The following is a 55,502-nucleotide window of genomic DNA, read 5'->3' as shown; positions in this document are numbered from 1 at the left end:
TCGACGAGCACGCCCGCATCCCGGTCCCGGGGATGGCCGTGCTGCTCGACCAGCTGCTCCGGCAGCACCCGGGGGCTCCGATGGTCTACCTCTCCACCGGCGCCTGGAACGTCGCCCCCACGCTGTCGCGGTTCCTCGGTCGTCACCTCTTCCCCGCCGGCTCGCTGCTGCTGACCGACTGGGGCCCCACGCACGATCGCTGGTTCCGCAGCGGGCGCGACCACAAGCTCACGAACCTCCGGCGACTGGCCACCGAGTTCCCCGACGTCAAGTGGCTCCTGATCGGCGACGACGGCCAGCATGACGAGGCGATCTACACGCAGTTCCAGGAGGAGCACCCGGATTCGGTCGCGGGTGTCGCGATCCGGCGGCTGCTGCCTGCCGAGGCGGTGCTCGCCGGCGGCCGTGCCGAGATGGAATCCCATGACGCGGACGAGGTGCCGTGGGTGAGCGCCGAGGACGGCGCGGGCCTGCGCGACCAGCTCGGCGACGCCGGCATCCTGCACTGACATGATCCTCACCCGTGACGACTGGCTTCGGCGCGAGGACGCGCATCGGGAACGGGCCGACGCGCTGACCGCCTCGCACCGAGACCGTGTGACGCGCGGCGAGAAGCACCCGGTGTGGGACTTCCTCTTCACCTACTACGGCTATAAGCCCGCGCAGCTGCGCCGCTGGCATCCCGGAGCGGGTGTGGAGCTGGCGGACGCGTCCGAGCGTGTGGCCTGGCGCTGGTACGCCCCCGGGGTCACCCCCGACGGCGTGACGCCGGATGCCGAGCGCTTCGCCGCCGAGAAGCCCGAGCTCGCTCGCCTCGTCGCCCTCATGCTGCGCCGCACGGGTTCCCGTCCCGGGCAGTTCGGCTGCTTCGGTCTGCACGAATGGGCGATGGTCTACCGCGCCGCAGAGCATCGGCATGCCGTCCCCCTCCGGCTGGGGCAGGCGGGCACGGATGCCGTGGTGGAGGCGCACGATCTCCGCTGCACGCACTTCGACGCCTTCCGGTTCTTCACTCCGGAGGCGGTGCCTCGCAACCGGGCGGCGTTGACGAGAGAGGATCAGCCCCTCCTCGAACAGCCCGGCTGCCTGCACGCCGGCATGGACCTGTACAAGTGGGCGATGAAGCTCGGCCCGCTCGTTCCCGGAGAGCTGCTGCTGGAGGCGTTCGAGCTGGCGCGCGACATCCGGCTGCTCGACATGCAGGCCGCCCCGTACGACCTGTCGGCGTGGGACGTCGAACCGGTACGCATCGAGACGCCGGAGGGCAAGGCCGAGTACGTCCGGCGCCAGCGTGGTTTCGCGGACCGTGGCGCCGCCCTCCGCGCTTCCCTCCTCACCGCCTGGCTCGGCCCGGACGAGCGCGCCGCCGCCTGAGCGTCAGCCGGCGGCGCAGTCCCCGCAGACGGCCCACGACGACGACGCTGCGGCGAGCTGCAGGCGCAGGGTGAGCACCCGGGTCGCCGCGTCCTCCAGACGGTCGGCGGGCAGCGTCCCGGCGTCGACCGCCGCGGCGATCCCCGCGGCCATGTCGGTCGCGGTCTGCGCGGTGGACCCCGCGATCATGAGCACGAGGTCGTTGCCGGCCGCGACTGCGGCGACGCCGTTCGCGACCGGGTCGGCGTACGCCGGGTCCCCCGAGGACAGCAGCATGCCGAGGTCGTCCGTCACGGCCACGCCGTCGAAGCCGAGCTCCTCCCGCGCGATGCGATGCCACTCCGCGGAGAGCGACGCCGGACGGGAGTCCACGGCGGTGTACGCGAGATGGCCGTACATGAGCACCGAGGCACCGGCGTCGATACCGGCGGCGAACGGGACGGCGTCCGTTTCGCGCCAGGCGGCCTTCGTCATGCCGGTGCTCGGGATCGCGTGATGGGAGTCGCCGGGCGCCGCTCCGTGCCCGGGGAAGTGCTTGAGCGTGGACGCGACGAAGTGCTCCTGGGCCGTGGTCGCCGCCGCGGTGCGCTCGGCGGCATTCTTTGGATCGGTGCCGAGTGCCCGCCCGAAGATGAACGAGCCGGGGTCGGAAGGGACGTCGGCGACCGTGCCGAAGTCGACGGTGATCCCCGCGCGGGCGACGAGCGCGCCGCGGGCCGCGAAGGCTGCCGAGGTCTCGGCGACCGGACGGCTCTTCAGGGTCGTCGACGCCGGGAAGGTGTCCCAGGGCAGGCGCGAGACGATGCCGCCCTCCTGGTCCACGGCGATCAGCGGCGGGAGGGCGGGGTCGACGGTCAGCGCGGCCGTCAGCGCGCGGAGCTCTTCCTCCGTGGCCGGGATGTTCCCGCCCATGAGGATGAATCCGCCGAGCCCCGACTGCATATAGGCACGCAGCGCCGCCGGATCGGTCCCGCCGATGTGTCCCATCACGATGGACGATGCCTGCTCCGCGGTACTCATGTCCGCGACGAGAGCGGCGGCCTGCTGTCGGAGCTCGCCGGGCCCTGCGGCCTGCACCGATACCGCCTCAGCGGGCTCCGTGCTGGACTGGGCAGCCGCCGACGCGCAGGCACCTCCCACGAGGGCGATCAGGACGAGCGCGGCGCCGGCACCTCGCCGTGCCCGGCGCCCGAGGGACCGACTCCGCTTCATCGCCCTCAGCGCGCGAGCGCCTCGGCGATCGGCACCGAGGTCTCCTCGTCGCCGTTGCCGAAGCGGATCGTGCGCCCGATCGTGCCCGGGTCCTCCAGGGTCGCGACGATGACCGCCGCGACGTCGGCGCGGGAGACCTCGCCGCGCCCCTCCGGATCGATGCGGATGCGACCGGTCGGGTCATCGAAGGTCAGCGTGCCGGGGCCGAGGATCGTCCCGTCGAGGTCGGAAGCGCGCAGGTGCTCGTCTGCGGCCCACTTCGCGTCGGCGTACGGGAAGAAGGAGTCGTCCTCCGGGACGCCGTGATCGGCCGTGGAGCCGATCCACGACACCATGACGTAGCGTCGCACGCCCGCGCGCTCCGCCGCGTCCATGGTCCGCTCCGCCGCGTCGCGGTCGACCGCGTACGTACGCTCCGGGCTCCCGCCTCCGGCACCCGCCGACCACACCACGGCATCGTGTCCGCGGATGATCTCGGTGAGGGCGTCGACGTCCATGGTCTCGATGTCGGCGACGAGCGCGATCGCGCCGCCGTCCTCCACCTCCGTCACGTGATCGGGGTTCCGGATCACCCCCGTGACCTCGTGACCGCGGGCGACGAGGAGCGGGGCGAGCAGCAGGGCGATGCGGCCGTGGCCGCCGAAGACGAGGATGCGCGACATGTCTTCACCCTACGCGCCCCGACTGACGTCAGCCCGGGGTCTGCGAACTGTCGATGACGAAGGCCTGCGGATGCGAGGGGAGGTACCGCACGACGACAGGCGTCCCGGTCGGGATCCACGCGTCACGGTCCGGGTACACGGCGGGGGTGAAGAAGTCGCTCTCCAGCGTGTACTCGGTGCCGTCGGCCGCCGTGAACGTCACCCAGTCCCCGTCGACCGTACCCGTGGTGGGACGACCGTTCTCGAAGATGTACGCGCGGGTCACCGGGACACCGGTCAGGCTCAGGATCCCGATGATGAGGGAACCGAGCATCACGAAGGCCAGGACGCGGAAGAACACGCGGACCACGGAGCCACCGACGCTGCCCCTGGATCGCGTGCCCGCCGGAACAAGGCCTTCCCGCTCACGGACAGCCCGCAGCGAGCCGCCTCCGGTCGTGCCTCGCGCGGAGACCGCGAACAGCCCGAGGATCGAGAACGCCGCGATGAAGACCATCGCATAGCCGTGCGCGGCGGGGAAGTTCACCAGCCACATCAGCGTGTCGAGGGGGTTCATCGTGCCGCCTCCTTCTCGATCGTGACGGCGACCGTGTGCGGGTCCTCCCGCCGGTAGAACGCCCAGATCGGTGCCCCGACCTGCAGGCGCGACACGGCCTGCGGGTAGACGAACACGGTGGTGTCGGCCTCCCACGGCTCTGCCCCCTCGGGGGCCACGAGCACCTTCAGCGCGAGTTCGCTCTGCCCCTCACGGCGCCGTCCGGTCGGACGCACCTCGACGACGGACGCGGGCACCTGGGTCCCCGTCGTACGCGCGCGGACCTGGGACGGGTCGATGAGGCCCCGGTCGATGCGCCACTGGAGCATCGCCTCTCGGACGCTCGGGTCGCTGAGGTCGGCGAGCTCGACCGTGTCGGGGTCGTCGACGTTGTAGCGGACCGGGACGGGCTGCCCCACCTGCAGCGCTCCGACGTCACCGGCGTCGAGCAGCATGCGCAGCTGTCCGATGAAATCGTCGCCGACGCTGGGGCTGACCCGGATGAACAGGTCGTACTGGGGCACGTCGTTCACGGTCACGCCGGTGCGCGACATCTCGACGACGGTGCCGACACCGATCTGCGCCGGCCCGCGAACCTTCTTGCGCCGCGCCAGACCCGACATCGATCCGCCGAAGGTGAGCAGCAGACCCCACGCCACACCGATCACGATGGGGCCGCCGAGACCGTCACCGCTCGCGAACGGGAGGATCGACTCGCGCTGGTTCACACCGAACAGGCCTTCCCCCACCCACACCACGAGCCACGCGGAGAGCAGCAGCCAGACGACGGTCAGGACGATGCGCAGCATGCCTCCCAGCGTATCCACAGGATGCGCCGGACGACGAACCAGTCAGGACGAGACCGCGGCTCCCGTCTTCGCGAGCGCCCGGACGACACCGGCCGCAGCGGCTCGCCCCGCTCTGTTCGCGCCGATGGTGCTCGCGGAGGGGCCGTACCCGACGAGCTGCACCCGGGGGTCGGCCACCGCCGTCGTACCGCGGCCGCCGCGGTCGAGCTGGATCCCACCCGCGGCACTGCGCAGGTGGAGCGGGGCGAGGTGGCCGATGGCCGGCCGGAACCCCGTCGCCCACAGGATCACGTCCACCCGCTCGAACGATCCGTCGGCCCAGCGCACGCCGTCGGGCTCGATGCGCTGAAAGAGCGGTCGACGGTCGGCGTACGCGCCGAGGCGCTCCGCTTCCCGTTCCTGGGGGCGCAGCATGAGACCCGTGACACTGACCACGCTCTCCGGGGGCAGCCCGGCCGCCACCCGCTTCTCGACGAGCGCGACGGCGGCGGCACCGGCCTCCGGTGTGAAGTCGTCATCGCGCCAGACGGGCGGGCGTCGGGTGACCCACAGGGTCTCGGTGAGGGGAGCGAGGGCGCCGAGGAACTGCACGGCGGATGCACCGCCGCCGACGACCAGCACCCGCTTGCCGAGGAAGTGCTCCGGACCCGGGTAGTCGACGGTGTGGAACTGCTCCCCGAGGAACGTCTCCATCCCCGGATAGTGCGGGAGGAAGGGCTGCGTCCAGGTGCCGGTCGCGTTGACGAGGGTGCGGGTGCGCCACTCCCCCTCGTCGGCCTCGACGACCAGGACGCCGTCGTCATCGTGGACCCGGCGGACGTGCACCGGCCGCAGCACCGGCAGCTCGTGGGCCTCCTCGTACGCGGCGAAGTACTCCGGTACCGCGATGTTGGCCCGCCGCTCGTCCCGCGGCGGCGCGGTGTCGCCCGGGAGCTCGGCGACCCCGTGCACGTCGCGCATCGTGAGAGCGTCCCACCGGTGCTGCCACGCTCCCCCGGCGCGAGCATCGGCATCCAGGACGACGTGCTCGATCCCGCGGCGGCGCAGGTGGAACGACGCGGACAGCCCGGCCTGGCCGGCGCCGATCACGATGCTGTCGAGAGTGCTCACGATGGATCGAACGCCGTCGCTCCTCCGGATGTTCCTCGCGCCCCGACGCGCCCGGGCGGCCCGTCCCGATTGGTGCGGATGCGGATTCGTGTAGTAGTGTTTTCACGTTGCCCGGAGCACTCCGGAACAGCGTCTGGGCCTGTGGCGCAGCTGGTAGCGCACCTGCATGGCATGCAGGGGGTCAGGGGTTCGAGTCCCCTCAGGTCCACGAAAAACCCTCGGTTCGCCGGGGGTTTTCGTGTTTCCGCGGCGTGCTGCATCACGCGAGATCAGGCGCCCGCGCTCCATCAGGCATTCACCGCCCTCCCTGCCTGATGCCGCGCCATCGCCTGACGGAGGAGCATACGAAGACGAAACAGTCGTCACGGTAGCGTGTTACATATGCACGCTTCCGTCGCGCGACGCCGTCGCCGCTTCGCTCCCGTGATCCTCGGTGTTCTCACCGTCCTCGCGCTCGGGATCGGCGGGGTGATCGCCTGGCGCCTCCTCGCTCCCACCCCGTCGGACTACGAGGGCCTCGACGCCACCGACAAGGAGATGCTCACGCAGCTGTCGGAGCAGTACGACGTCGCAGCCGCACATGCGGCGGAGATCTGGACGGACGCCTACCGGTATGAGGACCAACCGCTGGTTCTGCTGCGCACGGACGGGGAGAAGAGCTCCTTCTGGTCGCACGCGATCCTCGTCAACATGAGCGGTGTCACGGACACCTCCGGCATGACGAAGCTCGACGTTCCCGGGGCCACCCACCTCGATGACGTCCGCATCAGCCGGACGTTCGCCGTCGGGGACGCGCTGCTGTACGCCCCGTCCAACTTCGGTGTGATCGAGGTGGGCGGCGATGATGTCCTCGCGTTCAAGTACAACCAGACGATGCTCGACACCGAGACCACGACGTCGCAGGGCTTTCAGCGCTTCTCCCTGCACGAGAACTTCCACGTCACGAAGCAGGGGCTCGATCCGGAAGCGCCCGGCGCCTGGCCCTGGGTGGCCGGTGGGCTCATCCCCGACTACCCGCACACGGAGGCGCAGTACGAGCTGCTCCGCGTCGAGGCGCGGATCTTCGACAAGGTCGAGACCGAGACGGACCCGCAGGCGCTGGCCACCCTCGCATCCGACCTCGCCACGGTGCGCATGGCGCGCCACACGACGTGGCCGACTCTGGAGTTGGAGATCGAGGTGGAGGCCATCGAAGGGACGGCGACCTACGTCGAGCGGGCTTTCGACAAGGCACGAGGCCTCACGCCCGTACAGACCACCTTCACCGACGGCCTCGACGCTCTGATCGACGACCCGGATCAGCAGACCGTCCTGGAACGCGACTACTCCTACTTCACGGGTGCCCAGCTCGGCCTCCTCCTCGACCGCATCGCTCCCGACTGGAAGACGCAGATCGAGCCGGCTCCCGTCGGGTCCGCGTCGACGCCGTTCGCGACGCTGCAGCGCGTGACCGGCGTGACCACGGCACCCGACGAGGCACAGCTCCGCACGATCGTGGACCGCTATCTCCCCTGATCCCGCTCAACCTCAGGCATTCGCGCGACAACAGGCTCCGATGTGCGAGGTCGCCTGATCCCCCGGGCGGGCCTGAGGCGGCGTCCCGGACGTCGCCCGGAAAAACATGGTGTGGCGTGGCCGCGGCTCCATCGTCATAGGAAGGACATCGACAGATCATAGGGCCGCCACCGGTCCCCTTCCTACCGTGGAGGCATGAACACGACATCCTCTCCCGCACAGAAGCGCCTCGCCTGGCTCTCGGGCCTCGTCCTCGCGGGCGGCCTCGTCTTGAGCGGCTGCGCCGCAGCCACGACCGCCGAACCGACGACCTCTGCCTCGTCGTCCGCCTCGGCTTCCGCCGCCGCCTCGACGGATGCCGGAACGACCGCGGGGACGATCGCCGACACGTCCGCCGCCGCCGAGGCTTTCCTCGCAACGCTGACCGACGAGCAGAAGGAGACCGTGCTCTACGACTTCGACGACGAGACGAAGACGACGTCGTGGTCGAACTTCCCGGTGACCTTCGTGCAGAGGGCAGGACTGAACCTCACCGATCTGACCCAAGAGCAGCGGACGGCGGCGCTCGCCGTGCTGGAGGCTCTGCTGAGCGACGAGGCCTACGCCACCGTCACCGGGATCATGGGGGGCGACGAGTACCTCGCCGAGAACAGCAGCAGCACCGAGGATTCCCTCGGGCAGTACTACATCGCCTTCTTCGGCGATCCGACGGCGACCGACAGCGCCTTCGAGGTGCAGTTCGGCGGGCACCACCTCGGTATCAACGCCACGCTGGACGGCAGCACCGATGCGATCACGTTCGCGCCCACGCACCTCGGCGTCCAGCCCGCCGTCTACACGAACGAGGACGGCGAGGAGGTGCAGCCGTTCGACGGGATCTACACGGACGCCTTCGCGTTCTTCGACAGCCTCACCGCCGACCAGCAGGCCACGCTGACCTCCGGCGATGTGAGCATGTGCGCACCGGGCGACACGTGCGATTTCGTCAGCGGAGCCGGGCTGTCCGGGGCCGACCTCTCCGACGAGCAGCGGGACCTGCTGCTCCAGCTCATCGCGAACTGGGCCGGGATGAGCGACGAGGAGACCACGGCGTCCACGCTGGCCGACATCGAGGAGACGCTGGATGACACCGTCATCGCCTGGTCCGGGGCGACGACGTACGACATGAGCACCGGGAACGGCATCGACTTCTCGATCTCCGGCCCGAAGGTGTACGTCGCGTTACAGGCGCAGCAGGGCTCTGCGGGCGCCGACGTCGACGGCGTGACCACGTCGGGCTGGGGGCACGTGCACACCATCTACCGCGATCCGACCAACGACTATGCGAACAGCGTCACCCAGCAGGCCGCGTCCGGCATGGGCGGCCCGGGAGGCGGCGGCACGCCCCCTGCTTCCTGAGGTCGGAGCCGGCTCCGTAGCCGCCCCCGCCACGGCCCGTCAACGGTCTCCCCAGGGTGCGCATGCCGGCGTAGACAGAGGGCATCCGACGAAAGGAGACGACATGTCCAACACGACTCCCCCGATCCCGCCTCTCCCGCCGATCGCCGACGGGGACGCCGACGACGTCCCGACGCGCGAGGTGGACGGCGAAGAAGTGCTCGACGAGGATGCGGACGACGCCCAGATCGACAGTGCGGAGGCCGACCGCGCCGCCGTCGCCGGCGACGACGACTGATCCGGACACAGGAAAGGGCACCGCCTCCTCACGGAGGGGTGCCCTTTCTCACGCGGAGCCGGCTCAGGTGGCCAGCAGCGGCGGTCGATGCGGGATCGCGATGGGACGCGTCGCCCGGCTCGCCCCCTGCATCCGCTCGACCTCCTCCAGCACCTCGAACGCCGTGCCGTATCGGATCGCGAGCGGAAGATCGCGCAGCCACGTCACCTCGACTTCGGTGTCGGCGAGCTCGTACACGCAGGCGACGACATGGCGCGGGTCGTTCGGGGGATAGCGCAGATCGTTGATCACCCACTCCGACGGCGTGATGCGGTGAAGCACGAAACGGGGATCAGGAACTTCTGACATCAGTCGGCCCTCCAGGACTCTCTGATGACGAGCCTCCGATACCCCGCCAGGGAAGGGAAGGGCCTTGACACCCTCACGAGGAGGTGCAGGAGAATGGTGTGATCGGCTCGTTCAGCCTTGGGGACGCACCGTGAGATCCGTGAGGTGGGCGTCCCGCGGCAGGTCGAGCGCGGTGAGGATCGTCGTCGCCACCGCCTCCGGCGTGATGAACCGCGTCGCGTCGTACTCCTGGCCTTCCTGCCGGTGCACCCGCTCCTGCATGGGCGTCGCCGTCCGCCCCGGATACACCGAGGTCACGCGGATACCGTGCTCGGCCTCCTCCTGCCGCAGCGCGTCAGCGAGAGCCCGCAGGCCGTGCTTCGAGGCCGCGTAGGCCGACCACCCCGGGCTCGCCCGGAGCCCGGCGCCGGAATTCACGAACACGACGTGCCCCCGCGAGACCCGGAGCACGGGCAGCAGGAGACGGGTGAGCTCCGCCGGGGCGACGAGATTGACGGCGAGCTGCTGGTCCCAGAGCGCCGGGGTGAGCTCCCCCACCGTCCCGAGATCGACGACGCCGGCCGCGTGCACCAGGGAGTCGATGCGATCCGGCAGACTCTGCTTCGAGAGCGCCCACGAGAGGCGTCCCGGCTGGGCGAGGTCGCCGACCAGGGTCGAGACCCCCGGCAGCTCCTCGGCGATCTGTCGCGCGCGTCCCGCGTCGCGCGCGAGCACCACGACGTCGTCGCCGCGCTCCACGAGCCGTCGGGCGAGGACCGCGCCGATGCCCGACCCCGCACCGGTCAGCAGGTGCGTGGCCATGTCAGGCGTTGTCAGCCGACGCTTCGGCGACTTCGAGCGGGATGACCGGGCAATCCTTCCACAGACGCTCCAGGCCGTAGTAGACCCGCTCCTCCTGGTGGAAGACGTGGACGATGAGGTCGCCGAAGTCCAGCAGCACCCAGCGCGCCTCGGCACGCCCCTCCCGGCGCACGCGCTTGTGTCCGGACTCGACGAGACGGTCCTCGATCTCGTCGGCGATCGCGGCGACGTTCCGCTCGCTGTTGCCGGTCACGAGGAGGAAGATGTCGACGAGCGGAAGCGGCTCGGAGACGTTCAGTGCGACGAGGTCCTCACCGCCCTTGGCCACGGCGGCGTCGGCGGCGATGCGCAGCATCTCTTCGGCGGTTTCGGGTGATTGCATCAGAAGACGTTTCCTGTGAAGGCGATGACCAGGGCCGTGCCCAGGCCCAGCGCGAGGGCGCCCGCGACGATGGCGGCGATCAGCATCAGCCGGTTGCCCTTCTCGGGTGCCGGCGGACGGATCACCTCGCCGGCGGGCTTGATGGTGCTGACCGCGGAGCTCGCCGCGATCGGAGTCGGGGACGACGCGGGCGGGAGTTCCCCGTCGATGAGGACGGCGTCGACCTCTTTGCCGTCCGTGGTGCCGTGAGCGTGCCCCTGCGAACCGAGCCCCTTGGGCAGTTCGTAGGACCCCGTGACGAGGATCTCGCCCGTGGAGGCCACCGGCCCGGACAGCGAACCCTCGCCGGCCGACGGCGTGAAGATCAGGGCGTTCGGTGCCGAGTGCTGGGTGCCCCCGGAGTCGTTCGAGGTGAGCAGCTCGTCGAACGAGGGACGGAACGGCGCGGGCTCGGCGGGTGCATCCTCCTGGAGCACCCCCTCCCCGAACGTCGGGCTCACGGTCGGGCGCTCGCCCGCCTCGATGTCGTCGTCGACCTCCTCCTCGAGGAGATCCTCGTCCGAGGCCTCGTCCTCCGCGGAGACGCCGAGTACCTCCGACAGATCCTCCGGAGCCGACTCCGTCTGCGCACCCTCGTCCTCGACGAGGGGCACCGTGCCGACGGTATCGGCGACGTCGGCGGCGCTGACGGGCTCCGCGGCGACCTCGTCATCGACGACGTCGTCCTCCTCCGTCGGTGCCGCCGGCTGCTGATCCGCCGCGACGTCGTGCCCGGCCTGATCCTCCGCGCCGTGGACCGGGACCGAGGCGGTCTTGATCTTCTCCTGCTCCCGCGCCTGGCGGCGGGTCAGCGGAGCGGCGCCGGGCTCGACGGGGCCTTCGGCGACCGGCGCCGGGGGGACGACGACGGGCTCGGCGGCGCGGGGCAGCGGCTGGGCGGGAGGAGCGGACTCCGCGGCGGCCTTGGCCTCTTCCTCGCTGATGATCGGGGTGGATCCCGTCAACCGGATCTCCCGCAGCTGCTTCCGCGTCAGCGGACCTCGCTGATCCGATGTGCTCATGCCTTGCTCCGATACAGATGATGCTTCGCGATGTACTGGACGACCCCGTCGGGGACGAGGTACCAGACCGGTTGATCGTCACGGACACGCTCACGACAGTCCGTCGACGAGATCGACAGCGCCGGCACCTCGAGCTGGCTGACGTCGTCGCTCGGGAGGCCGTCGATGCTCAGAACGTGTCCTGGGCGGGAGACCGCGACGAAGTGGGCCAACTCCCACAGTTCATCATGGTCTCTCCAACTGAGAATTTGCGCCACGGCATCGGCGCCACTGATGAAGAACAGCTCGGCGTCCGGACGCTGGGCCTTGAGATCGCGGAGGGTGTCGATCGTGTACGTCGGTCCCGCGCGGTCGATGTCGACTCTGCTCACTGTGAACTGCGGATTGGACGCCGTGGCGATCACGGTCATCAGGTAGCGGTGCTCGCTGGGCGTCACGTCCGCCTTCTGCCACGGGCGACCCGTCGGGACGAACACCACCTCGTCGAGATCGAACGAGTGCGCGACCTCGCTGGCGGCGACCAGGTGGCCGTGATGGATCGGATCGAAGGTGCCGCCCATCACGCCGATGCGCGGTGCGCGCGTGGTCGCGGTGCTCATGAGGGCCTAGTGGCCGTGTCCCGCCTCGTGGTCCTTGCCGTGCTTGGCCGCCCAGGCCTCGGCCTTCGCCGAGTGACGGTTCGCGACGTTCTTGTACGACAGCGTCACGATCCCGAGCGCGGCGAACACGATCGCGGCGATGACTCCGAAGATCAGGGTGTCGAGGGCCACGTTGCCGTGGTGCTCGGTCTCTGCGGCGGCCATCGCGATCTGTGCGACGAGGTTCATCCTGACTCCGTTCGTGGCGTGCTGTCTCGGGGGTCCTGTGGGGATACAGCGTCCCCCAGTCTAGCCCTCACCCGCGCGTCTGACCTGCCCCACGCGCGAGCCATTTCGTACTGGTCAGTTCGGCGAGCCCCATCGGACCGCGCGTGTGCAGCTTCTGCGTCGAGATCCCGACCTCGGCGCCGAAGCCGAACTCGGCCCCGTCGGTGAACCGGGTCGAGGCGTTGGCCATCACGACCGCGGAGTCGACTTCGGCCAGGAAGCGTTCCGCGTTGCGCGCGTCGGTGGTGATGATCGACTCCGTGTGACCCGTGCTGTAGCGGCGGATGTGGTCGAGAGCGTCGTCGAGGCTGTCGACCACCTTCATGGCGACGTCGAGGCTGAGGTACTCGGTGGCCCAGTCCTCCTCCGTGGCCGGGATCACGTTGGCGACGAGGCCCGCCACGACATCGTCGCCGTGGATCGCCACGCCCTCGCTCATGAGCGCGCTCGCGACGAGGGGGATCAGCCGCGGGGCGGCCTGCCGGTGCACGAGGACCGTCTCGACCGCGTTGCACACGCTCGGCCGCTGCACCTTGGCGTTCACGACGATGTCGCAGGCCCAGTCGTCCGGGGCGCTCTCGTCGAGCAGGATGTGCACGTTCCCCGCACCCGTCTCGATGACCGGCACGGTCGACTCCGTCACGACGGTCTCGATGAGACCGGCGCTGCCGCGCGGCACGAGCACGTCGATGAAGCCGCGGCCGTGCATGAGCGCCTTCGCCCCGTCGCGCCCGAAGTCGTCGACGGTCTGGATCGCCTCCGGCGTCACGCCCGCCGTGCCGAGGGCGGCGCGCATCACGTCGACGAGCACCGTGTTCGAATCGCGCGCGGCGCTGCCTCCGCGCAGGACCACGGCATTGCCGGATCGCAGCGCGAGAGCCGCGATGTCGACGGTCACGTTGGGACGCGCCTCGTAGATCGCGCCGACCACCCCGAACGGGACGCGCACCTGCTCGAGGGCCACGCCGTTGGGCATCCGATGGCCACCCACCACCCGGCCGACGGGATCGGGCAGCGCGGCCACCTGCCGGACGGCGGCTGCGAGAGCCGACACCCGCTTCTCGTCGAGGCGGAGCCGATCGATGAGGGACTCGCCGATGCCGTTTTCACGCCCGCGCGCCACGTCGCGCTCGTTGGCCTCGATGATCCGGGCGGCGTTCGCCTCGAGGGCGACGGCGACGGCTTCCAGCGCCCGCGCCTTGTCGTCGCTGGTGAGGGCGGCGGTCTCCCGCGAGGCCTCCTTGGCCCGCTCCAGGCGCGTCTGAGGGGTGAGGTCGGTCATCCGCCCAGTCTAGGAGGTGGCCGGCTCGAACCAGGTTCCGATGTCGGCACCCGCGAGCGCCTGGGCGACGAGGTCCGCGCTGGTCACGAGGACGCCGATGCCGGAAGCCGCGGCCAGCCGGGCGGCGGAGACCTTCGTGGCCGCTCCCCCGGTGCCGACGCTGTTGACGACGGTGGCGCCGAACTCCAGCCCGGAGAGATCGGCGTCGGGGGCCACGATGTCGATGGGCTCCGCACCGGGGTCGCTCGGCGGGCGCGTGTACAGCGACTCGATGTCGCTGAGGAGGATGAGCGCGTCGGCCTCGATGAGCTGGGCGACGAGAGCGCCGAGCCGGTCGTTGTCGCCGAAGCGGATCTCCTGTGTCGCGACGGTGTCGTTCTCGTTCACGATCGGCAGGATGCGCAGCCCCAGCAGACGCTCCATGGCGCGACGCGCGTTCGACCGCGACGTCGGGTTCTCGAGGTCTCCGGTGGTGAGCAGCACCTGACCGGCGACGATGTCGAACGGCCGCAGGGCCTCCTGATACCGGTAGACGAGGATGTTCTGGCCGACCGCGGCCGCGGCCTGCTGCGTGGCGAGGTCGGTGGGCCGCGCGTCCAGGCGGAGGAAGGGGATGCCGGAGGCGATCGCTCCCGACGACACGAGCACGACCTCTGCTCCGCGGGCATGCGCCGCAGCCAGCGCCTCGACGAGCACCGGGATGCGCCAGGACGACTCGCCGCTGATGGACGACGAGCCCACCTTGACGACGATCCGCGTCGCCGTCGCGAGGTCGGCGCGCGTGCGTGCGGTCACGCCTCGTCCTCGCGGTAGGTGGCCAGGCGCTCGGCCTCCAGCTCGGCGCGCGCCTGCGCCTTGGCGTCCATGCGCTCGTAGTACTGCTCGCGCCGCTCGGACGTGGTGCGGCGGGCGTTCGGCGCCAGACGCGGGTCGGTGCCGCGGGGCGCGGTCATGAGCTCGGCGGCGGAGCTCATCGTCGGCTCCCAGTCGAAGACGATGCTGTCGCCTTCGCCGATGACGACGGTCGAACCCTGCACGGCGCCGAGGCGGAAGAGCTCGTCCTCGACGCCCAGCTTCTCCAGGCGGTCGGCGAGGTAGCCCACGGCCTCCTCGTTCTGGAAGTCGGTCTGCTGCACCCAGCGCACCGGCTTCTCGCCGAGGATGCGGTAGATGTTGCCGTAGGTGCCGCCCTCGACGCGGATCGTGAACGGCTTCACGGAGCCCTTCGGCCGGACGACGACGCGCTCGCGCGGCGCCTCGACCGCGGTCTCCTTGCGGTGCTGCTCGACCAGCTCGCCGAGGGCGAGCGTGAGGGGGCGCAGCCCCTCGTGCGAGACCGTGGAGATCTCGAACACCCGGAAACCACGGGCTTCCAGGTCAGGACGCACGAGGTCGGCGAGGTCACGGGCCTCCGGCACGTCGACCTTGTTCAGCGCCACGAACTGCGGGCGCTCCAGCAGCGGCGTCTGCCCCTCCGGCACCTCGTACGCGGCCAGCTCGGCGAGGATGACGTCGAGGTCGGAGATGGGGTCGCGGTTCGGCTCCAGCGTCGCGCAGTCGAGCACGTGCAGCAGGGCGGAGCAGCGCTCCACGTGCCGCAGGAACTCGAGTCCGAGCCCGCGGCCCTCGCTGGCGCCCTCGATGAGGCCGGGCACATCGGCGACGGTGTAGCGGAAGTCCTCCACCTGGACGACACCGAGGTTCGGGTGCAGCGTCGTGAAGGGGTAGTCGGCGATCTTGGGCCGTGCGGCCGAGATCGCGCCGATGAGGCTCGACTTGCCCGCGGAGGGGTAGCCCACGAGGGCCACGTCGGCGACGGTCTTGAGCTCGAGCACGACATCGCCCTCGAAGCCCGGGGTGCCGAGCAGAGCGAACCCGGGAGCCTTGCGCTTGGGGGTCGCCAGGGCCGCGTTGCCCAGTCCGCCCTGACCGCCCGCGGCCACGACGAAGCGCTCGCCCGGCTCGATCATGTCGATCAGGACGTCGCCGTTCGGGTTCTTGACCACGGTGCCGACCGGGACGGGAAGCTCCAGGGTCTCGCCGTCGAAGCCGGAGCGGTGGTCGCCCATGCCCGGTCCGCCGTTGCCCGACGAGCGGTGCGGCGAGTGGTGGTACGACAGCAGCGTGCCGGTCTGCGTGTCGGCGACGAGCACGATGTCGCCGCCGTCGCCGCCGTTGCCGCCGTCCGGACCGCCCAGGGGCTTGAACTTCTCCCGGTGCACGGAGACGCAGCCGTTGCCGCCCTTGCCTGCACGCAGGTGCAGAGTGACGGTGTCGACGAACGTGACCATGTGCGAGTCCTTCGGTTGCTCAGGGTGCCTGACGGCAGATACACGGACGGGGCGAGCCGAAGCCCGCCCCGAACCGGATGTTTAGCGTGGTGCTGTGATCACTCAGCAGCAGCGACGATGTTGACGACCTTGCGGCCGCCCTTCGCGCCGAACTCGACCGCACCGGCGGCCAGAGCGAACAGCGTGTCGTCGCCACCACGGCCGACGTTGGCGCCGGGGTGGAAGTGGGTGCCGCGCTGGCGGACGATGATCTCGCCGGCGAGGACCTGCTGACCGCCGAAGCGCTTCACGCCGAGGCGCTGTGCGTTGGAGTCACGACCGTTACGGGTGGAGCTTGCGCCCTTTTTGTGTGCCATGTCCTGGTCTCCTCGGTCTTACTTGATGCCGGTGATCTTGACGCGCGTGAGCTCCTGGCGGTGGCCCTGACGCTTCTTGTAGCCGGTCTTGTTCTTGTACTTCTGGATGACGATCTTCGGGCCGCGGAGGTTGCCGACGACCTCAGCCGTGACGGTGACCTTCGCCAGCGCGTCGGCGTCGGTGGTCACCGTGGAGCCGTCGACGAGCAGCACGGCGGGCAGCTGGATCTTGTCGCCCTGGGCAGCCTGAACACGGTCGAGCTGAACGATGGTGCCGACCTCGACCTTCTCCTGCCGGCCACCGGCGCGCACTACTGCGTAAACCACTTCATACCTGTTTCGTTGGGGAGCACGCGGCTCCGAGAATCTCACGGGAAGACTGTTGCTTGCATGCGTCGCTGGTACGACGGGCGCGAATGCAAGACTCTCCGCTTCGGCCGTCGAGGACGAGGCGGCATGCGCACCAAGGGACTACTTTACCGGATGCCGGACGACCTCGCAAAGTGAGCCGCGTGACGGGGCCGGTCGTAGGCTGACGGAGTGACCGTACTCGTCGACGACCCCCGCTGGCTCGCCCACGGACGCCTGTGGGCGCACCTGGTCAGCGACGACAACCTCGACGAGCTGCACGCGTTCGCGCGCAGCCACGGGATCCCGGCGCGGGCCTTCGACCTCGATCACTACGACGTCCCTGAGGACGCGGTCCCCCGGCTCATCGCCGGCGGTGCACAGCACGTCTCCGGCAGGGAGCTGGTCACCCGCCTGATCGCGTCAGGCCTCCGGGTCCGCGGACGCGACCGGCGCCGCTGACGCCTCCGAGCTCACGGACACCGGCGTGCCGGACAGCGCGGCGGTGGTGACCCGACGCCGTCCACGACCCTGACCCGGCGCCTTGGGCTCCGGGAGCGCGTCCAGGACCGAGTCGAGAAGCTCCTCGGTCGGCGTCTTCGGCCCCTTGCGGTCCCCGCGCTTCTTCCGGGCCTTCTTCGGGCGCTCGGACGCGGGAGCCGGTGCGGGCTCGGCGGCGGGAGCCTCGGCGACCGCGTCACCGGCAGGCGCGATCGTGGACGCGGCGATCTGCGCGAGGGCCGACTTGGCCCCCTCGGTGATGCTGTGGGTCACCGGCGGGGCGGCGGGGGCGGAGTGGTTTCCGCCGCCGTTGCCGTTGCCGTTGCCGCCGTTCCCGCGCTGGCGGCGTCCGCCGTTGCCGTTGCCGCCGTTGTTGTTGTTGCCGTTGCCGTTCGCGCGGTGCTTCACGACCGGGTCGTGGTGGACGATCACGCCGCGACCCGCACACACCTCGCACGCCTCGCTGAAGGTCTCCAGCAGGCCGAGGCCGAGCTTCTTGCGCGTCATCTGCACGAGACCGAGCGAGGTGACCTCGGCGACCTGGTGCTTCGTCCGGTCGCGGCTCAGGCACTCGATGAGTCGACGCAGCACGAGGTCGCGGTTGGACTCCAGCACCATGTCGATGAAGTCGACGACGATGATGCCGCCGATGTCCCGCAGACGCAGCTGGCGGACGATCTCCTCCGCGGCCTCGAGGTTGTTCTTGGTGACGGTCTCCTCGAGGTTTCCGCCAGAGCCGACGAACTTGCCGGTGTTGACGTCGACGACCGTCATGGCCTCGGTGCGGTCGATCACGAGCGAGCCGCCGGAGGGCAGCCAGACCTTGCGATCCAGCGCCTTCTCGATCTGCTCGGTGATCCGGAACGCGTCGAACGGGTCGACGTCGTCCTCATAGGCCTCGACGCGCTCGAGCAGGTCGGGCGCGACGCTCTCCAGGTACGCCCGGATCGTGCGCTGCGACTCCTCGCCCTGGATGAGCATCTTCGTGAAGTCCTCGTTGAAGACATCACGGACGATCTTCACGAGCAGGTCGGGCTCGGCGTGCAGGAGCGCGGGGGCCTGCTGGCTCTCGACCTGCTTCTGGATGTGCTCCCACTGCGAGGTGAGGCGCTGCACGTCGCGGGTCAGCTGCTCCTCGGTGGCGCCCTCGGCCGCCGTGCGGACGATCACGCCGGACGACTCCGGCAGCACCTCCTTGAGGATGCGCTTGAGTCGCGCGCGCTCGTTGTCGGGCAGCTTGCGGCTGATGCCGTTCATCGAGCCGCCGGGCACGTACACCAGGTAGCGGCCGGGCAGCGAGATCTGGCTCGTGAGGCGGGCGCCCTTGTGACCCACGGGGTCCTTGGTGACCTGGACGAGCACGCGATCGCCCGGCTTGAGCGCCAGTTCGATGCGACGGGGCTGGTTGCCGGTCTCGACGCCGTCCCAGTCCACCTCGCCCGAGTAGAGCACGGCGTTGCGGCCGCGACCGATGTCGACGAACGCGGCCTCCATGCTGGGAAGCACGTTCTGCACGCGACCGAGGTAGACGTTGCCGATCAGCGAGGCGTCCTGATTGCGGGCGACGTAGTGCTCCACGAGCACGCCGTCCTCAAGCACGCCGATCTGCGTACGGCCGTTCTTGGAGCGCACGACCATCTTGCGGTCGACGGACTCCCGGCGTGCGAGGAACTCGGCCTCGGTCACGACCGGACGACGACGACCGGCGTCGCGGCCGTCACGACGGCGCTGCTTCTTGGCCTCGAGGCGCGTCGAGCCCTTGATCGCCTTCGGCTCGGTGATGTACTCGACGACGCGCTGACGCTGCCGCGGCTCGTCGCGCTGCTGGTCGTCGCCTTCGGAGCCGCCACGGCGACGACGCCCCCGGCGGCCTCCCCCGGACTCGTCCTGGTCGCGCTCCGGCGCACGGTCGTCGCGACCGGGGCGAGCAGGAAGCGGGACGATCTCCGGTGCGTAGAAGTGCAGCTGGGTCGACACCTGCGACACGAAGACCTCGGGCAGCAGTCCGAGCGACACGGCGGTGACCGGCGCGGGCTTCTCCGGCTGCGCAGGGACCTCGGGCTCGGCAGGAGTTTCGGACTCCGCGGGAGTTTCGGACTCCGCAGGAGCCTCGGACTCCGCAGGGGCCTCGGGCTCGGCAGGAGTTTCGGGCTCCGCAGGAGCCTCGGACTCCGCAGGAGCCTCGGGCTCCGCAGGGGCCTCGGGCTCGGCAGGAGTTTCGGGCTCGGCAGGCGCCTCGGACTCCGCAGCGGCCTCGGACTCCGCGGAAGCCTCGGACTCCGCAGGGACGTCCTCGGACAGAGCCTGCGCCGCGGGAGCCTCGCTCTCCGCCTCGAGCTCTGCGGCGTGGGTGGGCGCCGTCAGCGGCTCCGCGGCATCAGCCGGGGCGTCGAGGGCGGGGGCGTTGTTGTCATTGTTCTCATCGGCCATCTCTGGCGTGCTCCCTGGCACGGTCCACTGCGTGTCCCGTGAAATCTCATGCGGCACCCGCGGGTGCCGCGAACTCAATCGGCCTGCGACCGGCTCATGGCTCTGGTCGCGTGGGGCATGGGCCCCGAAGTCTGCTCGACGCGTGTCGCGGCAACGCCGTTCATCGCATCACAGGTCATTATCGCACCAAGTCGGTCCGATCGCGGCATCCCGTCGCTCACCGCCCGTTTTCTCCGGGCGGTTCTCGCCCTTTCCATAGCCGTCGCTGGGATAATCCTGAGCATGAGCGAGCAGCGCACCCGCCCCGTCGTCTATGCCGTGTGGTTGATCATCGCGAGCGTCATCGGCTGGTACGCCGCCTTCCAGCTCACCGTCGAGAAGTTCGCACTGCTGGAGAAGCCGCAGGAAGCGCTCGGGTGCGATCTCAGCCCGTTCATCCAGTGCAGCGTCAACCTGCAGTCGTGGCAGGGATCGGTGTTCGGCTTCCCGAACCCGATCATCGGTCTCACCGGCTGGATGGCGCCGCTCGTCGTCGGCGTCGCGATCCTCGCCGGGGCGCGGTTCCCGCGGTGGTTCTGGGCGGCGTTCGGCGCGGGCATCACCTTCGCCTTCGGCCTCGTGTGCTGGCTGATCGCGCAGAGCCTGTACAGCCTCTTCGTGCTCTGCCCCTGGTGCATGGTCACCTGGGCCGTGACGATCCCCACCTTCTTCGCCACGATGGTCCATCTCGCCCGCAACGGCACCTTCACGAGCAACGCGAAGGTCCGAGCGCGCGCCGAGAAGCTCATGCCGTGGGTGCCGCTGGCGACCGTCATCGCGTACGCGCTCATCATCTTCCTCGCGCAGCTGCAGGGACTCGACTTCCTCGGCGAGATGGCGAAGATCCTCTTCTGATCTCTCCGTGAGAACGACGAAGCCCGTCCGCCATTCCGGCGGACGGGCTTCGTCGTGAGGGTCGGGATCAGTCGAACCAGATGCCCAGCTCGCGGGCGGCCGACTCGGGGCTGTCCGAGCCGTGCACGAGGTTCTGCTGCACCTGGAGCCCCCAGTCGCGACCGAAGTCACCACGGATGGTGCCGGGCGCGGCGGTCGTGGGGTCGGTCGTGCCGGCGAGAGAGCGGAAGCCCTCGATGACACGGTTGCCGGCGAGACGGATCGCCACCGAGGGGCCGGACATCATGAACTCGAGCAGGGGCTCGTAGAACGGCTTGCCCTCGTGCTCGGCGTAGTGCGCGGCGAGCAGGTCGCGGTCGGGCTCGACGAGGCGGATGTCGACGAGGGCGTATCCCTTCGCCTCGATGCGGGCGAGGATCGTGCCGGTGAGGCCGCGGGCGACACCGTCCGGCTTGACGAGGACGAGGGTTTCTTCGGTGGCCATGTCATTCACTCTCTGTGTCTGCGTTCTGCGCGGTCGGAGCCCCGCTCGGGCGTCGTGCGTCCAGGCGGGCCCCCATGATGGTCGCATACGCCCACATGCCGCCGAAAATCAGGACGACGAGAAGCACCGCAGGGACGGCGATGGCCGACAACGCGACCACGATCTGCACGATCCACCCGGCGGGGATCGCCCAGGGCTTCGTGATCATGCCCGCGATGACGACGCAGGCCACGGCCACGACGGCACCGCCCACGATCCCCCACCACTGCTCGATGCCCGCCGGCAGAGCCTTCAGGCCGAAGATGGTGAGGCCGACGAGGAAGACGACGATCGCCTCGAAGCCGAGCACCACCGGGGCGAGCTTCTGCACGAGGGTGCGCGGGGCGCGCGGTCGACGCGGGGCGGCGGCACTCATGCGCGCCACCCCGACTTCCAGTCCTCCTCTTCGGAGAGCGCGATCGCCTCGCCCGCGAGCACGACGGAGCCGGCGATGACCACGGCCCGACGATCCGACGAGGCCGCCCATTCCCGGGCCGCGTCCGCGGCGTCTGCGAGGGACGGGTGCACGGTGGCGCGCTGTCCGGCCTGTTCGACGAGATCGGCGATGAGGTCGGCATCGCTGGCGCGGTCCGACTCCGGCGCGGTCGCGAAGACGTGCGCGGCGGCCGGCGCGAGCCGCGCGACGATCCCCGCCGCGTCCTTGTCCGCGAGGACGCCGAGCACCAGGCCCCACTCGTCGAAGTCGAAGCTGTCGTCCAGCGCCTGGGCGAGCGCCGCGGCGCCGTGCGGGTTGTGCGCGGCGTCGACGATGACGGTGGGAGCGATGCCGAGGAGCTGCAGGCGGCCGGGAGATGTGCTGCCCTGGAGTCCGTCGGAGATCACGCCGCCGGCGATCGCCTGGCCGGCGCCGCCGATGAGCGACTCGACGGCGGCGACGGCCAGCGCGGCGTTGTGGCCCTGGTGCGCGCCGTACAGCGGCAGGTACTCCTCCTCGTACTGCCCCGCGAGGCCCCGGATGGTGAGGAGCTGACCGCCCACGGCGAGCTTCTGCTCGGCGAGCCCGAAGTCCTCGCCTTCGAAGGCGATGGTGGCATGGCGCTCCGCGGCCACGCGGCGCAGCACCTCGGCGGCCTCGGCGGGCTGCTGGGCGGAGACGACGGCGGCGCCCTCCTTGATGATGCCGGCCTTGACCTGGGCGATCTCGGCGATCGTGCTTCCCAGGCGGTCCGCGTGGTCGATGTCGATCGGAGCGAACACCGCCACGTCGCCGTCGGCGGTGTTCGTGGAGTCCCACTCCCCGCCCATGCCGACCTCGAGCACGAGCACGTCGACGGGTGCGTCGGCGACCGCGACGAAGGCGAGGACCGTGAGCAGCTCGAAGAACGTCAGCGGGGCCTCCCCTGCCGCCTCGAGCTCGGCGTCGACGATCCCCACGAAGGGCTCGATCTCGTCCCAGGCGTCGGCGACGGCCTCGTCGGCGATCGGCTCGCCGTCGATCATGATGCGCTCGGTGAAGCGCTCCAGGTGCGGGCTCGTGAACAGGCCGGTGCGCAGGTCATGGGCACGCAGCAGGCTCTCGATCATCCGCGCGGTCGACGTCTTGCCGTTGGTGCCGGTGATGTGGATGACGCGGTAGGTGCGCTGCGGATCGTCGAGGTACTCGAGGATCCGCGCCGTCCGCTCCTTGCGTGGCTGCACCCAGCGTTCCCCGGCACGGCTCAGCAGCGTCTCGTAGACGGCGTCGGCCCGGTCTCTCGCACTCATGCGCCCACCTTCTCCAGGTTCGTGTCGATCGTGACGAGAAGCGGCGCCTTCCCGGCCCCGAGGGCCTTCGCCCCGCTCCGATGCACGCCGTCTCCGGGGCTGGTGACCTCGTCGACGAGCCGGTCGAGGTCGTCGGTCGGCTGCACGGCGAACGCCACGGCGAGCGTCTCGGCGGCGATGAGGTCGGCATGGGTCTCCAGCGCCGCCGCCTCCGCGGGAGCGGCGTTGAGGGCCAGCACGATCCGGTCGCTGACGTCGAGCCCGGCGTTCTTGCGCGCCTCCTGCACGACGCGGATGGCGTCGCGGGCGATGCCCTCGGCTTCCAGCTCCGGCGTCGTGTCGGTGTCGAGCAGGACGAACCCTCCGGACGGGACGATGGCCAGGGCCTCCCCCTCGGGGCGACCCGTGGTCTCGAGGACGAGGTCGTACTCGGCGGGCTCCAGCGCGATGCCGCCGGCGGTCACGACGCCGTCGGTCTCGGACCAGTCACCCGAGCGCGCGGCCTGGATGGCCTTCTGCACGTCCTTGCCGAGGCGCGGGCCCGCAGCGCGGGCGTTCACGCTCAGCCGGTGGCTGATGCCGTACTCCCCGGCCGCCTCATCGGTCAGCGGGACGAGCTCGACGGTCTTCACGTTGAGCTCCTCGCGGAGGATGTCCTCGAACTGGCCGAGGTCGCCCGCGAGCGGAGAGACCACCGTGAGCCGTGCGAGCGGCAGCCGCACGCGCAGCTTCTCCTTCTTGCGCAGCGCGTTGCCGACGCTCGACAGCTCACGGACGGCATCCATGGCGTCGCGGATCTCGTCGGCGGCGGGGAACTGATCCGCATCCGGCCAGTCCTGCAGGTGCACGCTGCGACCGCCGGTGAGACCCTGCCACACGCGCTCGCTGATCAGCGGGACGAGCGGCGCGGCCACGCGGCACAGCGTCTCCAGCACGGTGTACAGGGTGTCGAACGCCTCGCGGCTCCTCGGGTCGTCCGTCACGCCCACCCAGAACCGGTCGCGCGAACGGCGGATGTACCAGTTCGTCAGCACCTCGGCGAAGTCGCGCAGTCGCGCGGACGCGGTGGTCGAGTCCAGACCCTCCAGATCGGCGCGGACCTCGCGGACGAGGTCGCCCAGCCGCGCGAGGATGTACCGGTCGAGGACGTCGGTCGAGTCGGTGCGCCACGACGCCTCGTACCCGCCTCCCTGGGTTGCTGAGCCTGCTCCTCCCTGGGTTGCTGAGCCTGTCGAAGCATTCGCATACGTCGCGAAGAAGTACCACGAGTTCCACAGCGGCAGCAGGAACTCCCGCACGCCGGACCGGATGCCCTCCTCGGTGACGATGAGGTTGCCGCCACGGAGCACTGCGCTCGACATCAGGAACCAGCGCATCGCGTCGGACCCGTCGCGGTCCAGAACCTCGGACACGTCGGGGTAGTTCCGCAGCGACTTCGACATCTTGTAGCCGTCGCTGCCGAGCACGATGCCGTGGCAGCTGACGCCCGTGAACGCCGGGCGGTTGAACAACGCCGTCGAGAGCACGTGCATGACGTAGAACCAGCCGCGGGTCTGGCCGATGTACTCCACGATGAAGTCGGCCGGGGAGTGCGAGTCGAACCACTCCTGGTTCTCGAACGGATAGTGCACCTGGGCGTAGGGCATCGAGCCGGAGTCGAACCACACGTCGAAGACGTCGCCGATGCGCCGCATCGTGCTCTTGCCCGTGGGGTCGTCGGGGTTCGGCCTGGTCAGATCGTCGATGTAGGGGCGGTGCAGGTCCACCTCGCCCTCGGGGTTGCGCGGCAGCGTGCCGAAGTCGCGCTCCAGCTCCTCCAGCGAGCCGTAGGCGTCGACGCGCGGGTACTCCGGGTCGTCGCTCTTCCAGATCGGGATGGGCGAGCCCCAGTAGCGGTTGCGGCTGATCGACCAGTCGCGGGCGCCCTCGAGCCACTTGCCGAACTGCCCCTCCTTCACGTTCTCCGGCACCCAGGTGATCTGCTCGTTGTTCGCGAGGAGGTCGTCCTTGATGTCGGTGACCCGGATGAACCAGCTCGACACGGCCTTGTAGATGAGGGGGTTCCGGCAGCGCCAGCAGTGCGGGTAGGAGTGCTCGTAGCTCTGAAGCCGGACCAGACGGCCGTTGTCGCGGATGATCCGCACGAGCGGGGTATTCGCGTCCATCCACAGCTCGCCCGCGACATCCGTGACGTTCGGGAGGAAGCGCCCGCCGTCGTCGAGGGACAGGATCGTCGGGATGCCCGCAGCGCCGGCGACGCGCTGGTCGTCCTCACCGTAGGCGGGTGCCTGGTGGACGATGCCGGTGCCGTCGGTGGTGGTGACGTAGTCGTCGACGAGGATGCGCCAGGCGTTCCCCGTGCCGTAGGTCTCCTCGTCCGCGTAGTAGTCGAACAGGCGGTCGTAGGTGACGTCGGCCAGCTCCGCACCGCGCAGCGTGGCGTCGACCGTGGCGAGCGCGTCCTCCGGGCTCTCGTAACCGAGATCCTTGGCGTACCCGCCGAGCAGATCCTTCGCGAGCAGGTAGCGGTGCGCAGAGGCCTCGACCGCGAGCTGGTCGGCCGAGGGAGCGGCGCGCCCCTGGTGCACGTCGGAGGCGCCGGCGGGACCGGCGGGCAGCACGACGTACTCGATGTCCGGCCCCACGGCGAGCGCGAGGTTGGTCGGCAGGGTCCACGGGGTCGTCGTCCAGGCGAGGGCGCGCACGCCGGTGAGCCCGAGCGCCTCGGCCTTGGCGCCGGTGAGCGGGAAGGTGACCGTGACCGACGGGTCCTGTCGCATCTGGTAGACGTCGTCGTCCATGCGCAGCTCGTGGGCGGACAACGGCGTCTCATCGCGCCAGCAGTACGGGAGCACACGGTAGCCCTCGTAGGCGAGCCCCTTGTCGTACAGGGTCTTGAAGGCCCAGAGCACGCTCTCCATGTAGCCGAGGTCGAGCGTCTTGTAGCCGCGCTCGAAGTCCACCCACCGGGCCTGGCGGGTGACGTAGTCCTCCCACTCCCGCGTGTACTTCAGGACCGAGGAGCGCGCCTTCTCGTTGAAGACGTCGATCCCCATCTCCTCGATCTCGCTCTTCTCGGTGATCCCGAGCTGCTTCATCGCCTCGAGCTCGGCGGGGAGCCCGTGGGTGTCCCATCCGAAGACGCGGTCGACCTTGTGCCCGATCATGGTCTGGAAGCGCGGGAACACGTCCTTCGCGTAGCCCGTGAGCAGGTGGCCGTAGTGCGGCAGACCGTTCGCGAAGGGAGGGCCGTCGTAGAACACCCACTCGGGAGCGCCTTCGCGCTGCTCGATGGAGGCGCGGAAGGTGTCGTCGGTCTTCCAGAAGTCGAGCACCTCCTCCTCGATCTGCGGGAAGCGGGGGCTCGGCGCCACAGTGGTGGCCTGGTCGGCGGCGGGGCCGAAGGAGGAGCGCGGGTAGGTCATGGTCTCTCGCAGTGGTCGTCGTGGCGGATGCTGCTGCGAGGACGATCCTCGCGGACCGCGGTACCACCTCGCGTGCCCCTGCGTCCCCTTGACAAGCTCAGAGACCCACGGACCACTCTCACTGCGGCTGTGACGGGCCTGCCCCGCTCGGTTCTACTGAGTCCGTCGCCGGACCGTTCTTCCGAGAGCTCCCCGGTGATGGCCGGATCGATGCTCGTGTGCCCATTGTACGCGTGCTCCTCCTCCCGCGGATTCTCTTCGACGTCGCAGGACCTGGGGACATCCCTGCGACCCGGGGCGGGATCTGCGACATCACGCCGTGCGAGCACGATGCAGTCCCTGGGCGACGGCCCGCATGAGGAGGTCCTGCACCGCGGGCCACTCGTCCATCACCTGGTGATAGCCCAGACGGATGACGTGGTAGCCGCGCAGCTTCAGCTCCGCATCGTGACGGTTGTCCTGGTCGCGCTGGGCTCCGACATGCGTGCCGCCGTCGATCTGCAGCACGAGCCGCTCGCCGATCAGGGCGTCCACCCGGTGCCCGGCGATCCACGTCTGGAAGCGCAGCGGCAGCCGGAGCCAGCGCAGTCGCACGCGCAGGTAGGTCTCGAGCCCCGCATCCGCGAACGGCAGCGCCTCGGCCAGGAGCCGCCGCGCGCGCGGTCCCCAGCGGAGTCGGAGCAGCCTCTCTCGATCGACGAGCCCCTTGTTCAACGCCGACTCCCAGGTCGCGAGCGCCTGTTCGTGCGGCTCGCACGTGGACACCAGGCTCAGCACGTTCTCGATCGGGTCCTCCAGGGCATCGGGGTGTCGCGGGACCAGAGGCCGAGCCCAGTGCACGCGGGCTCCCGGCGGCTTCCCGCCCCGGCTGCCCGGGCTGGCCGCGAGGTGAAGGCGCGGTCTCTCGTCATGCACCCAGAGGCCCAGCCGCCGCGCCTGCGTCACGCACGTCAGCAGAACACCATGTTGCGCCGCGGTCACCCGACGCGGATCGGCGTCGGGCAGCGCCACCCACCCGACCCGCACCCGCTGGATCATCCGCTCCGCGACCGCCGTCTCGAGGTCGTACCGACTGATCCCGCGATCCCGCAGCCGCTCGACCCGTGCGACTCCGTCGACCTCGCGCATCGCCTGCAGCAGCCGCGCCCGCCTCATCCCGTTCATGCCCTCGATGCTGCTCCCCCCGCCCCTCCCTCGTACCCCGCCTCAGCCAGCTCCTCCCACCCTCTGTGCAGAACTCCCCCACTCCCTCTCCTGTGCAGCCCGAGTCCCTCTCCTCCGTACCCCCGCTCGATGTCGCAGATTCACGCCCCCGTCGGAGGAACCTGCCGAGGGCCTGCGACGCGGCGCAGATCAGCGATCTCCCGCAGGCTGAGGCCCGGAGCCACGGAGGAGCGAGGGTGTCGGAGGGAGGACATAGCCTCGGAGGATGCCGAACTCCCCGACCGCACCCCGTGTGTCCGCGCCCGACCTCCCGCCCGTGCTGGAGCCGCGTGAAGCCGCGCGCCGGGCCGACCTCCTCGCCGCCGCGCTGGAGCTCACGGGCACCGTCGACCTCGCGTACGCCACGCTCGAGCAGTGCGCGGTCCAGGCAGACGCCGACAGCATCGACCTCACCGGGGCCACGCTCCTCGACGTCGACCTGCCCGAACCGCGCATCGCGTCGCTCCGGCTGCGGAACGCGAGCATCCGTCGACTCCGGATCACGGGCGGCCGCATCGGGACCCTTGACCTCGGTGACGCCCGCGTGGCCGAGCTCGAGCTGCGGGACGTGCGCATCGACTACCTGAACCTGGGCGCCGCCCGCGCCGAAGACCTCGACGTCGTAGGATGCGCCGTCCGCACGATCGACATCCCGCAGGCCGAACTGACGCGCGTCCGGTTCCAGGCCTCGCGCAGCGACGAGGTCGACCCCCGGGGCCTGCGCGCGAAGGACGTGGACCTCCGCGGCCTCGACGCGCTCTCCTACCTCGACGTCCAGAGCCTGCGCGGCACCACGCTCTCGTCCGTGCAGGTGCAGCAGCTCGCGCCCGTGATGGCGGCCGGCCTCGGGATCACCGTCACGGACTGACGGGGCCGCTGGCCGCGAGCAGCTCCCGGGTGAACGGATGCTGCGGCGCCGCGAACACCGCCGCCGTGGGCCCCTGCTCGACGATCCGGCCGTCCTGCATGACCAGGACGTCGTCCGCGACGGCGCCGACGACGTCGAGGTCGTGGGAGACGAAGACCATCGTGAGCCGCCGCTCCTCCTGCACCCGCGCGAGGAGCCGGAGCACCCGCTCGCGCACCGAGGGATCGAGAGCGGAGACGGGCTCGTCCAGCACCAGCACGTCCGGGTCGGCGGCGAGCGCTCGGGCGAGGGCCGCCCGCTGCCGCTGCCCGCCCGACAGCGCCGCCGGCCGTCGGGCCGCCAGACTCGCATCGAGCCCGACCTCCGCGAGCAGCGCCGCCACCCGCGTCCGACGCGCACCACGCGGCACCCCTCCCGCCTCCAGTGCCTCCTCCAGCGACCGCCCCACCGTCCACCGCGGGTCGAAGGCGCCGAGCGGGTTCTGGTGCACGAGCTGCACGCGCGGCGTTCCGGTCCAGCGCAGCACTCCGGTGTCCGACCTCTCGACGCCCACCAGCATCCGGGCGAGGGTCGTCTTGCCCGATCCGGATTCGCCGACGATGCCCAGCGTCCGACCGGCAGACACCGTGAACGAGGCGTCGACGACGGCGGCCACCCCGCCGAACGCCTTGGACACCTCCTCGGCGACGACCACGACGTCCGAGGACGCCGCACGCTCCTCCCGCGGCTCATGCATCGTCGCCGCGATGAGCTGCCGCGTGTACGGGTGCTGGGGGGCGGCGAGCACCTCCGCGACCGGGCCGGACTCCACGATCCCGCCGTCCTTCATCACGAGCACGCGATCCGCCACCCGCCGCACGGCCGCGAAGTCGTGACTGATGAACACCACGGCGGTGCCGTCGTCGGCGATCTCCCGCAGCAGCACGAGGATCCGGGCCTGCACGGTCGCGTCCAGGGCCGTGGTGGGCTCATCCGCGACGAGCACCGCGGGGTTCCCGGCGAGTGCCGAGGCGATGAGCGCGCGCTGCCGCAACCCTCCGGAGAGCTCCTGCGGACGCTGCCGTGCACGGCGGTCGGGGTCGGGCATCCACACCCGTCCGAGAAGCTCCCGCACCCGCGCAGCGAGGGCCGCGCGTCCGCGCACGAGGCGGTGCAGCCGCAGCGGCTCGGCGATCTCGTCCGCGATCCGTCGAAACGGGTCCAGTGACACGAGGGCGTCCTGCGAGACGAGGCCGATCCTGGTCCCCCGGAGCCGCCGCCAGCCGCGCTCGGTCAGGGTGGCGGTGTCCACCCCGTCGATGCGGAGCCGGTCGACGGCGACGTCTGCCGTCGACGGCGTGAGGCCGAGCAGAGCGCGGGCCGAGAGCGACTTCCCCGCCCCCGACTCCCCGACGATCGCCACGCACTCGCCGGCGTCCACCGTGAACGAGACGTCCTCCACGACGGGAGTCCCGGCGAAGGCGATCCGCAGTCCCTCGACCTCCAGCGCCGCACTCATGCGTCCCTCCCGTCCGCCCGCGCCCGGAGGATGCGTCCGACCACCGTCGCGCACACCACCGTCAGCGTGATCGCGAGTCCGGGGAAGACCGACACCCACCAGGCCTGCCCGAGCACGTTGCGCCCGCCGGCGAGCATGAGGCCCCACTCCGGGGTCGGCTCGGACGGCCCGAGACCCAGAAAGCTCAGTCCGGCCGCGGCCAGGATGCTCGATCCGATGCCGATGGTCGCCAGCACGCTCAGCGCACCCAGCACCCCGGGCACGACATGGCGTCGGAACGCCCGCAGCGGCGGAACGCCGAGGATCCGGGCAGCCTCGACATGCTCGGCCACGCGCAGCGTCCTGGTCTGCACGCGGGCGAGGCGCACGTACACGGGTGCGGCGGCCAGCGTCACCGCGATGGCGATGTTCACCGGTCCCGGACCCAGCACGGCCACCACGACGAGCGCCACCAGGAACTCCGGGAACGCCATGAGCACGTCGTTGATGCGCATGAGCGTGACGTCCACACCCCGAGGCGACATGCCGGCGAGCGCCCCCACGAGCAGGCCCGCGGCGAGGGCGATGGCGGTGGCGAGAAGCCCGATCCCCACCGAGCGCCCCGCGCCGAACACCACGCGGGAGTACACGTCGCGGCCGCTCTGATCGGTGCCGAAGAGGTGATCGGCGCTCGGCGGCAGCAGAGCGGCCCGGACCTCCGTCTGCAGCGGATCGTGCGTGGCGAGCAGCCCCGGCCACAGGGCGGCGACGGCGACCACCGCCAGCACGAGCACGGCGGAGCCCAGAAGAATGCGCTGCCCCCGACTCATCGGACGACTCCGGGTCGCGAGGAGGCGGCGACGCGGGGGTCGATCAGCGGATGCACGAGCTCCACCACCACGTTGATGACGACGAAGACGAGAGCGCTCAGCAGGATGATGCCGGTGAGGACAGGGAGATCGCGGTCGTTGATGGCGGCGAGGGTGACCCGCCCCAGGCCGGGCCGGGCGAACACGGTCTCGACGAGAACCGCACCCCCGAGGACAGAGCCGGTGAGGTAGGCGGCGAGGGTGACCGCCGAGGCGGCGCCGTGCCGCACCCCGTGCCGCAGCGTGAACCAGGTGGGTCCGGCACCCCGCGCACGGACCGTCTCCGCGAAGGGCATCCGTTCCGCCTGCATCAGCCCATCACGCAGCACCTGGCTGAGCAGTGCCGCCACCGGGAGGGCGAGCGTGATCGCCGGGAGGACGATGGTCGCCGGATTGCGGGTGCCAGAGACGGGGAACCAGCCGAGACCGAACGCGAAGACGCTGAGCAGCAGCAGCCCGATCCAGAACACCGGCGAGGAGAGCACCACGAGCTCGACGCCGGCGGCCACCGTGCGCCCGACACGGCCCCGCACGAAGACCGCCACCGCGAGGGCGAGGACGACGGCGATCCCCAGCGCCAGGGCCGAGAGCTGCACGGTCGCACCCAGTTGCCGTCCGATGACCTCGGTCACCGGCAGCCGCAGCTGGTACGACTCGCCGAGGTCGCCGCGGGCGAGCTGCCCGATGAAGCCGACGTACTGCTCCAGCGGCGGGCGGTCGAGCCCGAGATCGGCGCGGATGCCGTCCTTCACCGCCTCGCTCACCTGCGCCTGCGGCCCCAGCATCACCGAGACCGGGTCGCCGGGGATCACCCGGAAGGCCAGGAACGCGACCGTCGCGGCACCCCACAGCACGATGACCACCGAGGCGACGAGCCCGAGGGCGCGGCCGAGCACCGCCGTCACGGTTCGATCACTCCGCCCGCTCCCTCGAAACGACGGCCGCCAGATGTCAGCCGAGGCTCACATCGTAGAAGAGCGGCCGCCCGTAGAGGTCGTAGTCCAGACCCTGCACGCGCTCGCCGACCGCTGTGATCGCCGAGGGGCTGTAGAGCGGGACGATGGCCGTGTACTCCGCGTTCCACTCCTGCAGCTGCGTGTAGAGCTCGTTGCGGGCGTCCTGGTCGCTCGACGCGACGGCCTCTTCCAGGAGCGCGTCGATCTCCGGGTCGCTCACCTGCGAGGCGTTCTGGAAGCCGTCGGTGTGCAGGTGCGCACGGAGGAAGTCGGCGTCCACGCCGGAGAAGCCCCAGTCGGTGAGGTCGAACGTCTTCGGCTCGTACTGGGCGTTGTAGGCACCGGGCTCCAGCTCCTCGCGCTGCACCTCGAAGCCGATGGCCTTGAGATCCGACTGGATCGCGTTGGCCAGCGCCGCGCGGTCGTCGGGGACCGGGGTCCAGGCGATCCATCGCACGGACAGGCGCTCGCCGTCCTTCATGCGGATGCCGTCCGCGTCGCGCTCCGTCCAGCCGGCCTCGTCGAGCAGGGCGTTCGCGGCGTCCTGATCGAGCGGCCAGGAGTCCTCCAGCGACGCGTCATAGCCCGGGGTCGTGCTGCCGAGGACGCTCCACGCCCGCGGGAACTGCCCGAAGTAGATCTCCTCGACCGCCGCGTCGACGTCGATGCCGCGGGCGAACGCCTGCCGCACCTTCTCGTCGGCGAAGACGCCGTACTTCTCGTTCAGGTAGAGCGAGTAGGGCAGTCCGGGGTACTCCACCGAGTCGACCGTGACGCCGGCGTCGTCCAGACCGGCGACCTGGTTCGGCGGGATGTTACTGGCGAGGTCGGCTTCGCCGCTCTCGATCACTCCGGTACGCACCGACGCCTCCGGCTGGATCTGCACGCGCAGCGTCTCGAACGCCGGCGCCTTCGTCTCGTGCGGACCCCAGGCGTAGTCGTCGTTGCGCGTGTAGACGATCTCCTGGTCGGCGGTGTACTCGGTGAGCACGAAGGGTCCGGTGCCGACCGTGACGTCGGGGCCGCCCGCCTTGAGCTTGTCGGCCGACTCGGCGAGCACGGCCGGCGAGTAGAAGCCGAGCTGCGGGGTGCTGGCCGCCTGCAGGAACGGCGCATACGGCTGCGTGAACGAGACCTTCACCGTGTGGTCGTCGACGACCTCGGTGCCGGCGTAGAAGTCCGCACCGAGCATGCTCGCCGCCTGGGCCGAGGCGGTCTCCGGGTCGACGATCCGGTCGAAGTTCGCCTTCACGGCCTCCGCGTCGAACGGCTCGCCGTCGGTGAAGGTCACGTCGTCGCGCAGCGTGAAGGTGTACTCCGTGCTGTCCGGCGAGACGTCCCAGCTCTTCGCGAGCCACGGGCTGAACGTGCCGTCGTCCTCCTGGAACACCAGGGAGTCGAGCACCGCGCGCTGCACCATGCCGGAGACGTCGAGCTGGCTCACCTGCGGGTCCATGTGCCCCGCGGACAGGTTCGCGCCCTCGATCGACCACACGAGCTCACCGCCGTCGCTCTCCGTGGACGGGCCCGCGCACGCGGTCAGCACCAGGGCGGTGGCGGCGGCGAGCGCAGCGAGGGGAAGGAGGCGACGCACAGGGGTGGCGGGCATGGGGATTCCTCAGAACGGACGGGTCGGGATGTCTCCATCCTAGGGCGGTTTTTTGGACCCGGTCGATCTGTGTCCGACCCGGGATCAGGGCGACGGCAGGATGATCCGGTGTCGCTCTGCGGCCCCGGCCCCTTCCCCCTCGACACGCGTCTGTCCCGGCGCGACCACCGCCGCGCCCAGCCCCTGTACCCGAGGCTCCGGAAGCCCGACCAGCCGCATGTCGACGAGGAGGTCGCCGCGGTTCCCCACGATCCGCCAGCGCAGCTCGGCCTCGGTCGCCGCGGCCACCACACGGTCGGGGAACGGGTCCTGGTCCTCGCGGATTCCGCCGATCTCCTGGACCTGTGCCTCCAGCCGGGCATCGCGGACGTCGGCCGGGATGTCATCGAGCACATGGTCGGCGAGGAACGGGTACGTGGCGGCGGGCCGTCCCGAGCGGATCGCGGCGTCGAGAGCCTGCGCGGCGGCGACCGTCTCCGCCCACGGGTGCAGGACCGCGGAGGGGGCGTCCGTCCGTTCGAGCAGCTGCTGGAGCGCGGCGCCTGCGATCCGCCGGGCGCCGAACTCGTCGGAGTTCCCGAAGGCGACGACGCCGATGCCGCTGGCTGCGTGCCAGCGCATGTGCGCCGAGAATCCGGGAAGACCGCCGGAGTGCTGCACGATCCGCCCGAACCGCCGGTCGTCCTCGACGAAGAGGCCGTAGCCGTAGCCGGCCCCCGCGAGATCGCGCCCGTCGAACATCGCCGACGGCACCGGGATGGGGGTGCGGGCCTGCTGCAGCTCCCGTCGCGACGCCGGAGCCAGCACGGCGGGCGCCAGCGGGTCGTCGGTGAAGGCCGAGCCGAGGAACCACATCCATCTCGCGATGTCGTCGACGGTGCTGAACATGCTGCCGATGCAGCCGAGTGCGCCGGACCCCACGAACGGCTCGGGGCGGAACGTGGTGCCGTCGTCGAACGTCCGGAATCCGCCGGCCAGCGTCTCCGGCGCGTAGCCGTCCGACACGTGCGCCGTCCGGCGCAGCCCGAGGGGCTCGAGCAGAGTCTCCCGGATCACGTCCTCCACGGCCCGGTCCGTCACCGCTTCCACGACGCGGCCGAGCAGCGACTGGCCGAGGTTGGAGTACTGGTAGACGGTTCCCGGCACGGCCGCGAGGTGCACCCCACCGGCGAACACGGCGGCGATCTCCGCACGGGAGGCGCCGAGATGCCGGTCCACCCAGGCGTTGTCCTCCCCCAGACCGGACCGGTTGGAGAGCAGCAGGTCGCCGGTGACCTCGACGTCCGCACCCCGATGCCGTAGCCGGACCTCCGGCAGATAGGTGCGGATCGGCGCGTGGAGGTCGAGCAGCCCGCGGTCGCGCAACGAGAGCACGGTGGCGGCCAGGAAGCTCTTGGACATCGACGCGATGCGGAAGACCGTGTCCCGCGTCGTCGGGGCCTCATCGGCGCGGGGATGGCCGTGGGTGAGCACTGCGCGGATGCTTCCCCGTTCGGCCACCGCGGCGATGGCGGCCGGAGCGGCACGACGCGCGCGCTCGTCCAGGCCGTGGCGGAGTGCCTCCGCGGCGGACTCGGCGGTGACGAGGAAATCCGCATCCTGCCCGGTCATACGGGGACCCCGGCGCGCACCTCGTCGGCGAAGGCCTCGATGAGCGCGCGGCTGGCCGCGGTGTTGTGGTCGTGCACGCGCTCGGCGGCGGCGATGAGGGCGGGAAGCGAGCGTCCCTCTCCCCGCAGTGCCGCGTCGTCCCAACGGGCGAGGTCGGCCGCGGAGGCCTCGGGATGGAACTGCACCCCGCGCACCCGCGCCCCCAGCCGGAAGGCCTGGTTCTCGACGGCGGCGCTCGTCGCCAACAGCACCGCCGCGGATGGCAGCCGCGTGATCATGTCCTGATGGTTCTCGATCATCGGAGCCTCATCGCCGAGGGCCGCGAACAGGGCGTCGGCACGTCCCGCCGCGGTGGGGCGGATGGGGGTCGCGCCGCGTTCGATGGGTCCGGTCTTCTCGGCGACCTCGCCGCCGGCCACGTGGGCGAGCAGCTGACCGCCCAGGCAGATGCCGAGGGTGGGGAGGTCGCGGTCGATGGCCTCCGCGGCGAGCGCCCGCTCTGCCGCGAGCCACGGCGCGCGGTCATCGTCGTCCGGCATGAGCCCGCCGCCCAGCATGACGAGTCCGGCGTAGCCGTCCAGGGAGGCGGGCAGCGGCTGCTCGGCTCCCACGACCTCGTCGACGTCGATCGCCTTCTCCCGCAGCCAGGTGCCGAGGCGGCGCGGGCCGGAGCTCGCGGAGTTCACGATCACGAGGACGCGCGGGGTCACAGCGCCCCCTCCCGGACCGTCGTGTCGACCGCCGGCACGAGCGCGGCCGCGGCCGGCTCTCCTGCGCCGCCCGCGAGGAAGGCCTCGTGGTCGGGGTCCGACGCCTCCAGCACCCGGAGGACGTTCTCGTGCGCCAGGGCACGGAGGTCGTCCTCCGACCAGCCTCGACGCCGCAGCTCGGCGAACAGCGCCGGGTACCCCGAGACGTCGCCGAGACCGTCCGGCATCGCATCGGAGCCGTCGTAGTCGGCGCCGATCCCGACCGCCTGTGCGCCGGCCACGCGACGCACGTGGTCCAGGTGATCGGCGACGTCCGCGACGCCGACGCGCGGCGCCTCTCCCTCTCCCCCGGCTTCCCACCAGTCGCGGCGGGCCTGAGAGACGAACGTGGGGACGAAGGGCACCATCACGACGCCGCCCTGCGCGCCGATCGCGGCGAGCACATCGTCCGGCACGTTGCGGGGGTGGTCGCACAGAGCGAGGGCGCCGGAGTGGCTCACCATCACCGGGCGGGTCGTGACCTCCAGGGCATGCCGCATGGTCGTCGGAGCGACGTGCGAGAGGTCGACGAGCACGCCGATGCGGTTCATCTCGCGCACCACCTCGCGTCCGAAGTCCGTCAGACCGCCGTGGCGCGCCTCGTCGGTCGCCGAATCCGCCCAGGCGATCGTCCGCGACCAGGTGAGGGTGAGATACCGCGCGCCGAGCCGCGCGAACTGCCGCAGCACGGCCAGCGATCCGCCGAGCTGGTCGCCGCCCTCGATGCCGATGAGCGAGGCGATCCTCCCCTCCGCCATCGCCGCACGCACGTCGGCCGCCGTCCGAGCGATCGCGAAGCGCTGCGGGTGGGCGTCGACGAGGCGGTGCACGAAGTCGATCTGCTCGAGCGTGGCCACCACCTGCTCCGCCCCCTCCAGCACGGGATCGACCCAGACCGACCAGAACTGGCCGGCGACCCCGCCCGCGGTCAGTCGCGGCAGGTCGGTCTGCGTGGCCGCCACCGGGCCGGAGAGCTCCGCGACCCGGTAGCCGAGCAGCGTCCTGCTCGCCCAGGCGAGGTCGTTGTGGCCGTCGATCACCCGATCGATCGGCAGGTCCGCGTCGACCATCTCAGTCCTCTCGTCCATCCAGCACCGCGTTCATCCGCGCGGTGAGCACCGGGTCCACAGCGCGCGCGACGCCGTCCAGCTCCCGCACGGGCACCGCACCCCGGGTGCTGGAGCAGAGCCAGAGGGCGTCCGCCCGCTCCAGATCGTCCCGCATCATCGGACCGACGCGGGAGGGCACCTCGGCGAGTCCCGCGAAGACGTCGGCCTGGGTCGTCCCGGGGAGCACCCCGTACTCGGGCGGTGGCGTGACCAGCGCCCCGTCGAGCCGCGCGATCAGCGTCGACCGCGGCCCTTCGAGGACGAACCCGTCGGCGCTGACGAAGACGACATCGTCCGCACCCCGGCTCCGTGCCTCCCGCAGTGCCGCCTGGTTCACGGCGTAGGCGAGGGACTTCGCTCCCTGCAGCAGCCAGGGCGCCGTCTCCATGACGTCGTGCCGGTACCCGCGGTCGAGCACCACCGCGGAGACGCCCCGCGCGCGGACGGCCTCCGGATCCTCTCCCGCGAAGCCGAGCACCCACCCCGTCGGGCCGGCCGGGTCGATCTCGTCCCCGCGGGTCATCGCGAACTTGATCGAGGCGATCTCCCCGTCGCGGAGCACTCCGGGGCGGGAGACCTCGGCGGCCGCGCGGCGCACCGCCCGTGCCCACCGCTCGCAGCCTGGCGCGGGCAGCCCCAGGAGCTGCGCCGAACGCTCCAACCGCGCGAGATGCGCCTCCAGCGCCTGCGGCCTTCCTCCGCGCACCACGGCGGTCTCGAACACGCCGTCGCCGCGGGTGACGCCGAGGTCGGTCGCCCGGATGATCGGCTCCCGCGGATCGACGGCATGGATCCCGTCCTCCGCCGCCTCGGCGGCGAGATCGAGCCGGTACAGCAGCAGTGCGCGCATGGGATTCCGCTCTCGCAGGGTTCGGGGGCCGGTCAGCCCGCGGTCAGGACGGCCTCAGGGGCCTCGGCCGCGGAGGAGTCGAAGACGCGGGACGCGTCACGGGCGATGCGCTGGGCGAGCACCTCGTGTCCGATCCCCGGTCCGGTGGGGACCGTGACGCGACCGGCGACGGCGGTCACCGGAGGCGCGATGATGTCCGACTCGTAGTACTTGTCCGATCCCGACACATCCGACGGCAGCAGGAAACCGGGAAGCGAGGACAGCGCGACGTTCGCAGCGCGCCCGACGCCGAACTCGTGCATCCCGCCGCACCACACGGGGATGCCCGCGTCCCGCGCCACGTCGTGCGCGGCGCGGGCGACGGTGAGCCCGCCCATCCGCGACACCTTGATGTTGAGGACCCGCCCCGCCCGCAGCCGGATCATGGTCCGCAGGTCGCCGAGGTCGACGACCGACTCGTCCAGGCACACGTCCGTGCCGAGCCGCGCCTGCAGATCGGCGTGGGCCACGAGATCCCGCGGCGCGAAGGGCTGCTCGATCATGGTCAGCGCCTCGCGGTCCAGGCGTGCGAACACCGCGGCCGCCCGCTCGTCATCGGCATACGCGCCGTTCGCGTCCACGTGAAGGTCGAGGTCGGGGTAGGCGCCGCGCACCGCACGCACCGGCTCCACATCCCAGCCCGGAGCGATCTTGAGCTTGACGCGGGGGTAGCCGGCGGCGCGCTGCAGCTCCACCTGGGCCAGCAGCTCATCGATCGACGGCTCGATGCCCAGCGACACCCCCGCGACGACCTCGTCGCGCGTCCCGCCGAGGGCCGCGGCGAGCGCGATCCCCCGCCTCCGGGAGACCAGGTCCCACACCGCGCCGGAGAACCCGGCCTTCGCGAACTCGTGCCCGCGGACCCGTGCCCACGACGCCTCCAGCTCCGCCGGCTCCTCCCCCTCGGCGCGGAGCAGCGCGGGCACCAGGTAGCGGGTCGCGATCTCCCACGCGGTGACCGTGGTCTCCGCTCCGTAGAACGGATCGGACGGCGACGCGATCTCCCCCCACCCCGTCTGGCCGTCGGCATCGGTGACCTCGACGAGCACGTGCTCGATGCCGGACTTGCGGTGCGAGCTCGTCTCGAAGCTGTGACGCAGCGGCTGACGCAGGGCGAACAGCCGGACGCGGACGACCCTCACGCGTCCTCCTCCGGGCGGGGCCGCGCGGTCTCGGGGCCGTAGAGACCCAGGCGCGCCACCAGCCGGTCGCGTTCGGCGAGCCGCCGTCGCGCTCCCTTCGCGCTCGCCGTGGTGAGCGCGCTCAGCAGGTGGCACACCGCCGCGACCGGGGTCGGCGAGTCGGCGTACGACGCCGATCCCGTGCGCACCCGGATGAGCGAGGTCGCGATGGATGCGAGCGGGGCGTCCTCGCTGTCGGTGATCACGACGAGCTGACCGCCCGCCTCGTGGAAGAGCCGCCCGAGCCGCACGGTCTCCTCCCGGTAGCGCCGCAGGGAGAACGCGATGAGCACGTCGCTGGCCCGGACGTCGGTGAGCACGGTGAGCGGCTGCAGCGCGTGCCCGTCCACGAGGAAGACGTTCGACAGCGTCGCCGAGAGATCCGCGTTGAGGAGCTGCGCGTACGCCGCCGCCTTGCCCTCGCCGGCGACGTACCGTCGCCGGGCACCGAGCAGCAGCGCCGCGGCCTGCGGCACCTGGGCCGAGCGGCTGAGCTCCTCGAAGGTCTGGGCGAGCGTGCGCTGCTCCGTCTCGATGATCCGCGCCTGGATGCTCTCGGCGGAGAGGTTGGTGCGGATGCGCTCGCCGTAGCGGTCCCGCGGAGAGACGAGGTCGCGATCCTCCTGGTCGTGGTCGTTCATGCCGTGCCCTCCCGAGGTGTCGCGCGGTAGACCGCCGTGTCGTCGTCGAGGCGCGTGGCCCCGACGAGGACGTCTCCGCGGCGGAATGCCGCGGTCATCGTCCGCTCCAGATCCCGCCGCAGCACCGCGCGCTCCTCGGCGTCGAGGGCGCCGGGTCGCGTCGGGATCGCGATCCAGGTGCCGCCGTCCGCCGCCACGGCCCGCCCCCAGTCGTCCGGCCCGAGCACGGGAGGGACGGGGAGCGACCGACGGGTCGGACGATCGGCGACGTCCAGGTCCCAGGAGACCACCAGACGGTCGGTGTCGGGGCGGGCGTAGTAGTCGCGCTCGTACGCGATGCCGACGGCCCCGAGAGAGCTCAGGTTGAAATGGGCGTTGCGCGAGAGCAGCGGATCGAACGTCCACCGCATCGTCCGCTGCCCCCAGCGCAGGGCCACGGCACGCTGCGCGAGCTTGAGCGCCTGGCCGACGCCGCGTCCCTGGTGCGCGGCATCGACGGCGGCCGCCTGCGAGTAGTGGAAGGACGCGCCGGTGGTGTCACAGCCGGCGAACCCGTACGCGAACCCGATCAGCTCCCCGTCGTCGGCGAAGGCGCCGACCGCGGAACCGCCGTTGCGGGCGAGGGCGGTGAGCAGGTTGGCGTTGAGGGCGTACTCGTTCTCCGTGTACGCGAAGACGCGGGCGTACAGCGCGGCGGCCTCACGGAACTCGGTGTACCGGGTGAGTTCGCGGCAGCTGTGGGCGACACCGGCGGCCACCGAAGAATGAGGCACGATACGTTTCCTAAGATCGAGGAGTCCTGCTGCTGAGAGCGATGCTATCGGCGGGTTGCGGGGTGATCAAGGGGCAAGATACGGTTCGTAACCGTGACGACTCTCTCGGCAGTGCGCGACGGGGACCATCCTTCCGACGACATCATCGCACTCGTGCGCGAACTCGTGCTGATCGAGACGCCGAGCCGCGACACGGAGGCGAGCGCCCGCATCGCCGACCTGCTGTCCGCCTGGTTCGCCGGCGTCGGCGGCAGCGTCCAGCGGATCCCGCACGAGCTCGGGACGGATCTCGTCATCGACGTCCCCGGCACCGGAGACCCAGTTCTCCTCATCGGCCACACCGACACCGTCTGGCCGGCGGGCACCCTGTCGGACGACCTGCCGTGGGCCGAGGAGGACGACATCGTGCGCGGCCCCGGTGCCTACGACATGAAGGCCGGCATCGTGGTGATGCTCGAGGCCCTGCGGCACCTGCAGTCCGCGCCGCTCGAACAGCGGCACGCCGTGCGGATCGTGCTCGTCGCGGACGAGGAGATCGGCTCCCCCGTCTCGGGCCCCCGGCTCGCGGAACGGGCCAGGAGCGCGGCCTGCGCCATCGGATTCGAGTCCCCGCATCCCGACGGCGCCCTCAAGGTCGGCCGCCGCGGCAGCGCCCGGGTGCGCATCGCTGTCACCGGCCGCGCGGCCCACGCCGCCCTCGACCCCGAGCATGGCGTCTCCGCGATCGACGAGCTCGTCGACCAGCTCCTCCTGGTCCGCACGATCGTGGCGGACCCGGAGCTTCCGAGTCCGGTGCTGTGCAACGTCGGCGTCATCGACGGCGGCGCGAGGACCAACGTGGTGCCGGCGCACGCGGCCGCCGAGATCGGCCTCCGCTTCCAAGACCCGGACAGCGAGCAGCGCGTCCTCACCGCCCTCCAGGAGCTGGCGCCGGTGCGCCCCGGCGCCCGCCTCGAGGTCGCCGTGCTGAGCGCCCGGCCCGCCTGGCAGGCCTCGGCGGGGGACACCGACCTCCTCGCCCGGATCGCCGCGGCCGGTGCTGCGCTCGGCCAGCAGGTCGACGGCCGCCCCGCGGCCGGCGCCGGCGACACGAACCTCCTCGGCGGAAAGGGTCTGCCGACCGTCGACGGCTTCGGCCCCCGGGGCGGCGGTGCGCATGCGCTGGACGAGCACTTCCTGCGCTCCTCCCTGCACGAACGCATCGCGCTCCTGCGTGCCGTGCTCACCGTCCCGGCGGAGTGACGATACGATTCCGGTTCCCGCGCCCGACCCGAACCGGCCCGAGATACGTTCCGGATGTCCGTGTCGAGGAGTCGTCCTTCGCTCCCCTCGTTCCGATGCGCGCATCCTGGCATCCGCGTGTTTCCGCCGTGTTACACCCGCTCGACGGCCGGCGATCTTTCCGATCTGCGCGATTTTTCTTCCGCGATACGCATCGAATGTCTTGACCACGGGGCCGTCTTCCGCTTGCATGGTCAGCACCGACCCGGCTTCACTGTGGATCCGGGCGGCGCCCGAAGGGACCTTCCATGCGTCTTGCCCCCCGCTCCAGAACCGTGCGAAGTCTGACCGCCGCCGCGATCGCCTCCGCGCTCCTCCTCGCCGCTCCGGTCGGTGCCGCTCAGGCGCAGTCCGTCAGCGCCGCCACCGAATCCCCGGCCTCCGACACGACGCTCCGGATCGCCACCTCCGGATTCGTGGACACGTTCAACCCGTTCATCTCGATCTACCTGACGCCGACGAACATCATCCGGTACGTCTACGAGTCGCTCGTGCAGAACGACGCCGAGGACGGCTCCCCCACGAAGGGCCTCGCCGACAGCTGGGAGGCGACCGACGGCGGCCAGACGTGGACCTTCACCCTCCAGGACGATCTCGTCTGGTCGGACGGCGAGCCCATCACCTCCGCCGATGTGAAGTACACGTACGACCAGATGATGACGGTGCCCGCGCTCGGTACCGCCAACGGCAACCTCGTCTCCAACTTCGACACTGTCGAGACCCCGGACGACAAGACCGTCGTGATCACCCTGAAGACCCCGCAGGCCCCGAACCCCGGCTCGGAGATCCCGATCGTCCCGAAGCACATCTGGGAGGAGGTCGACGACCCGACGACCTTCACCAACGACGCCGACGTGGTCGGCTCCGGCCCGTTCGTCCTCGACAGCTACTCGGCCAACCAGTCCATCGTGCTGAAGGCGAACGAGAACTTCTGGCGCGGCGCCCCCAAGATCGACGCGATCCAGTACGTGTACTACACGAACTCGGACGCCCAGGTGCAGGCGCTCAAGGCGGGCGACGTCGACCTCGTCACCGGCCTCACCCCCACCCAGTTCTCGGCACTCGAGGGCGTCGACGGCATCACCACGCACTCCGGTGAGGGCCGCCGCTACCACTCGATCAGCATCAACGTCGGTCAGCAGACCCGCGACAACGTGCCCTACGGCACCGGCAACGCCGCGCTGAAGGAGCTCGAGGTGCGCCAGGCCATCCGTCTCGGCACCGACACGGCCACCCTCCTCGACAAGGTCCTGGACGGCGAGGGCACGCTCGCGACGAGCTTCATCCCGGCGTCCTTCCCGAAGTGGCACCTCGCCGACGACGACGACGTGATCGTGGGCTTCGACCCCGAGGCCGCGCAGGCGAAGCTCGACGAGGCGGGCTGGGTCCCCGGCGCCGACGGCATCCGCGAGAAGGACGGCCAGCGCCTGAGCCTGCGCCTGCTGACGGACGCGGACGACGCGAACGAGCAGTCCATCTCCGACTTCTTCGTCCCGTGGATGAAGGACATCGGCATCGAGATCACGGTCGAGTCCACCGACTCCGACACGATCAGCGCGAAGGCCACCTCCGGCGACTACGACCTGTACTTCAGCGGCTGGTCGGTCAACCCCGACCCGGACTACCAGCTGGGCATCAACACCTGCATGAACCTGCCGACCGCGACCGACGGCACCGGCGGCACCACGCAGGACGGGTACTGCAACCCGGAGTTCGACGAGATGTACGCCGCGCAGCGCTCCGAGATCGACGCCGAGAAGCGTCAGGAGATCGTGCACGACATGCTCGCGCTGAACTACACCGACACCGCGCAGGTCGCCACCTGGTACGCCAACTCGTTGGAGGCCTACCGCTCCGACCGCTTCACGGGCTTCACGCTGCAGCCGAAGGACGGCGGCATCATCGCCAACCAGGCCGGCTACTGGGGCTACCTCACCGTCGAGCCCGTCGAGGGCGCGACCGCCGGCGGCACCGGCACGAACACCGGACTCCTCATCGGAGGCATCGTCGTGGGGGTGGTCATCATCGGAGGGCTCATCTTCTTCCTGATCCGTCGCCGCAACATCGCCGACGTCGAATGAGTCCGGCGAGACGCCGCGGGTGGCGGGCCTCCGCCCCCGCGGCGTCTCCCGGTCCGCTGTAAGGAGACCCCCATGTCCAACGCGGTACCCCCGTCCACCTCCGCCATCGCGACGAGCGCCGCGGCCGAGGAGCAGCCGAAGGGCGTCGGCGCCCTCCGCTACTTCCTGGTCAAGCTCGGCGGCGCGGCCATCAGCCTGGCGATGGTGATCCTCCTCGGATTCTTCGCCTTCAAGATCCTGCCGGGCGATCCGGTGGCCTCGATCGCCCGCGAGCGCGGGATGAGCGCCGAGCAGGCCGACCAGCTGCGCGAGCAGCTCGGTCTGAACAAGCCCCTGTGGCAGCAGTTCGTCGACTACCTCGGCAACGTCTTCACCCTGAACTTCGGCACGAGCTACGTCTACCGCACGTCGGTGTCCGACCTCATCGGCCAGTACTTCTGGAACACGATCCTCCTCACCGGCACGGCGGCGATCATCGCGATCGCCCTCGGCCTCTGGCTCGGACAGAAGGCGGCCTGGAAGCACGGCTCCACCTTCGACCGCATCGTCTCCGGCACGTCGCTCGTGTTCTGGTCCGTGCCGACCTTCTGGCTGGCCCTGCTGCTCCTGATGGTCTTCGGAGGCACGCTGCACTGGTTCCCGACCGGAGGCATGGTCTCCCCCAACCCGCCCACCGATCCGGTCGGTGCGGTCCTGGACGTGATCTCGCACATGGTGCTCCCGGTGATCACGATGGTCGCGGTCGTGTACGCGCAGTACCTCATGGTGATGCGCAGCTCGCTTCTCGAGGAGATGGGCGCCGACTACCTCACCACCGCGCGGGCCAAGGGCCTCCGGGAGGACCTCGTCCGCCGTCGGCACGCTGTCCCCAACGCCCTGCTGCCGACCGTCACCCTCGTCTTCATGCACATCGGCGGTCTCATCGCCGGGGCCGTCACGGTGGAGACGGTGTTCTCCTGGCCCGGGCTCGGGAAGCTCACCTTCGAGGCCATCTCCGGCCCCGACCTCCCGCTCCTGCAGGGCACGTTCGTGGTGTTCTCCACGATCATCATCGCGATGAACCTCATCGCGGACCTCATCTACCGGCAGCTCGACCCGAGGGTGAGGCGCGCATGACCACGGCATCCCCGACCATCCGTTCGCCCCGCGCTCTGGCGTGGCACCGCCGCGGCACCGCCTTCGTCGACTTCTGCCGGCAGTTCGCCCAGCACCGGGCGGGCATGGTGGGCCTCGTCTTCCTCGTGATCGTGGCGCTCATCGCGATCTTCGCCCCCGTGATCGCCCCCGCCAGCATGCTCGACGTCACGAAGCTCGTCGACGTGCAGCGCTTCGCCCCGCCGTCCTGGGAGCATCCCCTCGGCACCGACCATCAGGGGCGCGAGATCTGGGTCCGCATGGTGTGGGGCGCCCGGGTGTCCCTACTCGTCGGCCTCGCCGCCACGGCGATGTCGATGATCATCGGCACCCTCGTCGGTCTCTCGGCCGGCCACTTCACCGGCTTCTTCGGCGGGCTGATGATGCGCATCATCGACTTCTTCCTCGTGCTGCCGTCGCTGATCCTCGCGATCGTGCTGTCGTCGGTGCTGAGCCGCGGCGTCTGGACGATCATCATCGCGATCGGCCTGACCTCCTGGGCCGGCACCGCCCGCGTCGTCCGCGCGCAGACCCTGTCCGTCGAATCGCGCGACTACATCGAGCGCTCGCGGGCCCTCGGCGCCGGGCACTGGCACATCATCATGAAGCACCTCCTCCCCGGGGTGCTCCCGCTCGTGCTCGCCAACACGACCCTCACGGTCGGCTCGGCGATCATCTCCGAATCCACCCTGGCGTTCCTCGGCCTCGGCGACACCACGCTGCAGTCGTGGGGCTCGATCCTGAAGAACGCGATGGACGTCTCCGCGGCGACCAGCGGCTACTGGTGGTACGTGCTCGTGCCCGGCATCGCCATCGTCCTCGTCGTGCTGTCGTTCACCCTGATGGGCCGCGCCGTCGAGAACATCACCAACCCGACGCTGAGGAGCCGCTGAGATGCCCGACCTGATCTTCGACGACGTCTCCATCACGTACCGCACCTCGGGGCGGTCGGGTCGGGACGAGGTGGCGGCCGTGCGCAACGTCTCGCTCACCCTCCCCGCCGGGCAGACGCTCGGCATCGCCGGCGAGTCCGGCTCCGGCAAGTCCACTCTCGCCATGAGCGTCCTGCGGCTCCTGCCGCGCAACGCCCGGCTCAGCGGCCGCGTGCTGCTCGGCGACCAGGACGTCGCCACGTTGTCCTTCGGGCAGCTGCGCGCCGTGCGCTGGGCGCAGACGTCCATCGTGTTCCAGGGCGCGATGCACTCGCTCAACCCGGTCCGCACGGTGGGCTGGCAGCTCCTGGAGGCGCTGGAGCTGCACGCCTCGGACCGATGGAAGGGCGAGAAGGCGCGCAAGGAGCGGGTCCGGGAGCTGCTCGACATCGTCGACCTGCCGCAGCAGAAGAGCGAGTCGTACCCGCACGAGCTCTCCGGCGGCCAGAAGCAGCGCGTGATGATCGCGATGGCCCTCGCGTGCGATCCCGAGGTCATCATCGCGGACGAGCCGACCACCGCGCTCGACGTGATCGTGCAGAAGCAGATCCTCGACATGATCTCGCGTCTGGTGGCGGAGCGCGGCATCTCGATGCTCATGATCAGCCACGACCTCTCGGTGCTCGCCACGGCGTGCGACCGGATCGCCATCATGCGCGACGGCGAGCTCGTCGAGGTCGGCGAGAGCTACGCGGTCTGCACGACCCCGCAGGAGGCGTACACGCGACAGCTCGCCGACGCCTTCCCCACGATCGGCGACCCCGCCTCGCGGATGGCCCCGGTGACGCGGCACGGCCGCGATGCGGACGAGGTGCCGGAGATCACCCACGGCGACGAGGTGCTGCTGGAGGCGCGCGGAGTCAACGTCACCTATCGCTCCGGCGGGCGCCCCGTGCATGCGGTCCGCGACGTCGACCTCTCGGTGCGCAAGGGCGAGATCGTCGCGCTCGTCGGCCAGTCCGGCTCCGGCAAGTCGACCCTCGCCCGCGCGCTCATGGGACTCCAGCCCGCCGACCCCGGGTCGCAGATCCTCTTCGATGGCGCACCGATCCCGTCGAAAGGTCGCGACCTCGCGCGGTTCCGCTCGCAGGTGCAGCTCGTGCTCCAGGACCCGTGGGCCGCCCTGAACCCCAAGCACAGCGTCTACGAGTCCGTCGCCGAGGGGCTGCGCGTGCAGCGCTTCCCCGGCGACGAGCGCGAACGCGTGGCACAGAGCCTCGCCGACGCGGAGCTCACCCCGCCGGAGCGCTACTTCGGCGCCATCCCGCAGGAGCTCAGCGGCGGGCAGCGGCAGCGCGTCGTCATCGCCGGTGCGCTCGCCGTGCAGCCGCAGCTGCTCATCGCGGACGAACCCGTCGCCTCGCTCGACGCGTCCGTGCGCGGAGAGATCCTCGGACTCCTGCTGGAGCTGCGCCGCCGCCTCGGGCTCTCCGCCCTCGTCATCACGCACGACCTCGGTCTCGCCTGGAACATCGCCCACACGGTCGCGGTGATGTACCACGGACAGATCGTCGAGCACGGACCCACCGAAGAGGTGCTGCTGAACCCGCAGCACGAGTACACCCGGCACCTGCTGTCCGCGGCGCCGCGCATCGAGGAGAAGACGGCATGAGCACCCTGACGGAGGCGGCGGTGTCGCCGTATCTCGACACGGCTCCCCTGCAGCCCGGCGACACGGTGGCGATCGTCTCGCCGTCCGGTCCCGGCAACGAGGAGAACACGCAGCGCGCCGTCGGCTACTACGAGTCCTGGGGGCTGAACGTCCGGGTGGGTGAGCATGTCCTCACGCCCCACCCGCGCGCGTCGTACCTCGCGGGGCCGGACGACCTCCGCCGCGCCGACCTCGTCGACGCCTGGCTCGATCCGGACGTGGACGCCGTCGTCACGGCTCGCGGCGGCTACGGTGCCCTGCGCCTCCTCGACGGCATCGACTGGGCCGACATGCGCCGCGGGGCGCTGCGCCGGGACGGGCGGCCGAAGCTCCTCACGGGCTCGTCCGACGTGACCGCCCTGCACGAGACGTGGCGCGCGCACCTCGACGTCGCGACGCTCTTCTGCCCGATGGCAGGGAACAACGTCTTCCGCGATTCGGAGCAGGTGCGCGACGACGTGCAGCGCTGGCTCTTCGAACCCTGGCGCGGGCGGGAGCTCATCGGCCCGAAGACCGAGATCATGACGCCGGGCCGCGCCGAAGGGCGCTTCACGGGCGGCAACCTCAGCCTGCTCGCCGCCGGACTCGGCGCCCCGGAGGCGGACGTCCCCTCCCCCGGCATCCTGTTCCTGGAGGACATCACCGAGGAGCCGTACCGCCTGGACAGCTTCGTCACGCAGCTCCGGCGCGCGGGCCGTCTCGCCCAGGCGACGGGCATCGTGCTCGGCTCCTGGCACGAGTGCGGCGACCTCGACCTCGTCCACGCGCTCATGCGGGACGAGTTCCAGGACGCCGGGGTCCCCGTGCTGTGGGAGCAGGGCTTCGGCCACGACCCGCACGCCCTGACCATCCCGCTCGGTGTCGACGGGGTGCTGGACGCGACCGGCGACGAACCCCGCCTCACGGTGGGACGGCCATGATCGCCCTTCCGCCCCTCGATCCCCGCGTCACCTGGTCGATCCGGCTCGTCGACGCCGGCACCGGGGAGACCCTGGCCGAGCACGAGCCGCACACGCAGTGCGAGACCGCGAGCATCGGCAAGATCTTCCTGCTCCTCGAGGTCGCTCGACGGCTGGAGGCGGGCGCGCTCGCCGAAGACGACCGGATCGAGATCCCGGACGAGCACCGCGTCGAGGACTCCGGGCTGCTGTACCGCATGCACGATCAGCGCATCACGGTCCACGATGCGGCGCTCCTCGTCGGGGCGGTGAGCGACAACCTCGCCACGAACGCCCTGATCCACCTCTGCGGTCTGGAGGAGGTGCGGGCCGTCGCTCCGGCACTCGGATACCGTGACACCGCCCTGCACGACTACATCCGCAACGAGCGCACCCCCGACCTGCCCTGGACGCCGTCGTTCGGCACGGCGGCCGAGCTGTCCGACGTGATGCGCCGACTCGGTGCCGGCGAGGCGTTCTCCCCCGCGGTGAGCGCCCGGGTGCTGGACTGGCTCGCCGCCGACACCGACACGTCGATGACCGCCGACGCCTTCCTCCTCGACCCCCTCGCCCACGTCGAGGCCGAGTATCAGGGCATGGTGCTGCGCCACAAGACCGGCAGCGTGAGCTTCGCCCGCGTCGACGTCGGGCTGCTGCGGGGCCCGAGGGCCGCCGTCGCGTATGCGGTGGCGGCGAACTGGAAGGACTCCGCGGCCGATCTCCGCGCGCCCGTGCTCGACGGCATGCGCGCGGTCGGCGAGCTCATCCGCGCGCACGTCACCGGACGCGCACGAGACGAGGAGGACGCATGAGCGCGATCGACGTGGAGCTCCCCGACGAGAACGGCACGGTGTGGTCGATCCTCGTCCAGGACATCGACTCCGGCGAGGTGCTGCTGCGCCATGACCCGGAGACGGTGCAGGACACGGCGAGCGTCGGCAAGATCTTCCTCCTGCACCGCCTCCTCGCCGAGGTCGACGCTGGCACGCGGACTCTCGACGAGCGCGTGACCCGACGGCCGGTCGAGGCGATCGAGGACTCCGGCCTCTGGTACCTGCTGCAGGCGTCCGAGCTGTCGCTGTACGACGTGGCCGCGCTCATCGGGGCCGTGAGCGACAACGCCGCGACCAACACGCTAGGCCGCGTCATCGGCATCCCGACCGTGCAGGAGCACACGCGCGCGCTCGGCTACACGGCCTCGGCCCTCGACGACATCGTGCGGTGGCCGATCCCGCCCGGTGCCCCGAAGACGCTGTCGCACGCGAACGCCGCGGAGCTCGTGCTCTTCATGTCGCGCCTGGCCGACGGGACCGATCTCTCCCCCGCCTCGGCCGACACGCTGCGCCGCTGGCTGGGCGCGGGCATGGACCTGTCGATGGTCGCGTCGGCGTTCGACCTCGACCCGCTCGCGCACTGGGGCTTCGATCGCGGCGTCTGGCTGTTGAACAAGACCGGCACGATCTCCCGCGTCCGCGCCGACACCGGGATCGTCATGTCCCCCACCCGCCGGATCGCCTACGCGGTCTTGGCGAACTGGGACCGGGGCGCCGACGGACGCGGACCGGTGCTGGCCGCCATGCGCCGCATCGGCGAGGGCATCCACGCCGCGCTCGCCGACTGACCTCGGTTCACAACTCAGGACATCCGGCGGCGGTCGGTACGACGCGCCGCTCCCGCGGCGCCGCCGACCCGGTTTCTCCTGAGTTGTGAACGCGGCTCAGACGACCCCGGCGCGGGCCAGGCGTTCCCGCACCCGGTCGATCGGCACCGCGTGCGCCGTCCGCCCCTCGGGGCCTACGATGGTCTCCGCGGCGAGCACCGAGTTGACCAGGGCTTCCTCGACCGCGTCCATCGTCGCGGCGAAGAGCGGCGAGAGCTCGTCGTCCGCCGCCGTACCGCCGTCCGCCGGGTCGTGCACCGAGAAGGCGATCGCGTAGTCGCCGCTGCCCTGCGCATAGTCGGCGCCGACACCGCGCATCGCGAACACGGCCCGGTTGGCCACGCGGCCGAGCTGCCGCCCGTCGACGGGGGCGTCCGTCGCGACGACGATCATGCAGGAATTGCCGACGGGCTGTGCCGGAGCATCGGCGAGGAGCTCCTCCGCGGGCAGCGGGACGCCGGCGATCCGCAGCGTGCCGCTGAAGTTCGTCTGCACGAGGACGCCGACCGTGGCCGACCGCCCCGCGACCTCGACCAGCCGCGATGCCGTGCCGATGCCGCCCTTGTACCCGAGGGCGACGGTCCCGGCACCGGCGCCCACACCTCCCTCGGCGACCGCTCCCGGAGCGGCCGCGGCCAGGGCCGCCGCCACCTGCTCCTCCCCCACGGCGCGCCGTCGGATATCGGAGAGGAATCCGTCGTTCGTCTCGCCCACCACCGGGTTCAGCGTGGTCGTCCGTGCGTGCGCCGGCGTCGCCAGCAGATGCCCGAGCAGCGCGTCCGCGACGCGGAACACGGACAGCGTCGAGGTCAGCAGGATCGGCGTCTCCAGCGCCCCGAGCTCCCGGAGCTGTGTGGCGCCGACGAGCTTGCCGTAGCCGTTGCCCACGGAGAGGTTCGCGGGAAGGCTCCGACGCTCGGCGGTGAGGGCGTCGGGGACGATCGCCGTCACTCCCGTGTGCAGACCGTCGCCGTGCAGCGTGGCATGCCCCACCCGCACACCGGGGACGTCGGTGATCGCATTCTCCGCGCCGCGCGGGAAGGCTCCGGACGGCACACCGAGGTCGGCGAGACGGGGACGGGAGGACGAGGACGACGGCGGTGTCATGCTCCGATCCTTCCAGCGTCGGAGGGACCGCCCGCAGCGCCGCGCCGCGCCGGAGGCTCCGCCGGGTCGAGCGCCCCGCCCGTGCGCTCGATAGACTGGGCGGCACCACCCACACTCAGGCACGCTCACACAGTGCCGCATACATCGCTCGAGGAGACCTCCATGTCCGCCATTCCCGACAAGCCCGCACTCGAAGGTCTCGAAGCGAAGTGGGACGCCGCCTGGGCGGAGCAGGGCACATACCTGTTCGACCGTCTGCGCGCCGCCGAGCTCGGTCGTGAGGGCGTCTACTCGATCGACACCCCGCCGCCCACCGCCTCGGGCAGCCTCCACATCGGTCACGTGTTCTCCTACACGCACACCGACGTCAAGGCTCGGTATGAGCGCATGCGCGGCAAGACCGTGTTCTACCCGATGGGCTGGGACGACAACGGCCTGCCCACCGAGCGCCGCGTGCAGAACTACTACGGCGTGCGCTGCGACCCCTCGCTCCCCTACGACGCCGACTTCACCCCGCCGTTCGAGGGCGGCGACAACAAGTCGAGCCGGGCCGCCGACCAGCAGCCGATCAGCCGCCGCAACTTCATCGAGCTGTGCGAGCGCCTCACGATCGAGGACGAGAAGCAGTTCGAGGCGCTGTTCCGTCAGCTCGGGCTGAGCGTGGACTGGACGCAGACCTACCGCACCATCTCCGACGACACGATCCGGCAGAGCCAGCTCGCCTTCCTCCGCAACATCGAGCGCGGCGAGGCGTACCAGGCCCTCGCGCCGACGCTGTGGGACATCGACTTCCGTTCCGCGATCGCGCAGGCCGAGCTCGAGGACCGCGACCAGCAGGCCGCGTACCACACGATCGAGTTCCCCTTCGCGGACGGCTCCGGCTCCATCGCGATCGACACCACGCGCCCGGAGCTCCTCCCCGCGTGCATCGCGATCGTGACCCACCCCGAGGGACCGCACAAGCACCTCATCGGCACCAAGGTCCGCACGCCCTACTTCGGCGCCGAGATCGAGATCCACGGCCACCACCTCGCCCAGCCCGACAAGGGCACAGGCGCGGCCATGGTCTGCACCTTCGGCGACGTGACCGACATCATCTGGTGGCGAGAGCTGCGCACCGCCGCCGGCGAGTCCCTGCCGAACATGACGACGATCGGTCTCGACGGCCGCTTCCTGGCCGAAGCCCCGTCGATCGTGACCGACGCCGACGCACGCGCCTGGTACGCGGAGAACGTGGCGGGCAAGACCGTCTTCAGCGCCCGCAAGGCGATCGTGGAGAAGCTGCAGGAGACCGGCGACATGACCGCCGTCGGCAAGCCCTTCCAGCACGCCGTGAAGTTCTTCGAGAAGGGCGACCGCCCGCTCGAGATCGTCTCGACCCGACAGTGGTACATCCGCAACGGCGCCCGCGACGGGGAGCTGCGCGATCAGCTCCTCGCGCACGGTACCGAGCTGGCGTGGCACCCCGACTTCATGCGGGTCCGCTACGAGAACTGGGTCGGCGGCCTCACGGGCGACTGGCTCGTGTCCCGGCAGCGGTTCTTCGGTGTGCCGATCCCGCTCTGGTATGCGCTGGACGAGAACGGGGAGCGCGACTACGACCGCGTGCTCACCCCGGATGCGGCCGCGCTGCCCATCGACCCCACCACGGATGTGCCGTTCGGCTACACCGAGGCCCAGCGCGGCGTGCCGGGCGGGTTCGACGCCGAGGCCGACATCCTCGACACGTGGGCGACCTCGTCGCTGACCCCGCAGCTCGCGGGCGGCTGGCAGCGCGACGAGGAGCTGTGGCAGCTCACCGCTCCGTTCGACCTGCGCCCGCAGGGACAGGACATCATCCGCACCTGGCTCTTCTCGACCATGCTGCGCTCCACGCTCGAAGACGGCCGCGCCCCGTGGAAGAACGCCGCCATCTCGGGCTTCATCGTCGACCCCGACCGCAAGAAGATGTCGAAGTCGAAGGGCAACGTGGTCACCCCGGCCGACGTGCTCGACGCCCACGGCTCAGACGCGGTGCGGTACTGGGCGGCGTCGAGCCGCCTCGGCATGGACGCGGCCTTCGACCCGCAGAACCCGACCCAGGTGAAGATCGGCCGGCGTCTCGCGATCAAGGTGCTCAACGCCGCCAAGTTCGTGCTGTCGTTCCCCGTGCCCGAGGGCGCTCAGGTGACGCACGCGCTCGACGCCTCGATGCTCACGGCACTCGACGGCGTGGTGGCCGAGGCGACCGCGGCCTTCGACCGGTATGACGCGGCGCGGGCGCTGGAGCTGACCGAGGCGTTCTTCTGGACCTTCTGCGACGACTACCTGGAGCTCGTGAAGGAGCGCGCCTACAACCAGAACGACGTGGGCCAGGCCTCGGCCGCCCTCGCGCTGCGTCTGGCGCTGTCCACGCTGCTCCGGCTGCTCGCCCCGGTGCTCTCCTTCGCCACGGAGGAGGCGTGGTCCTGGTTCGAGGAGGGCTCCGTGCATACGGCTGCGTGGCCCGAGGAGCTCGGCATCGAGGGCGACCCGGCCGTGCTGGCCGCCGCGAGCGAGGCGCTCATCGGCATCCGGCGCGCGAAGACCGAGGCGAAGGCATCGCAGAAGACCCCGGTCTCCCGTGCCGCCATCGCCGCTCCCGCCGCGAAGGTCGAGGCCCTGCGCGCCGCAGCGGACGACCTCCGCGCGGTCGGCCGCATCGCCGAGCTCGAGATCACCGAGGCGGAGGAGTTCGCGGTCACCGCGATCGAGCTCGCCCCGGTCGAGGCCTCCTGATGCAGCTCGGCACGCGGTGGGCCACGGGTGCTCAGCCGCCCGCGTCGGTTCCCGAGGCGCTGCGTCCCGCCATCGCCGAGGTCGAGTCCCAGGGCCTCACCGGCCACTGGACCCTCACCTGGCTCGAGGGCCGCGCGATCGCCGAGCTCGACGCCGGCTGGGAGGTCCTCCAGACCCCCTCCGGCGAGGTCATCGCCCGCCCCTTCTGATCGCCGAGACCCCGCTTCATCGTCGAGACCCCCTCCTTCCCGCGCGGGAAGGAGGGGGTCTCGACGCGTTCCCGGGGTCTCGGGTCAGCGGCGCGGGGCTCCGAGCTGCGCGAGGAGATGATCCACGGCGTGCGGGTCGTGGCGACGGGCCTGCTGTTCGCGGAGGAGGTCGAGGGCGAGGGTCCGCCGCTGTGCGCGACGCTCGATCCGGTGCTCGATCATGGCGGTGACCCGGTCGGCGAGGCGCAGCAGGCCGCGCTCCGTCCGCGTGGGATGGACGAGGTGCAGGGTCGCGGCGGTCATGATGCCTCCGTCGTCTCGGTCGTGGCCGCACCGTCCGGTGTCGGCAGATCGAAGATCTCGGCACGGAGGGAGACGCGGCGCACGTCGGGCCCCTCCTGACCGCGGTACTGCGCGATCGCCTTCTCCACGACCGCCTCCAGCTCGGCCCGCAGCGACATCGCCTGCTCCGCGGTCATGTCCAGGTGCGTGGTGATCGTCACGCCCACGTCGCGCCAGCCCTCGGGGACCTCGGACTCCGGGCGGTTGAGGTACCGCATCAGCGTCTCGTGCCGGAGTCGGAAGAACTCCGAGGTCACGATCTGCGCCGCAGCGCGGTTCGCCGGCGACATCTGCTCGTCCGGCCCCGGCACGTCGATCCGGCCCTTCGGACGCTCCCACCATCGCTCCCGTGCCGTGCCCCGGCCTTCCACCTCGCGGATGAGGTCGTGGGCGGCGAGGGCGCGGAGGTGGTAGCTGGTGGATCCCGAGGTCTCCCCCACGAGCGCCGCGAGAGAGCTGGCCGTCTGAGGACCGCGAGAGGCGAGCAGATCGAAGATCCTGACCCGCAGCGGATGGGCGAGCGCCTTGAGCGCCCCCGCATCCAGCGTCCGTACCTGCGTCTCGTTCGTCATGAATGCAAAGATACGCTTGCAAACAACTCTTTGCAAGCGTTTCTTTGCATACGGTCAGCTCACGGAATCCCGGGCCGCGACGAAGGCCGCCACGCACCGCTCCACCTGGTCGGGGGTGTGCGCGGCGGAAAGCTGCACCCGGATCCGCGCCTTCCCGCGGGGCACCACGGGAAAGCTGAACGCGGTCACGTACACGCCCTGGTCCTGCATCGCCGTGGCGATTCGGGCTGTGAGACCGGCATCGCCGAACATGACGGGTACGATCGGGTGCTCGCCCGGAAGCAGGTCGAACCCCTCCTCCGCCATCCGGGCGCGGAACAGGGCCGCGTTGTCGCGCAATCGCGCCCGGAGGTCGGCCGATCCCTCGACCAGGTCGAGCGCGGTCAGCGTGCCGGCCACGATGGCCGGAGCCAGGGTGTTCGAGAACAGGTACGGGCGGGAGCGCTGACGCAGCAGCGCGACGATCTCCGCGTGCGAGGCGACGTACCCGCCGGAGGCGCCGCCCAGTGCCTTGCCGAACGTGCCGGTGTAGATGTCCACGCGATCCGCGACGCCGCACAGCTCCGGCGTCCCGCGTCCGTTCTCGCCGACGAAGCCGACCGCGTGCGAATCGTCCACGAAGACGAGCGCGTCGTAGCGTTCCGCCAGGTCGCAGATCTCGGCCAGCGGGGCGATGTAGCCGTCCATCGAGAAGACACCGTCGGTCACGATCACGCGGAACCGGGCATCGGCGGCCGCCCGCAGCTGCTCCTCCAGATCCGCCATGTCGCGATTGCGG

General features: G+C 70.9%; 55 protein-coding genes and 1 tRNA gene (2 of these 56 running past the window's edge). 19 read left to right on the top strand and 37 right to left on the bottom strand.

Translation table 11 applies throughout. The features are described from left to right. Together D8M34_RS01370 and D8M34_RS01365 are read left to right on the top strand one after the other, a co-directional pair. Window positions 1-509: the 3' portion of an App1 family protein gene (locus D8M34_RS01370; RefSeq protein ID WP_062634229.1), read on the top strand. Its footprint begins 517 nt before the window's first position; only the last 509 of its 1,026 coding nucleotides appear in the window; the start codon falls outside the window, past its left edge; the stop codon is at window positions 507-509. A 1-nt stretch (window position 510) separates the two neighbouring features. Next, window positions 511-1,374, top strand: coding sequence for a hypothetical protein (locus D8M34_RS01365; RefSeq protein WP_062766665.1), 864 nt, complete (start codon window positions 511-513; stop codon window positions 1,372-1,374). 3 nt (window positions 1,375-1,377) lie between these two features. Here D8M34_RS01365 and D8M34_RS01360 read toward each other — a convergent pair whose 3' ends face one another. The 5 genes from D8M34_RS01360 to D8M34_RS01340 all read right to left on the bottom strand — a co-directional run bounded on the left by D8M34_RS01360 (window position 1,378) and on the right by D8M34_RS01340 (window position 5,702). After that, entirely contained in the window at window positions 1,378-2,451 is a 1,074-nt protein-coding gene (locus D8M34_RS01360; RefSeq protein WP_238695574.1) for a glycoside hydrolase family 3 N-terminal domain-containing protein, read from the bottom strand. 140 nt (window positions 2,452-2,591) lie between these two features. Next, complete coding sequence (locus tag D8M34_RS01355) at window positions 2,592-3,248, bottom strand: SDR family oxidoreductase (RefSeq protein ID WP_025104957.1); 657 nt, start codon at window positions 3,246-3,248, stop codon at window positions 2,592-2,594. Window positions 3,249-3,276: 28 nt separating this feature from the next. Beyond that, window positions 3,277-3,804, bottom strand: a complete 528-nt coding sequence (locus D8M34_RS01350; RefSeq protein ID WP_025104958.1) for a hypothetical protein — start codon at window positions 3,802-3,804, stop codon at window positions 3,277-3,279. Next, window positions 3,801-4,592 carry a hypothetical protein gene (locus D8M34_RS01345; protein WP_062766672.1) on the bottom strand — a complete coding sequence of 264 codons (792 nt, stop codon included), beginning with the start codon at window positions 4,590-4,592 and terminating at the stop codon, window positions 3,801-3,803. The genes D8M34_RS01350 and D8M34_RS01345 overlap by 4 nt, the downstream gene beginning before the upstream one ends. Before the next feature lie 42 nt (window positions 4,593-4,634). Further along, window positions 4,635-5,702, bottom strand: a complete 1,068-nt coding sequence (locus D8M34_RS01340) for a flavin-containing monooxygenase (protein ID WP_062766675.1) — start codon at window positions 5,700-5,702, stop codon at window positions 4,635-4,637. A gap of 135 nt (window positions 5,703-5,837) precedes the next feature. Here D8M34_RS01340 and D8M34_RS01335 point away from each other — a divergent pair. From D8M34_RS01335 to D8M34_RS19240, 4 genes are all read left to right on the top strand, one after another. Beyond that, window positions 5,838-5,910, top strand: a tRNA-Ala gene (locus D8M34_RS01335). Between the two features lie 173 nt (window positions 5,911-6,083). Next, complete coding sequence (locus D8M34_RS01330; protein WP_126892951.1) at window positions 6,084-7,217, top strand: hypothetical protein; 1,134 nt, start codon at window positions 6,084-6,086, stop codon at window positions 7,215-7,217. Window positions 7,218-7,412: 195 nt separating this feature from the next. Further along, window positions 7,413-8,615, top strand: coding sequence for a DUF3500 domain-containing protein (locus D8M34_RS01325; protein WP_126892950.1), 1,203 nt, complete (start codon window positions 7,413-7,415; stop codon window positions 8,613-8,615). Window positions 8,616-8,718: 103 nt separating this feature from the next. Beyond that, window positions 8,719-8,892, top strand: a complete 174-nt coding sequence (locus D8M34_RS19240; protein ID WP_164498152.1) for a hypothetical protein — start codon at window positions 8,719-8,721, stop codon at window positions 8,890-8,892. A 63-nt stretch (window positions 8,893-8,955) separates the two neighbouring features. Here D8M34_RS19240 and D8M34_RS01320 read toward each other — a convergent pair whose 3' ends face one another. The 11 genes from D8M34_RS01320 to rplU form a co-directional block, all read right to left on the bottom strand. Further along, the gene (locus D8M34_RS01320) at window positions 8,956-9,213 is read right to left on the bottom strand and encodes a hypothetical protein (RefSeq protein WP_164498151.1); all 258 of its coding nucleotides are present in this window, start codon (window positions 9,211-9,213) and stop codon (window positions 8,956-8,958) included. A 138-nt stretch (window positions 9,214-9,351) separates the two neighbouring features. Further along, window positions 9,352-10,041 (bottom strand): SDR family oxidoreductase, encoded by a 690-nt coding sequence (locus D8M34_RS01315; RefSeq protein WP_025104964.1) that lies wholly within the window; start codon window positions 10,039-10,041, stop codon window positions 9,352-9,354. A gap of 1 nt (window position 10,042) precedes the next feature. Next, the gene (gene rsfS / locus D8M34_RS01310; protein ID WP_025104965.1) at window positions 10,043-10,423 is read right to left on the bottom strand and encodes a ribosome silencing factor; all 381 of its coding nucleotides are present in this window, start codon (window positions 10,421-10,423) and stop codon (window positions 10,043-10,045) included. After that, window positions 10,423-11,484, bottom strand: coding sequence for a hypothetical protein (locus D8M34_RS01305; RefSeq protein ID WP_025104966.1), 1,062 nt, complete (start codon window positions 11,482-11,484; stop codon window positions 10,423-10,425). Before D8M34_RS01305 ends, rsfS begins: the two co-directional genes overlap by 1 nt. Then, window positions 11,481-12,083, bottom strand: coding sequence for a nicotinate-nucleotide adenylyltransferase (nadD, locus tag D8M34_RS01300; protein WP_029989831.1), 603 nt, complete (start codon window positions 12,081-12,083; stop codon window positions 11,481-11,483). The genes D8M34_RS01305 and nadD overlap by 4 nt, the downstream gene beginning before the upstream one ends. Window positions 12,084-12,089: 6 nt before the next feature. Next, window positions 12,090-12,311 carry a hypothetical protein gene (locus D8M34_RS01295; RefSeq protein WP_025104968.1) on the bottom strand — a complete coding sequence of 74 codons (222 nt, stop codon included), beginning with the start codon at window positions 12,309-12,311 and terminating at the stop codon, window positions 12,090-12,092. A gap of 67 nt (window positions 12,312-12,378) precedes the next feature. Next, window positions 12,379-13,632 (bottom strand): glutamate-5-semialdehyde dehydrogenase, encoded by a 1,254-nt coding sequence (locus tag D8M34_RS01290; RefSeq protein WP_085607771.1) that lies wholly within the window; start codon window positions 13,630-13,632, stop codon window positions 12,379-12,381. 9 nt (window positions 13,633-13,641) lie between these two features. Then, entirely contained in the window at window positions 13,642-14,427 is a 786-nt protein-coding gene (proB, locus tag D8M34_RS01285; RefSeq protein WP_025104970.1) for a glutamate 5-kinase, read from the bottom strand. Beyond that, a complete protein-coding gene (obgE, locus tag D8M34_RS01280) occupies window positions 14,424-15,923 on the bottom strand; it encodes a GTPase ObgE (RefSeq protein WP_126892949.1) in 1,500 nt (499 codons plus the stop codon). The genes proB and obgE overlap by 4 nt, the downstream gene beginning before the upstream one ends. 98 nt (window positions 15,924-16,021) lie before the next feature. Beyond that, window positions 16,022-16,279: a 50S ribosomal protein L27 gene (gene rpmA / locus D8M34_RS01275; protein ID WP_025104972.1), complete on the bottom strand. Its 258-nt coding sequence runs from the start codon at window positions 16,277-16,279 to the stop codon at window positions 16,022-16,024. 18 nt (window positions 16,280-16,297) lie between these two features. Continuing rightward, window positions 16,298-16,606 (bottom strand): 50S ribosomal protein L21, encoded by a 309-nt coding sequence (rplU, locus tag D8M34_RS01270; protein ID WP_025104973.1) that lies wholly within the window; start codon window positions 16,604-16,606, stop codon window positions 16,298-16,300. 213 nt (window positions 16,607-16,819) lie between these two features. Here rplU and D8M34_RS01265 point away from each other — a divergent pair, with 213 nt between their 5' ends. Further along, a complete protein-coding gene (locus D8M34_RS01265; RefSeq protein ID WP_126892948.1) occupies window positions 16,820-17,089 on the top strand; it encodes a DUF4031 domain-containing protein in 270 nt (89 codons plus the stop codon). Here the strand turns inward: D8M34_RS01265 and D8M34_RS01260 are convergent. Continuing rightward, complete coding sequence (locus D8M34_RS01260) at window positions 17,051-19,558, bottom strand: Rne/Rng family ribonuclease (RefSeq protein WP_238695573.1); 2,508 nt, start codon at window positions 19,556-19,558, stop codon at window positions 17,051-17,053. The two genes, D8M34_RS01265 and D8M34_RS01260, sit on opposite strands and share 39 nt — an antisense overlap. A gap of 282 nt (window positions 19,559-19,840) precedes the next feature. Here D8M34_RS01260 and D8M34_RS01255 point away from each other — a divergent pair, with 282 nt between their 5' ends. Then, window positions 19,841-20,452: a vitamin K epoxide reductase family protein gene (locus D8M34_RS01255; protein ID WP_025104976.1), complete on the top strand. Its 612-nt coding sequence runs from the start codon at window positions 19,841-19,843 to the stop codon at window positions 20,450-20,452. 67 nt (window positions 20,453-20,519) lie between these two features. Here D8M34_RS01255 and ndk read toward each other — a convergent pair whose 3' ends face one another. The 5 genes from ndk to D8M34_RS01225 form a co-directional block, all read right to left on the bottom strand. Beyond that, a complete protein-coding gene (gene ndk, locus D8M34_RS01250) occupies window positions 20,520-20,936 on the bottom strand; it encodes a nucleoside-diphosphate kinase (protein ID WP_025104977.1) in 417 nt (138 codons plus the stop codon). A 1-nt stretch (window position 20,937) separates the two neighbouring features. Further along, complete coding sequence (locus D8M34_RS01245; protein ID WP_231729450.1) at window positions 20,938-21,351, bottom strand: DUF4233 domain-containing protein; 414 nt, start codon at window positions 21,349-21,351, stop codon at window positions 20,938-20,940. After that, the gene (locus D8M34_RS01240) at window positions 21,348-22,700 is read right to left on the bottom strand and encodes a bifunctional folylpolyglutamate synthase/dihydrofolate synthase (RefSeq protein ID WP_060921675.1); all 1,353 of its coding nucleotides are present in this window, start codon (window positions 22,698-22,700) and stop codon (window positions 21,348-21,350) included. The genes D8M34_RS01245 and D8M34_RS01240 overlap by 4 nt, the downstream gene beginning before the upstream one ends. Further along, window positions 22,697-26,125 (bottom strand): isoleucine--tRNA ligase, encoded by a 3,429-nt coding sequence (ileS, locus tag D8M34_RS01235; protein ID WP_126892947.1) that lies wholly within the window; start codon window positions 26,123-26,125, stop codon window positions 22,697-22,699. The genes D8M34_RS01240 and ileS overlap by 4 nt, the downstream gene beginning before the upstream one ends. A 312-nt stretch (window positions 26,126-26,437) precedes the next feature. Beyond that, window positions 26,438-27,289, bottom strand: coding sequence for an endonuclease domain-containing protein (locus tag D8M34_RS01225; RefSeq protein ID WP_238695572.1), 852 nt, complete (start codon window positions 27,287-27,289; stop codon window positions 26,438-26,440). A gap of 265 nt (window positions 27,290-27,554) precedes the next feature. On the opposite strand from D8M34_RS01225, the gene D8M34_RS01220 reads away from it, so the two are divergent. Then, window positions 27,555-28,196 (top strand): pentapeptide repeat-containing protein, encoded by a 642-nt coding sequence (locus D8M34_RS01220; RefSeq protein WP_126892946.1) that lies wholly within the window; start codon window positions 27,555-27,557, stop codon window positions 28,194-28,196. On the opposite strand, the gene D8M34_RS01215 is transcribed toward D8M34_RS01220, so the two are convergent. From D8M34_RS01215 to D8M34_RS18725, 11 genes are all read right to left on the bottom strand, one after another. Continuing rightward, window positions 28,186-29,694, bottom strand: a complete 1,509-nt coding sequence (locus D8M34_RS01215; RefSeq protein WP_126892945.1) for an ATP-binding cassette domain-containing protein — start codon at window positions 29,692-29,694, stop codon at window positions 28,186-28,188. The genes D8M34_RS01220 and D8M34_RS01215 overlap by 11 nt on opposite strands. Beyond that, window positions 29,691-30,503 carry an ABC transporter permease gene (locus D8M34_RS01210; RefSeq protein ID WP_126892944.1) on the bottom strand — a complete coding sequence of 271 codons (813 nt, stop codon included), beginning with the start codon at window positions 30,501-30,503 and terminating at the stop codon, window positions 29,691-29,693. Before D8M34_RS01210 ends, D8M34_RS01215 begins: the two co-directional genes overlap by 4 nt. Then, the gene (locus D8M34_RS01205; protein WP_126892943.1) at window positions 30,500-31,447 is read right to left on the bottom strand and encodes an ABC transporter permease; all 948 of its coding nucleotides are present in this window, start codon (window positions 31,445-31,447) and stop codon (window positions 30,500-30,502) included. The genes D8M34_RS01210 and D8M34_RS01205 overlap by 4 nt, the downstream gene beginning before the upstream one ends. Before the next feature lie 46 nt (window positions 31,448-31,493). Continuing rightward, window positions 31,494-33,107 carry an ABC transporter substrate-binding protein gene (locus tag D8M34_RS01200; RefSeq protein ID WP_126892942.1) on the bottom strand — a complete coding sequence of 538 codons (1,614 nt, stop codon included), beginning with the start codon at window positions 33,105-33,107 and terminating at the stop codon, window positions 31,494-31,496. An 84-nt stretch (window positions 33,108-33,191) separates the two neighbouring features. After that, entirely contained in the window at window positions 33,192-34,718 is a 1,527-nt protein-coding gene (locus tag D8M34_RS01195; RefSeq protein WP_126892941.1) for a serine hydrolase domain-containing protein, read from the bottom strand. Then, window positions 34,715-35,428, bottom strand: coding sequence for a type 1 glutamine amidotransferase (locus D8M34_RS01190; protein ID WP_126892940.1), 714 nt, complete (start codon window positions 35,426-35,428; stop codon window positions 34,715-34,717). The genes D8M34_RS01195 and D8M34_RS01190 overlap by 4 nt, the downstream gene beginning before the upstream one ends. Next, complete coding sequence (locus tag D8M34_RS01185; RefSeq protein ID WP_238695571.1) at window positions 35,425-36,555, bottom strand: dipeptidase; 1,131 nt, start codon at window positions 36,553-36,555, stop codon at window positions 35,425-35,427. Before D8M34_RS01185 ends, D8M34_RS01190 begins: the two co-directional genes overlap by 4 nt. Beyond that, window positions 36,539-37,426 (bottom strand): aminotransferase class IV, encoded by an 888-nt coding sequence (locus D8M34_RS01180; RefSeq protein ID WP_126892939.1) that lies wholly within the window; start codon window positions 37,424-37,426, stop codon window positions 36,539-36,541. Before D8M34_RS01180 ends, D8M34_RS01185 begins: the two co-directional genes overlap by 17 nt. Window positions 37,427-37,458: 32 nt before the next feature. After that, window positions 37,459-38,607, bottom strand: coding sequence for an o-succinylbenzoate synthase (gene menC, locus D8M34_RS01175; RefSeq protein ID WP_126892938.1), 1,149 nt, complete (start codon window positions 38,605-38,607; stop codon window positions 37,459-37,461). Continuing rightward, entirely contained in the window at window positions 38,604-39,287 is a 684-nt protein-coding gene (locus tag D8M34_RS01170) for a MurR/RpiR family transcriptional regulator (RefSeq protein WP_126892937.1), read from the bottom strand. Before D8M34_RS01170 ends, menC begins: the two co-directional genes overlap by 4 nt. Beyond that, window positions 39,284-40,060, bottom strand: a complete 777-nt coding sequence (locus tag D8M34_RS18725) for a GNAT family N-acetyltransferase (protein ID WP_153244974.1) — start codon at window positions 40,058-40,060, stop codon at window positions 39,284-39,286. Before D8M34_RS18725 ends, D8M34_RS01170 begins: the two co-directional genes overlap by 4 nt. Before the next feature lie 93 nt (window positions 40,061-40,153). Between D8M34_RS18725 and D8M34_RS01160 the strand changes: the two genes are divergently transcribed. The 8 genes from D8M34_RS01160 (at window position 40,154) to D8M34_RS01125 (ending at window position 49,698) form a co-directional block, all read left to right on the top strand. Next, window positions 40,154-41,302 carry a M20/M25/M40 family metallo-hydrolase gene (locus D8M34_RS01160; RefSeq protein WP_126892935.1) on the top strand — a complete coding sequence of 383 codons (1,149 nt, stop codon included), beginning with the start codon at window positions 40,154-40,156 and terminating at the stop codon, window positions 41,300-41,302. Between the two features lie 314 nt (window positions 41,303-41,616). Then, window positions 41,617-43,422 (top strand): ABC transporter substrate-binding protein, encoded by a 1,806-nt coding sequence (locus tag D8M34_RS01155; protein ID WP_238695570.1) that lies wholly within the window; start codon window positions 41,617-41,619, stop codon window positions 43,420-43,422. 72 nt (window positions 43,423-43,494) lie between these two features. Further along, on the top strand, window positions 43,495-44,538 hold the full coding sequence (locus D8M34_RS01150; RefSeq protein ID WP_062634106.1) for an ABC transporter permease: 1,044 nt from the start codon (window positions 43,495-43,497) through the stop codon (window positions 44,536-44,538). Further along, the gene (locus tag D8M34_RS01145; RefSeq protein WP_082758500.1) at window positions 44,535-45,449 is read left to right on the top strand and encodes an ABC transporter permease; all 915 of its coding nucleotides are present in this window, start codon (window positions 44,535-44,537) and stop codon (window positions 45,447-45,449) included. The genes D8M34_RS01150 and D8M34_RS01145 overlap by 4 nt, the downstream gene beginning before the upstream one ends. A 1-nt stretch (window position 45,450) precedes the next feature. Further along, entirely contained in the window at window positions 45,451-47,100 is a 1,650-nt protein-coding gene (locus D8M34_RS01140; protein ID WP_085607806.1) for an ATP-binding cassette domain-containing protein, read from the top strand. Beyond that, window positions 47,097-48,059: a S66 peptidase family protein gene (locus D8M34_RS01135; RefSeq protein WP_062634101.1), complete on the top strand. Its 963-nt coding sequence runs from the start codon at window positions 47,097-47,099 to the stop codon at window positions 48,057-48,059. Before D8M34_RS01140 ends, D8M34_RS01135 begins: the two co-directional genes overlap by 4 nt. Continuing rightward, window positions 48,056-48,889 (top strand): serine hydrolase, encoded by an 834-nt coding sequence (locus D8M34_RS01130; protein WP_062766742.1) that lies wholly within the window; start codon window positions 48,056-48,058, stop codon window positions 48,887-48,889. Before D8M34_RS01135 ends, D8M34_RS01130 begins: the two co-directional genes overlap by 4 nt. Next, window positions 48,886-49,698, top strand: a complete 813-nt coding sequence (locus D8M34_RS01125) for a serine hydrolase (protein WP_126892933.1) — start codon at window positions 48,886-48,888, stop codon at window positions 49,696-49,698. Before D8M34_RS01130 ends, D8M34_RS01125 begins: the two co-directional genes overlap by 4 nt. Window positions 49,699-49,794: 96 nt before the next feature. On the opposite strand, the gene D8M34_RS01120 is transcribed toward D8M34_RS01125, so the two are convergent. Then, entirely contained in the window at window positions 49,795-50,844 is a 1,050-nt protein-coding gene (locus D8M34_RS01120; RefSeq protein ID WP_126892932.1) for a P1 family peptidase, read from the bottom strand. A 162-nt stretch (window positions 50,845-51,006) separates the two neighbouring features. Here D8M34_RS01120 and valS point away from each other — a divergent pair, with 162 nt between their 5' ends. Next, the gene (gene valS / locus D8M34_RS01115) at window positions 51,007-53,601 is read left to right on the top strand and encodes a valine--tRNA ligase (protein WP_126892931.1); all 2,595 of its coding nucleotides are present in this window, start codon (window positions 51,007-51,009) and stop codon (window positions 53,599-53,601) included. Further along, complete coding sequence (locus D8M34_RS01110; protein WP_025105004.1) at window positions 53,601-53,810, top strand: hypothetical protein; 210 nt, start codon at window positions 53,601-53,603, stop codon at window positions 53,808-53,810. Before valS ends, D8M34_RS01110 begins: the two co-directional genes overlap by 1 nt. A gap of 84 nt (window positions 53,811-53,894) precedes the next feature. Here the strand turns inward: D8M34_RS01110 and D8M34_RS01105 are convergent, their stop codons facing one another. The 3 genes in view from D8M34_RS01105 to D8M34_RS01095 are tightly spaced (at most 54 nt apart) and all read right to left on the bottom strand, a layout consistent with a single transcriptional unit that may run on beyond the window. Then, window positions 53,895-54,113 (bottom strand): hypothetical protein, encoded by a 219-nt coding sequence (locus tag D8M34_RS01105; RefSeq protein WP_126892930.1) that lies wholly within the window; start codon window positions 54,111-54,113, stop codon window positions 53,895-53,897. Continuing rightward, window positions 54,110-54,724, bottom strand: coding sequence for an ArsR/SmtB family transcription factor (locus D8M34_RS01100; RefSeq protein ID WP_126892929.1), 615 nt, complete (start codon window positions 54,722-54,724; stop codon window positions 54,110-54,112). The genes D8M34_RS01105 and D8M34_RS01100 overlap by 4 nt, the downstream gene beginning before the upstream one ends. Window positions 54,725-54,778: 54 nt before the next feature. Continuing rightward, window positions 54,779-55,502, bottom strand: the 3' portion of a protein-coding gene (locus D8M34_RS01095; protein ID WP_062766754.1) for a glycine C-acetyltransferase. Its footprint extends 455 nt past the window's final position; the window shows 724 of its 1,179 coding nt (coding positions 456-1,179); its start codon lies beyond the right edge, outside the window; its stop codon occupies window positions 54,779-54,781.

Origin of the sequence: Microbacterium sp. HSID17254 (genome assembly GCF_003989315.1) — a bacterium.
Taxonomy (GTDB): domain Bacteria; phylum Actinomycetota; class Actinomycetes; order Actinomycetales; family Microbacteriaceae; genus Microbacterium.
This window is presented reverse-complemented; position numbering and strand designations above follow the sequence as displayed.

What these genes read in the sequence shown, in the direction of transcription:
- D8M34_RS01365 (WP_062766665.1), top strand. Translation starts at nt 511, where the DNA reads ATGATCCTCACCCGTGACGACTGGCTTCGGCGCGAGGACGCGCATCGG.
- D8M34_RS01355 (WP_025104957.1), bottom strand. Translation starts at nt 3,248, where the DNA reads ATGTCGCGCATCCTCGTCTTCGGCGGCCACGGCCGCATCGCCCTGCTG.
- D8M34_RS01350 (WP_025104958.1), bottom strand. Translation starts at nt 3,804, where the DNA reads ATGAACCCCCTCGACACGCTGATGTGGCTGGTGAACTTCCCCGCCGCG.
- D8M34_RS01345 (WP_062766672.1), bottom strand. Translation starts at nt 4,592, where the DNA reads ATGCTGCGCATCGTCCTGACCGTCGTCTGGCTGCTGCTCTCCGCGTGG.
- D8M34_RS01330 (WP_126892951.1), top strand. Translation starts at nt 6,084, where the DNA reads ATGCACGCTTCCGTCGCGCGACGCCGTCGCCGCTTCGCTCCCGTGATC.
- D8M34_RS01325 (WP_126892950.1), top strand. Translation starts at nt 7,413, where the DNA reads ATGAACACGACATCCTCTCCCGCACAGAAGCGCCTCGCCTGGCTCTCG.
- D8M34_RS19240 (WP_164498152.1), top strand. Translation starts at nt 8,719, where the DNA reads ATGTCCAACACGACTCCCCCGATCCCGCCTCTCCCGCCGATCGCCGAC.
- D8M34_RS01315 (WP_025104964.1), bottom strand. Translation starts at nt 10,041, where the DNA reads ATGGCCACGCACCTGCTGACCGGTGCGGGGTCGGGCATCGGCGCGGTC.
- rsfS (WP_025104965.1), bottom strand. Translation starts at nt 10,423, where the DNA reads ATGCAATCACCCGAAACCGCCGAAGAGATGCTGCGCATCGCCGCCGAC.
- D8M34_RS01305 (WP_025104966.1), bottom strand. Translation starts at nt 11,484, where the DNA reads ATGAGCACATCGGATCAGCGAGGTCCGCTGACGCGGAAGCAGCTGCGG.
- nadD (WP_029989831.1), bottom strand. Translation starts at nt 12,083, where the DNA reads ATGAGCACCGCGACCACGCGCGCACCGCGCATCGGCGTGATGGGCGGC.
- D8M34_RS01295 (WP_025104968.1), bottom strand. Translation starts at nt 12,311, where the DNA reads ATGAACCTCGTCGCACAGATCGCGATGGCCGCCGCAGAGACCGAGCAC.
- D8M34_RS01290 (WP_085607771.1), bottom strand. Translation starts at nt 13,632, where the DNA reads ATGACCGACCTCACCCCTCAGACGCGCCTGGAGCGGGCCAAGGAGGCC.
- obgE (WP_126892949.1), bottom strand. Translation starts at nt 15,923, where the DNA reads ATGGTCACGTTCGTCGACACCGTCACTCTGCACCTGCGTGCAGGCAAG.
- rpmA (WP_025104972.1), bottom strand. Translation starts at nt 16,279, where the DNA reads ATGGCACACAAAAAGGGCGCAAGCTCCACCCGTAACGGTCGTGACTCC.
- D8M34_RS01260 (WP_238695573.1), bottom strand. Translation starts at nt 19,558, where the DNA reads ATGGCCGATGAGAACAATGACAACAACGCCCCCGCCCTCGACGCCCCG.
- D8M34_RS01255 (WP_025104976.1), top strand. Translation starts at nt 19,841, where the DNA reads ATGAGCGAGCAGCGCACCCGCCCCGTCGTCTATGCCGTGTGGTTGATC.
- ndk (WP_025104977.1), bottom strand. Translation starts at nt 20,936, where the DNA reads ATGGCCACCGAAGAAACCCTCGTCCTCGTCAAGCCGGACGGTGTCGCC.
- D8M34_RS01245 (WP_231729450.1), bottom strand. Translation starts at nt 21,351, where the DNA reads ATGAGTGCCGCCGCCCCGCGTCGACCGCGCGCCCCGCGCACCCTCGTG.
- D8M34_RS01240 (WP_060921675.1), bottom strand. Translation starts at nt 22,700, where the DNA reads ATGAGTGCGAGAGACCGGGCCGACGCCGTCTACGAGACGCTGCTGAGC.
- ileS (WP_126892947.1), bottom strand. Translation starts at nt 26,125, where the DNA reads ATGACCTACCCGCGCTCCTCCTTCGGCCCCGCCGCCGACCAGGCCACC.
- D8M34_RS01225 (WP_238695572.1), bottom strand. Translation starts at nt 27,289, where the DNA reads ATGAACGGGATGAGGCGGGCGCGGCTGCTGCAGGCGATGCGCGAGGTC.
- D8M34_RS01220 (WP_126892946.1), top strand. Translation starts at nt 27,555, where the DNA reads ATGCCGAACTCCCCGACCGCACCCCGTGTGTCCGCGCCCGACCTCCCG.
- D8M34_RS01215 (WP_126892945.1), bottom strand. Translation starts at nt 29,694, where the DNA reads ATGAGTGCGGCGCTGGAGGTCGAGGGACTGCGGATCGCCTTCGCCGGG.
- D8M34_RS01210 (WP_126892944.1), bottom strand. Translation starts at nt 30,503, where the DNA reads ATGAGTCGGGGGCAGCGCATTCTTCTGGGCTCCGCCGTGCTCGTGCTG.
- D8M34_RS01200 (WP_126892942.1), bottom strand. Translation starts at nt 33,107, where the DNA reads ATGCCCGCCACCCCTGTGCGTCGCCTCCTTCCCCTCGCTGCGCTCGCC.
- D8M34_RS01195 (WP_126892941.1), bottom strand. Translation starts at nt 34,718, where the DNA reads ATGACCGGGCAGGATGCGGATTTCCTCGTCACCGCCGAGTCCGCCGCG.
- D8M34_RS01185 (WP_238695571.1), bottom strand. Translation starts at nt 36,555, where the DNA reads ATGGACGAGAGGACTGAGATGGTCGACGCGGACCTGCCGATCGATCGG.
- D8M34_RS01180 (WP_126892939.1), bottom strand. Translation starts at nt 37,426, where the DNA reads ATGCGCGCACTGCTGCTGTACCGGCTCGATCTCGCCGCCGAGGCGGCG.
- D8M34_RS01170 (WP_126892937.1), bottom strand. Translation starts at nt 39,287, where the DNA reads ATGAACGACCACGACCAGGAGGATCGCGACCTCGTCTCTCCGCGGGAC.
- D8M34_RS01150 (WP_062634106.1), top strand. Translation starts at nt 43,495, where the DNA reads ATGTCCAACGCGGTACCCCCGTCCACCTCCGCCATCGCGACGAGCGCC.
- D8M34_RS01145 (WP_082758500.1), top strand. Translation starts at nt 44,535, where the DNA reads ATGACCACGGCATCCCCGACCATCCGTTCGCCCCGCGCTCTGGCGTGG.
- D8M34_RS01140 (WP_085607806.1), top strand. Translation starts at nt 45,451, where the DNA reads ATGCCCGACCTGATCTTCGACGACGTCTCCATCACGTACCGCACCTCG.
- D8M34_RS01135 (WP_062634101.1), top strand. Translation starts at nt 47,097, where the DNA reads ATGAGCACCCTGACGGAGGCGGCGGTGTCGCCGTATCTCGACACGGCT.
- D8M34_RS01130 (WP_062766742.1), top strand. Translation starts at nt 48,056, where the DNA reads ATGATCGCCCTTCCGCCCCTCGATCCCCGCGTCACCTGGTCGATCCGG.
- D8M34_RS01125 (WP_126892933.1), top strand. Translation starts at nt 48,886, where the DNA reads ATGAGCGCGATCGACGTGGAGCTCCCCGACGAGAACGGCACGGTGTGG.
- D8M34_RS01120 (WP_126892932.1), bottom strand. Translation starts at nt 50,844, where the DNA reads ATGACACCGCCGTCGTCCTCGTCCTCCCGTCCCCGTCTCGCCGACCTC.
- valS (WP_126892931.1), top strand. Translation starts at nt 51,007, where the DNA reads ATGTCCGCCATTCCCGACAAGCCCGCACTCGAAGGTCTCGAAGCGAAG.
- D8M34_RS01110 (WP_025105004.1), top strand. Translation starts at nt 53,601, where the DNA reads ATGCAGCTCGGCACGCGGTGGGCCACGGGTGCTCAGCCGCCCGCGTCG.
- D8M34_RS01105 (WP_126892930.1), bottom strand. Translation starts at nt 54,113, where the DNA reads ATGACCGCCGCGACCCTGCACCTCGTCCATCCCACGCGGACGGAGCGC.
- D8M34_RS01100 (WP_126892929.1), bottom strand. Translation starts at nt 54,724, where the DNA reads ATGACGAACGAGACGCAGGTACGGACGCTGGATGCGGGGGCGCTCAAG.